The sequence below is a fragment of the Pseudomonas sp. 7P_10.2_Bac1 genome, from assembly GCF_025465935.1.
GTDB lineage: Bacteria > Pseudomonadota > Gammaproteobacteria > Pseudomonadales > Pseudomonadaceae > Aquipseudomonas.
The window spans coordinates 57,672-115,342 of the sequence record NZ_JANLNV010000090.1; the positions used below are offsets into that span (position 1 = coordinate 57,672).

The window sequence follows — 57,671 nt, forward strand, 5'->3', positions numbered from 1 at the left end:
ACATCGAACCGCTGACCGAGCGTTTCAACGCCTGGGTCGTGCAGAAGTAAGCGGGGCTGTTTGCGGCTCATAGCGCAGCGCGTCGCCGGGACGAAAACCCGCGTGGCGGCTGCAATGAAGCGCGAACACACCCAGGGCAACACTGCCACCCACCCCACCGGTGGCAGGTTCCGCGTCGTTATTGCTGCGCCGGTGTCTGTTCTTGTTCGGTGAACGGGCGACCCCGGCGCAGCTTATGTGTGCCTGCTCTCAAGTGAGGATGGATACGTGAAACACTTGGTCAGTTTTAAAAATATTCAGAAGACCTACGACGGCATACGCCCCGTGGTCAAGGATTTGAACCTCGATATCAAAGAAGGCGAATTTGTCACCCTGCTCGGCCCGTCCGGCTCCGGCAAAACCACCAGCCTGATGATGCTGGCTGGCTTTGAAACGCCGACCCACGGCGAAATTTTTCTCAACGACAAACCCCTGCACAACCTCCCGCCGCACAAGCGCAACATCGGGATGGTGTTCCAGAACTATGCGCTGTTTCCGCACATGACCATTGAGCAAAACCTGGCGTTCCCGCTTTCTGTCCGCAAAATCAACAGCGTCGACAAAAAACACAAGGTAAGCCGCGCTCTGGACATGGTGAAACTCACCGACTTCGCCAAACGCTACCCGGCCCAACTCTCGGGTGGTCAGCAACAACGTGTCGCGCTGGCACGTGCACTCGTGTTCGAACCCAAACTGGTCCTGATGGACGAACCGCTGGGCGCGCTCGACAAACAACTGCGCGAACACATGCAACTGGAAATCAAGCACCTGCACCAACAACTTGGCCTGACCGTGGTGTATGTGACCCACGACCAGAGCGAAGCCCTGACCATGTCCGATCGCGTGGCGGTGTTCAACGACGGCGTGATCCAGCAGATCGACACCCCGACAGCCATCTATGAGGCACCGAACAAAAGCTTCGTGGCGAAATTTATCGGTGAAAACAACACCCTGCTCGGCACCTTTGTGTACCGCGACGAACAATACGCCGTGGCCCGCCTGGCAGACGGCAGCCTGATCCGCGCAGTGCCAGTGGCCGAGTCCCAGCCTGGCGATCAAGTGGCCCTGTGCATCCGCCCGGAGCGCGTCATGGTCGGCCCTGCCGGCAGCGCACCACTGACCGCACGCATTCTGGAATACATCTACCTGGGCGATCACGTACGCATGATCACCGAAATTGCCGGGCAACCGGACTTCATGGTCAAGCTGCCCGCAGCACACATGAATAACAGCTGGACCGTCGGCAGTTCGATTTCACTTTCCTGGTCCCCAGAGCACATTCGCGCTCTGGATGTGACCACACACTGAGATGTCGATCATGAGTCAGTCCGCCGCCATCCCGTCAGGCCCGGCCAAGGAGCAGCCCTTCAACCTCAGGGCCAAGCTCAGAAGATCCGAACGCGCTTTCAAGTTCAAATCCCTGCTGCTGATCGCACCGTTGTTTGTGTTTGTGCTGGTGTGCTTTGCCTTCCCCATTGGCACCCTGCTCTCGCGCAGCGTCGATAACCCCGACGTGCACACCGCGCTGCCAGCCACTGTCGAAGTATTGGCCGCCTGGAAAGGCAAAAACCTGCCCAACGAGCAGGCTTTCGCGGCGCTGGTCAGCGACCTGAACAACGCCAAGGAAAACGGCCAGATTGGCGCGCTTTCCAAGCGTCTGAGCTATGAGATCCCGGCCTACCGGACCCTCATCAACAAAACGCTGCGCAACCTCCCGGCCAGTGATGTGGCGTCCAAACGCGATGCGTTACTCGCCATCGACAGTGCCTGGGGCGAGCTCAATTACTGGAAAGCCCTGAAGCAGGCGTCGTCCAGCATGACGCCGTACTTCCTGTTGGCCGCACTTGACCATCGCGTGGACTCAGCCACGGGTAACATCGTCAAGGCCGATCCCAACCAGTCGATCTACGTCGACATCTTCGCCCGTACGTTCTTTATCGGCGGCGTCGTCACCCTGCTCTGTCTGGTGCTGGGCTTCCCGGTGGCGTATTGGCTGGCGACCTTGCCGGAGGGCAAAAGCAACCTGCTGATGATCTGCGTGCTGCTGCCGTTCTGGACCTCGCTGATCGTCCGTACTGCGGCTTGGGTGGTGCTCTTGCAGTCGGATGGCCTGATCAACCGCTCGCTGCTGTTTCTGGGGGTGATCGACTCGCCGGTACAACTGGTGTTCAACCGCACTGGGGTGATCATCGCGATGACCCACGTGCTGCTGCCGTTCATGATCTTGCCGCTGTACAGCGTGATGAAAAACATCCCGGGCAACTACGTGCGGGCGGCGATTTCACTCGGCGCCCACCCGTTTGTCGCGTTCTGGCGGGTGTACGTGCCGCAGACCTTCGCTGGCCTGGCCGCAGGCGCGCTGCTGACCTTCATTCTTGCCATTGGCTACTACGTGACTCCGGCCCTGGTGGGTGGCGCTGCAGACCAGATGGTCAGCTACTTCGTGGCGTTCTACACCAACAAAACCGTGAACTGGGGCATGGCTTCGGCGCTCGGCAGCCTGCTGCTGATTGCCACCCTCTTGTTGTATGGGGTGTACGGCAAACTCACCACCCCTCACCAGGCGAGGTCATGACCATGCTGCAGCCTTATGCGTCCAAAACTGAAAAGCTGGCCCGCTTCGCACTGGTCTCGCTCTGCCTGTTGGTGCTGCTGTTTTTGATTATCCCGGTGCTGGTGATCATTCCGCTGTCGTTCAACTCGTCATCCTTCCTGACTTACCCCATGGACGGGTTTTCATTGCGTTGGTACGAGGAGTTGATGTCATCGCAGGAATGGCGCCAGGCCTTTAAAAACAGCTTCATCATCGCGCCCGCGGCCACCGCCCTGGCGATGATCTTCGGCACCCTGGCCTCCGTGGGCCTGTGCCGGGGCAACTTCCGGTTCAAGGGCCTGATCATGGCGTTTCTGATCTCGCCCATGATCGTGCCGCTGGTGATCGTAGCGGTGGGCTTGTACTTCTTCTTTGCCAAGTTGCAACTGCTCAACAGCTACACCGGCCTGGTTCTGGCGCACGCCATGCTCGGCGTGCCCTTTGTCGTGATCACCGTGAACGCGACCTTGCAGGGCTTCGACACCAACCTGAGCCGGGCTGCCGCCAGCCTGGGCGCCCCGCCGCTAACGGTGTTTTTCAAGGTGATCTTGCCACTGATCGCCCCGGGAGTGATTTCCGGAGGCCTGTTCGCGTTTGCCACCTCGTTTGATGAAGTCGTGGTCACGCTGTTTCTGTCCAGCCCTTCGCAACGCACCCTGCCCTTGCAAATGTTCTCGGGCATCCGCGAAAACATCAGCCCCAACATTGCCGCCGTCGCCACCATCATGGTCATTCTTTCAGTGTTGATGTTGTTGACCCTGGAAGTCCTGCGACGACGCAACGAGGCCCTGAAAATCAAACAACAATAACGCCACACGACGCCTTAGCAACGCCTTCAACCTTCCCGGGCCAACCGCCCGGGGCGGGTAACGCTTGTCCAAATTCAGAGGTTTTTATGCCGAATCTAGTGGGTGATGTTTCCAGTGCAGCCCGCATCCTGCCTGATCTCAATGGTGAAAAACTGTTTATTCGCAACGGTAAAGGCGCCTACCTGTGGGACGACCAGGGCCGTCAATACATCGATACCGCGCTAGGCTTTGGCGCCGTGTTGCTAGGCCATTCCAATGACGCAGTCAATGCGGCTGTCAGCCAGGCCCTGAGCGACAGCGCCGCGCCGTCCTGGGCCCACGTGCGCGAACATGCCGCCGCGTCCGAGCTGGCCCAGCACACCGGAGAGCTGTCCAAGGTGATCTTCACCAACTCGGGCAGCGAAGCGGTGCACCTGGCGTGCCGGGCGGCCCGGGCGTACACCGGCCGCGGCAAGATCGCCAAAATGGCGGCCGGTTTCGATGGCTGGTTCGATGACATCAGCTATGGCAACGTCACCTCCACTGAAGCCGACTTCACCGACGGCAACCGCCCTTCGACAGAACGCACCACATTGCTGCGCTTCAATGACTTTGACGACGTCGAGCGGCTGTTTGCCGAAGACAACAACATTGCTGCGGTGATCCTTGAACCGATGCTGGCCAACGCGGGCTGCATCATGGCATTGCCGGGGTACCTCAAACACGTACAAGACATCGCCCACCAACATGGCGCGCTGGTCATCAGCGACGAAGTGCTGATGGGCTTTCGCCTGTACCCGGGCCTGGCGGCCCTGCAAGAAGGTCTGGACCCCGACATCGCCAGCGTCGGCAAAGCCATCGGCAACGGCGTGCCGGTGTCGGCAGTGGTCGCCAAACCGCACATCATGGCGGGCTTTGAAGAGGGGCGAGTCACACGCGGCGGCACCTTCAGCGGCAACCCCATGGCCTGCGCAGCCGTGACCACCACCCTGACACAACTGGACTGCGCTGATTACCCCCAATTGATCGCCCGCGGCGACGCCTTGCGCGGCGCCATAGAAAACATCTTCAAAGGCCACGGCATCACCGTCACCACCAGCGGCTACGGCAACGTATTTGGCATCTGGCACGGCCCAGTCGCCCCGAGCACCTACCAACAAGCGGCGCAACTCGCCAACCCGGCCTTCAGCAAAGACCTGCACCTGGCCCTGCGCGAAGCGGGCGTGCTGATCATGCCATCGCCCTATGGCCGGTTGTACCTGAGCTTCGAACACGATGACCGCGTAATCGAAGAGATTAAAACCGCGTTTGACCAGGCAGCGCATAAATTGAGTGCCGCATACAGAGCCTAACGGTGCGGGAGGGTTGTGCGGCGGCTGTAGCCCCTTGATCTTGGCCACTTTGCCGCTTAGCTGTATAGCTCAGGTAAAGCATCGCTGTTCACGCAGCAATGATTCCAACTCTTGTGTGGGTAAAGGTCGGCTGAAGAGGTAGCCCTGGACCTGGTCACAGCCGTTTTGGGTCAGAAACGCCAATTGCTCCGGGGTTTCGACCCCTTCGGCAATGACCTGCAGGTTGAGGCTATGGGCCAGTTCGATGATGGTGCGGGCAATGGCCGAGTCCTGGGCGTTGTGGGGCACTTCGCGGATAAAGGCGATGTCGATCTTTAATTTATCGATGGGGAATCGGCTCAAGTAAGCCAGGCTCGAATACCCCGTGCCAAAGTCGTCAATGGAGATTTTCATACCGATATCACGCAGTGCCAGCAAACTGGCAATGGTCTCCGGAGTGTTGATCATCAATGAACTCTCGGTCAGTTCAAGCTCCAACCACTGAGGCTCAACCTGGTACTCATCCAATGAACGCCGGATGTCTTCTACCAGGCCACCTTCGGTGATCTGGTGCGCCGAGACGTTGACCGCCACCTGCGCCACCCCCAACCCCGAACGCTGCCAATAGGCGATTTGTTTGCACACGCTGGCAATCACCCACTGCCCCACCGTGGAGATCAGCCCCATGTCCTCCAAAATAGGCACAAAAACCGCCGGCGAGACGCTGGGCAGCCCCGGCCGGTGCCAGCGCAACAGCGCTTCGACGCCCGACAGCGTGCCGTCGCTCACGCGTATCTTGGGCTGGTAGTACAACTCAAAGGCCTGCTTGCGCACCGCCTCACGCAAGGCCGTTTCCAGCTCTTGGCGTGCTTGCACTTCGACGTTCATTTGCGCGGTGTAAAACCGATAAGTGTCCCGGCCCGCTTGTTTGGCGCGATTCATCGCGGTGTTGGCATGCTTGATCAGGCACTCGGCATCGGCACCGTCTTCGGGGTAAAGGGCAATCCCGATGCTGGCAGTCAGGGTCACGTCCTGGTCATGAACCCGGAACGGCTCACGCAACACTTCACGAATGCGATCCACAATCTGCTTGGGCCCCAACTGCCCCTTGCGGATCATCAGGATCAAGGCCAACTCGTCCCCATCCATACGGCCCAATGTGTCACTGACGTTCAGGCAATTAGACAAGCGATGGCTGAACTCAGCCAGCACCTGATCACCGATCAAGTGCCCCCAGACTTCATTGAGGCTTTTAAAGTCATTCAGATCGACCGTGCACACCGCCAGATGCCAACCTCTGAGCTCGGCCTGGGTCAAGCCCATTTGCAACGTGGTGTAAAACAGATCGCGATTGGGCAAGCCGGTCAACGGGTCATAGTTGGCCATCTTCAGCAGGCGTTCATCGCTGCTCATGGCCGAACGGAACTGCTCTACATCAATGGTGCGCTTTTGCAGCTGCTGTTCGAGCAGCAAGGTATGCACCACTTGATAGTCACCAAAGGCCTTGAGCCGCAACAAATTACGCACCCTCAGCCACAGCTCGTCATTGACCACCGGCTTACTGAGCACGTCTTCGGCGCCCGCCTCCAGCCCTGTAAGCCGCGCGCTTTGTTCAGTGCGGCCCGAGAGCATGATGATCGGAATATTGGCCGTCGACAGGCTCGCCTTGAGCTGGCGGGCCACCTGATAACCGTCCATCCCCGGCATCATTGCATCGAGCAGGATCAAGTCGGGCGTGTGCTTGGCGACCATGTCCAGGGCCATCTCCCCGGAGCTGGCGCTCAGTGTTAAATAGCCCTGTTCCTGTAACAGGATCCCCAGCAGTTTTCGGATGCCTGGGTCATCATCAACAATCAAGACCGTGGCCGGCGTTGTAGGCATGAAGAATCCTCAATTCAGTCGGCCTGGTTTTCCAGCCATGAACGGTCTTCGGGTGGTTTGCGCAAGGTATGAGCCTTGTGCGACAAGGGCTCGCGCTTTAAGTGGATTGGAGTAAAGCACCCTTCTGAGGGTTTCTCCACGCGAGTGCTCTACAGAGTGCCAGCCATCAGCCCTCGAGGGCGAAGATCCGCCTCAACAGCCGGACTTGAGGGGGGGAGTTGTTTAGAAACAATCGCTAACAACACGACCGTTCCCAGGCCGTGCAAGCCGGAAAATCAGCCGTTTCGTACGAAACTTCGCTTTCAATCTAGCGAAACTTCCGAGAAAATCCCGTTCGCTTGCTCCGCTCCACTTCGAGGCATAGTCTCTGGCCATCGCTGTCCATCAGCGGTTGGGTTTAGTAGCCCGACGATGTGATCAGGCGCAAGGCGCCACCTCCGCGGGGCGTTTTTTTCGGCCCGCGTTTTATGGTGGCCGTGCGCAGGGCGTCTTCGGGCGCGCCGGGTTCCTGATCACCGGTCTACTAACCTGCGTACGGCTGCCACCCACTCGTTTAGTAGCGACAGGTGACAGCTCCTTTAAGTGATCAGGAGTTGTACCCATGAAAAAAATTGTCCCCGATCCGCCCTCCCCTTCCCTGCACGATGCTGCTGAATGCGATGCACAGTCGCTGGACCGCGCCGCCGCCGAGCGCGCGCTCAATTACTACCTGCAAGAACCCAAGCCTCCACGTCACATGCACATGGCCACCTATGCCATCCCGGACAGCGTTGATCTGGAAGCGGCTTTGGCTCAAGCCTCAGACTTGCTGGGCTGCGCGGGTGCTTCGGCAAGCGAAGCGGGAAACAGCCTTAGCGGGCACGCGCGCCATCTGGTGTTATCGACCCTGCACCTGGTGGAGCTGGCCAAGGCGTATATCGATAAATCGCTGGACGGTTTACCAACGAACTAAAGCAGCGCGCGCCTGCTTGGCGACAGGCGCTTCAACCCTCCGGTAGGTGAAACGGCAATGTCACCCTCACACGCCTAGCGTTTGTGGCCCTGCATGACAGGCTCGGCAATACCGGCCAAACCCGCAAAAGACACATCAAAGCTACCCACCCGAACACCTCACCACCTGCTCGCTCATATCGCCATACAGCCCATAGTTGATCGAGAACGCGACAAGCCCAACGCTTTATGCAGATGTTTGATCTGGCAATACAACTCGCCCATGTTTACGCAAGGCTTGGCGTCATGGCTTCGCGCTTTAACACAACTGTCATTAATACTAAGCAGCCCGACCGGCACTTTGACCAAGGCCGAGTGCACCATATAAGTGCAACAACCGATCCAGACTTAACGGCCCGGGCTAGCCCATAGGCTCGATGCCAGTCGAGAGAACAGCGCATCACTCTTGAACGCACCCAGCGGCCAACCGACGCCACCTTCTGCCATAGGCCCCAACCGGGCGAACCCCATGACACGCGGGTTTCCATAGGCTCTACCAACACAGCCGAGGGTGACGTAAGACGGTGATCAGCTCTGACGTAAGAAGCGTCTACAGGTGAACCCGGCCTCATCCGAATTGTTGAGGCAGCCGACAATACCCGGCCTCAATGGGCTGTGTTATCGCTGTGCGATTGCTTGCATAAGCGCACTAAATTGAAGCGCCAATCAAGTCGCCTTAACACATCTTGAGCACATTAGTAGTGTCAAACTCGACAACAATAGCCAGTAATCAAATGCTATTTATCGAATATCGGTCGATAGGATGTTTTGATATGCACATCAATATCACAGTGCCACCACCACTAAGTTTAGGTGAATAGTCATACAAGTTCGAACTCTAAAGTCTGAGTATGCATAACATATAAACAAACAGTTCTTACGTGAGGCACATTGCTGTACTGCCAGCGGCCCGACGAGACTGAGATGGCGGCGGAGCCCATGATCAGCGAGCCCGAGCCCACATCTGACCCGAGCGAGGGTTAGCAACCGGCACAGCGCTGCCAACAGATGCACATTAAGGTCAGAGAGTACAGCCCAAAAGCCCGCAGATTGAGCCTTTGCAGCCAAAGCCACTGCAAATTCAGAGGCAAAACGTGCCCCCAAAACCTCCCTGAAGGATCGTCAACCACACGTCTGAAATGTCAATTTTCGTCAAGAAAAAACAAGAAAATGTTATTTTTTGTCAAGCAAAATTCGTTGAAAAAGGCTATATATAGCCCCTCTCGTTACATCTTGTATATAAAGGTTGATCTTAGAGACGCTGAGCCGTTAATATTTTCGCACCTACAACTTCACACCGGCCTTATCTGTGTTTCAGACAGAAGGAACTGTTGCCTTGTGAAGGCCATGTCTACATAGCAATTGCTACACATCGGCTTTTACACACAGGTACAGCCATTGCCCAAAAGCGGGAATGGCGGTCGTGACGATTAGTTGAATGCTCTCGCCGGCTGAGCATATTTGGCACAAAGGAAGCTGCCTTGTTTAAACGAATCTTGATTGTCTGCGTCGGCAACATCTGCCGCAGTCCAACAGCAGAACATATGCTGCGGGTCGCCCTTGCCCCCTCCGATATTGTCGTGAGTTCTGCGGGGTTGGGCGCCTTGGAAAACCACGCCATCGAAAAAAACGCCCGTGCTGTCCTTGAAAGCAAAGGTCATGTCCTGGGCGAGCATAGCGGTACCCAACTCAACTCAACTCTGATAAATGATTCGGATCTCATCCTTGTCATGGAAAAGAAACACATTGACGGTGTACTGAAAATTGCCCCGGAAGCACGCGGTAAAGTCTTGTTGCTGGGCAAATGGCAAAATAACCGAGAAATCGACGACCCCTATCGCCAGGGGAAAGCCGCCTTCGACCATGCGTACGCGCTAATTGAAGAAGCTGTCAACGCATGGGCCCAGCGCCTAAAGCGCTGAGTCATTTCCTGTTTACCTGTGAAGAAAAAGAATCGAACTATGCAGCAAGCACCCGTGACAAAGTCCCATGAACACGAAGACGATAACGACGAAATCGACCTTATGGGGTTGTTGGGCACGCTGATCGATCACAAATGGTTGATCGCAGGTGTTACCGGCGTATTTATGGCCGCGGGCGTGGCGTATGCGCTCCTGGCTACTCCGGTGTATCAGGCGAATGCGTTGATCCAGGTTGAGCCGAAGAAGAATGACCCGTTGGGGTTTTCTGATGTCAGCAGCTTGCTGGGTAAAGAGTCGCCGTCGGCTACTGAGATTGAGCTGATTAAGTCGCGTAAGAATATCGGTGCGACCGTTGATAACCTGAAGCTGGATATCGACGTACAGCCAAATCGCTTCCCACTGATCGGGGAGTTTGTAGCACGTCGCTTTAAACCAGAAACAGATGATGAAGTCGCAAGCCCACTGTTGGGCATGAATAGCTATGCATGGGGCGGAGAAGAGCTAAAGGTCGCCCAGCTTGAAGTTCCACGGGATTTATTGGGCAAACAACTGACTCTGGTCAGTGATGGCGCCGGAACTTTTACTCTTCTTGACGACGACAATAATCTCTTGGCTAAAGGTGAAGTTGGCCAGGATATCAATGAGCATGGCATCAAGCTCCAGGTTGAAGCGCTACACGCGAATCCTGGAACTAAATTCACCGTAGTCCGCAATCCACGCCTCAACACCATCATGGACTACCAAAAGGAATTAGACGTTTCTGAGCGCGGAAAAGACTCCGGAATGATCGGTTTGGCTCTCGAAGACAAAAATCCAACAATAGCTATTCAAACACTGAACGAGATTGCGCGCTTGTATGTGCAGCAAAACGTTGAGCGGACCTCTGCAGAGGCTGCTCAAAGCCTTGGTTTTCTAAGAGACCAATTACCTCAAGTACGCAAGGATCTGGAAAAAGCTGAAAATGCTCTGAATGCCTTCCAGATACGCAGTAAATCCATCGATATCAGCCTCGAAGCAAAGGCTATTCTTGACCAAATTGTAGCCTTGGACACCAGCATCTCTGCTCTTAAACTGCAAAAGGCAGAGATGGATCGTAAATTCACTCCACAGCACCCAGCTTATCGGGCGCTAATGGGACAGCTTGCTGAACTAACGGCTAAACAAAATCGCTTAGCAAAGCAAGTTGAAGGTCTACCTACAACGCAGCAAGAACTGCTGAGCCTGACCCGCGATTTGAAGGTCAGTACCGAGATCTACACTCAGTTGCTGAATAAATCCCAAGAATTAGACGTCATGCGCGCTGGCGCAGTTGGTAACGTGCGTTTGATCGATACCGCCGATGTAGATCTACTAAGTCCGGTCAAGCCTAAAAAAGCATTGATCGTATTGATAGCAACCTTGATTGGTGCTGTCATATCGATCGGCTATGTTCTGTTTCGCAGAGCGCTTAACCGCGGCGTGCAAAATCCAGATGACATTGAGAAACTCGGCCTGCCGGTATATGCCTCAATTCCATTTAGCTCACTGCAAAAAGTCGAAGATGACAAGAGCACTGGCGGCCGTGGCACACGTGTCACACCGTTGCTGGCAAGCAGCCATCCAACTGACCTTGCAATTGAGGGGATGCGCAGTCTACGTACTAGCTTGCATTTCGCCATGCTAGAAGCTGACAACAACCGACTCATGATCTCAGGCCCTAGCCCTAAGGTTGGTAAGTCTTTCGTGTCCTCAAACCTGGCTGCAGTTATCGCGCAATCGGGCCAGCGCGTACTGCTAGTCGACGTGGATATGCGCAAAGGCTATATCCATAAAATGTTTGATATCCCAGTTGAAAATGGTCTGTCAGATGTACTGGCTAAACGCTGCGATTTAAATACTGCAACTCACAGCTCAGAAGTAGAAAATCTCTATGTGATAGGCCGCGGGCAAATACCCCCAAACCCATCTGAACTACTGATGCATAAAAACTTTACCGAGTTCCTTGATCAAGTCAGTGCGGACTACGATCTGGTCATTCTCGATACACCACCTTTCCTTGCCGTAACCGATGCAGCAATTGTTGGCCGCCAGTCAGGCACAAACCTTATTGTTACTCGATTTGAACTGAACCCAGCACGCGAAGTCGAACTGACCATGCGTCGTTTTGCGCAAAGTGGTATCAATCTAAAAGGCGCTATTTTTAACGGCGTTGAAAAGCGTGCTTCAGCAAAATATGGCTATGGCGCATATGGTTATTACAACTACGAGTACAAGTCTGATAGCGTTTAATTTAATTCATCCCTATTGACAACCCAAGCACCCTAAAACCCAAGGGTGCTTTTACTGTTAGACAACTATTTTAAGCCTCGCAAATTAAAAATACCGCTTTCAGGAATTGGCGAATAATCCTGGGGCGGTAGCGTGCCTAAATCAGTATTGAGTCGATATAAACGAATACTTTTTAACCACGCTCAATATCAAATAGCCATATCAAGAATTTAAAATTATCTGCCCGACAAGTAAAAAGGCATAACGCTAAATGTCAAATCACAGCCTTAGACGCCTTATTAACATTGTCTTACGAGGCACTACTCTAGCCAGCAAATTTCTCCTGATTTTTTTTCTGGCCAAATTCCTTGAGCCACAGGAATTGGGCCTGTACGGCCTACTCACCGTCACAATCAGCTACGCCCTGTATTTACTTGGATTCGATTTCTACACCTTCACTACGCGTGAGATTCTAAAGCGGGAACGTCATGAATGGGGAGGACTGCTGAAGGACCAAGGCGCCCTCTCACTAGTGCTATACATCATTGTTTTACCACTACTGACATTGATATTTATCCAAGGGCTTTTACCCTGGAGCGTTGCTGGTTGGTTTTTTGCACTGCTGGTATTAGAGCATTTGACCCAAGAGTTAAGCCGCCTGTTAATCGCTATCTCTGAACAGTTGCTTGCCAGCATCATGCTATTTCTACGGTCTGGGATTTGGGCAGTCATTGTGACCGCAGTGATGTTTTTTCGAGCCGATACCCGTGATCTGAACATCGTATTAGGTGCTTGGACCCTGGGCAGTTTCACTGCTCTGCTGCTGGCGATTTATCGATTGAAGCAATTAAATATCGCTGGCTGGCACAAGAAAATAAGCTGGCAATGGATAGGGACTGGCCTGAAAGTCGCGATTCCATTATTGCTCGCAACTCTGGCACTTCGCGGACTGCTAACCATAGATCGCTACTGGTTTGCTGACTTGGTGAATTTGGAGGTACTGGGAGCTTATGTGTTGTTTATGGGTATCAGTAACGCCCTTCTATCATTTCTAGATGCTGGTGTGTTTGCTTTCATCTATCCGGCCCTCATCAGTGCGCATCACAGTAAGGATGCCGCTAGCTTCCGCTTTAAACTTCGAGCGCTTCTATGGCAAACGGTAATATTGTCGGCTGTATTTGCAATTATTGCTCTACTGGTGATAGACCCATTGCTGGTATGGCTTAATAAACCTTTGTACCAGGCAAATGAAAACTTGTTTTCATGGACATTGTTAATCACCCTGCTCTCTGCGCTAGGCATGATTCCGCACTATGCGCTGTATGCCCAAGGGTTCGACCGGCCCATAATTCATAGCCATATTGCGAGCCTGGTGATTTTTATTCCAGCCACTTGGTTGTTGTCCCTGCACTGGCCACTACAAGCAGTGCCTGCAGGGCTGTGCATAGCTTTCTTGTTGATATTGTTGTGGAAAAGTCTGGCTTTTATACGCTTGACCCCAACGCAATATCGATAACACCTCCCCCTGAACCTTAAAGTACTTCACGAAGGAACCTGTTGAATGCTCACTAACAAAACGATTCTTGTCACTGGTGGTACCGGCTCTTTCGGTAACACTTTTGTGCCAATGACCCTGGCCAAATACAACCCGAAAAAAATCATCATTTTCTCCCGTGATGAGATGAAACAGTGGGACATGGCCAAGAAATATGAAGGTGACTCGCGTGTACGCTTCTTCATTGGCGACGTTCGTGACAAAGAGCGTCTGTACCGTGCACTCGACGGTGTTGACTATGTCGTTCACGCTGCCGCAACCAAAATTGTACCGACTGCCGAGTACAACCCGTTTGAATGCGTGAAAACCAACATCAATGGCGCCATGAATCTGATTGATGCCTGCATTGACAAGCGAGTTCACCGCACTGTTGCACTGTCTACTGACAAAGCCAGCAGCCCAATCAACTTGTACGGTGCTACCAAGTTGGCTTCTGACAAATTGTTTGTCGCTGGCAACTCCTATTCGGGTGGCCATGATTCGAGCTTCTCCGTAGTACGTTACGGAAACGTAATGGGCTCTCGTGGATCGGTTATTCCATTCTTTATGTCGATCAAAGACAAGGGCATGTTGCCAATCACCGATGACCGCATGACTCGCTTCATGATCTCCCTTGAAGACGCTGTCAAACTGGTATGGCACGCGTTTGAAGACATGGAAGGCGGTGAGATTTATGTTAAAAAAATTCCGTCGATGAAAGTGACTGATCTGGCACGCGTGGTCGCACCAGAAGCTGAACAGAAAGTCATCGGTATCCGTCCAGGCGAAAAGCTGCACGAGCAGATGATCAGCGCTGAAGACGCTTACTACACCTACGAATATCCGGAACACTTCAAGATCCTGCCAACCATCAATGGCTGGGCCACTTGCCCTAAACGCATCAAAGATGGTGTGCGCGTACCTGAAGGTTTCGTCTACGCAAGTGACAACAACACTGAGTGGATGACCGACGCAGAGCTGGAAGACTGGATCGAAACTAACCGCGAAAAGATCGGGAGCATCTAAGGCATGATTCCCTACGGCCGCCAAGACATCACCCAGACCGATATTGATGCGGTCGTGGGGGTTCTGCAATCTGACTTCCTGACCCAGGGTCCAATGGTTCCGCGCTTTGAGCAAAGTGTGGCTCAACATGTGGGCGCGAGCCATGCATTGGCTGTGAACAGTGCCACTTCAGCGCTGCACATCGCCTGCTTGGCCCTGGGGCTTGGGCCGGGCGATCAGTTGTGGACGACACCGATCACCTTTGTCGCTTCAGCCAACTGCGCTTTGTATTGTGGCGCTGAAGTCGACTTTGTTGACATTGATCCACGCACTTACAACCTATGCGCACAAGCACTCGCACAAAAACTGGAACAGGCAGAACTCGCCGGTAAACTTCCAAAAATCGTTGTGCCCGTTCACTTATGTGGCCAACCGTGTGACATGCAAGCCATTCATGCGCTGTCCCAGCGCTATGGTTTCAAGATTATTGAAGATGCTTCTCACGCCATTGGTGGCAAATACCAAGGCGAGTTCATCGGAAATTCCCGCTACAGCGATATCACCGTGTTCAGCTTTCACCCTGTGAAAATCATCACCACCGCAGAAGGTGGTATGGCGCTGACCAACGATGACGAATTGGCTAGCAAGATGGCCCTGCTGCGTAGCCACGGCATTACGCGTGACCCTGCGCAAATGACTCACGAAGCAGACGGCCCTTGGTATTACCAACAAATAGATCTGGGCTTCAACTACCGCATGACTGAACTGCAAGCCGCACTCGGTGTGACCCAGATGGAACGTTTGGATCAATACGTGGCTCGTCGTCATGAACTGGCACGCCGCTATGATGATCTGCTGACCGACCTGCCGGTAACGACACCGTGGCAGCATGCAGACAGCTACTCTGGCCTGCACTTGTATGTGATTCGCTTGCAACTGGATCAAATCCAGAAGACTCACCGCCAGGTTTTTGAATCGCTACGCGAACAAGGTATTGGCGTAAACCTGCACTACATCCCCGTGCATATGCAACCGCACTATGAACGTATGGGTTTTGAGCCAGCAGATTTCCCGCAGGCACAGGTCTATTACAAAGAAGCAATCAGCATCCCGATGTTTCAAACAATGACTGATGAACAGCAGGACGAAGTCATCGCCGCGCTGCGCGTCGCGGTGCAGCCATGAAGGTGGCGATCATCCCTGCCCGCGGAGGCAGCAAGCGTATTCCACGCAAAAACATCAAGCTGTTCTGCGAAAAGCCGATGATCGCCTGGTCCATTGAAGCAGCCCTCAAAAGTGGCTGCTTTGATCAGGTCCTCGTGTCGACCGATGACGAAGAAATTGCCGAGGTTGCCCGTAGCTATGGCGCCACGGTGCCATTTATGCGCCCGGTGCATCTGTCTGACGACCATACCGGCACCATCCCGGTTATTCAGCACGCCATTGAGTGGGTGAATAATCAGGGACATTCGGTTGAACAGGCGTGCTGTTTGTATGCAACGGCTCCATTCGTCAGCCCTGAGGATATTCGTCGTGGTTTAAAAATCCTGGGAACCAGTGGTGGCGACTATGCGTTTTCAGTCACCAGCTATGCCTTCCCTATTCAGCGAGCCATTCGCCTGAATGGAAAAGGCCGAGTTGAAATGTTCAACCCAGAACACTTCAATACCCGCTCTCAGGATCTTGAAGAAGCATTTCATGATGCTGGTCAGTTCTACTGGGGCAAAGCGGATGCATGGCTACAAGGTCGTATGATTTTCGGCACAGGTTCAGTGCCCGTAGCCCTGCCACGCCATCGTGTACAAGACATCGACACACCAGAAGACTGGGTACGTGCTGAATGGTTGTTCAAAGCATTGCAGGCTGAAGTACAGTGAAGCCAAACTCTCTAACAGTGGCCTTCCGGGTCGATGCCTCGCTGCAAATGGGCACAGGGCACGTGATGCGTTGCCTGACCCTCGCCGAAGCAATGAAGCAAGACGGCGGCGATTGTCAGTTCATTTGCAGGGAACATCCAGGCAACCTGATTGAGCACATTCGCAGCAAGGGCTTCCAAGTACATGTATTACCACTATCGGGCTCAAATTTGAGCTCGTCAGCCTTTAAGGACGAAGAATTACAATTGGCTCACGCCGAATGGCTGGGTTCAACACATCAGGAAGATGCAACTCAAAGCACTGCAATCCTTAGCGAACTGAAACCAGACTGGTTGATAGTAGATCACTATGCGCTGGATGCGCGCTGGGAAGTAACGCTTAAACCGTACTACCACAAACTTATGGTTATTGATGATCTAGCCGACCGAGCACATAGGTGTGACCTATTACTGGATCAGACTTTCGGTCGCGACAGCAAAGACTATGAAGCCTGGACACCAGACAGCTGTACCCTACTCTGCGGTTCACAGTACTCACTACTGAGGCCTGAGTTTGCAGCATTGCGTAGTTACAGCCTGGAGCGCAGGAAAAACCCGCAACTGAAACACTTGCTTATCACCATGGGCGGCGTTGACAAAGACAATGCCACTGGGCAAATCTTGCAGGCACTTAAAAACGCCGAACTTCCAGGCAACTGCGAAATCAGTGTGGTAATGGGCAGTACGGCTCCTTGGCTTGCCGAGGTTCAACTACTCGCTGAACAAATGCCGTGGCAAACAACAGTCAAGGTTGGCATCAGTGATATGGCGCAATTGATGGCTGATAGCGATTTAGCCATTGGCGCTGCGGGGGCAACATCTTGGGAGCGTTGCTGTTTGGGCTTGCCAACTATAATGCTGGTGCTTGCTGACAACCAGAGAATGGCCGCAGGTATTTTGGACAGTGCACAAGCTGCCGTGATGTTGTGTAATGACGATGATATGGATGCAAAGTTGGCCAAAATCCTTGCTAATTTTGCGCGTGATGCACGTCGCCTTAATAATATTACAGACCACGCTAAAAAAATTACAGACGGCACAGGTTGCAAAATTGTCGCCGATTCGCTGAACTTGTTGAGTCTCAATTAATGGAGCATGTAATGCAGGCATTTGGAAAGCTGCGCAATATAAACCAACAAGAGCTTGAACTAATGCTCAGCTGGAGAAACGCTCCCAGCGTGCGGGCCAACATGTATACTCGTCATGAAATTAGCATGGATGAACATCTTGCTTGGTGGGCGCGGACTCAAGAACGCGATGACCAACGTTACTTCATGTACGAAACAGATAATGTACCTCTGGGCATCGTTGGCTTTACTGGCATAGATAAGACTAACAAAAACTCCTCTTGGGCATTTTATGCCTCTCCAGAAGCGCCGAAAGGTACGGGTAGCAAAATGGAGTTTTTAGCATTGGAGTGCGCATTCAATGAACTTGGACTGCATAAACTTCATTGTGAAGTTCTAGCATTCAATGCCCCTGTGATTAAGTTACATCAGAAATTTGGCTTCAGCGTCGAAGGTATCCTTCGTGAACATCACAAAATAGATCAAGAATTTATCGATATCTATCAGCTAGGGCTACTCGCCTTCGAATGGGATGAGAAACGCATCGACATGATGAATAAATTGATAAAACTCTCAGGAAAAAACGCATGAATCCTAAAATTTCGATTGCTGGACGTCCAATTGGTCCCGATTACGCGCCTTACATCATCGCTGAGCTCTCCGCCAACCATAACGGTAAGCTCGAAACAGCGCTGAGAATTATCGAGGAAGCAAAAAAAGCCGGCGCTGATGCAGTCAAGCTCCAGACCTATACTGCTGACACCATTACCCTAGACTCAGACACTGAGGAATTTCAGATCCATGGCGGACTCTGGGATGGTAAAAACCTTTACCAACTATATAAAGAAGCTCAAATGCCTTGGGAGTGGCATGCGACCTTGTTTGAGCATGCGCGTAAATTAGGCATTACAATTTTTAGCTCTCCGTTCGACAACAGTGCAGTCGACTTGCTCGAAAGCCTGAACGCACCAGCTTATAAAATTGCGTCGTTTGAAGCTGTAGACCTGCCGCTCATCAAGTATGTAGCTAGCACAGGTAAGCCAATGATTATTTCTACGGGCATGGCCGATGCAGAAGAAATTCAGGAAGCAATTGATGCCGCTCGTGAAGGTGGTTGCAAGGAACTGACTATTCTCCACTGCGTAAGTGGTTACCCTGCCCCAGCGGAAGATTACAACTTGCGCACCATCCCCGACATGATGAATCGCTTCGGACTGGTAACAGGTCTATCCGATCATACTCTGGATAATACAACAGCCATAGCAAGTGTTGTTATGGGTGCTTCGGTTATTGAAAAGCACTTTACTTTAGATCGCAGCGGTGGTGGGCCGGACGATAGTTTTTCATTAGAGCCTACAGAATTGGCTGCATTATGCCGTGATAGCAAAACCGCTTGGGCGTCATTGGGCAAAGTCGATTACGGACGAAAGTCCAGTGAGCAAGGAAACGTGAAGTTCCGTCGCTCTCTATATTTTGTTAAAAATTTGAAGGCTGGTGATGTGATTACACGCGATGCAGTTAGAAGCGTTCGCCCAGGATTCGGTTTACCACCTAAATACCTACACAAAATTCTTGGTCAACGCGTAAATCAAGATGTATCAGCCAACACCGCGACCAGTCTTGACTTCCTAAGCATATAATTATCGCTAACGGAATTTCACGTCATGACCTATCCAGACAAATCAATTTGCCTACTATATACAACTTACCACTCTTTTCTATGGGACCTTATATCCAAAGAAATAGACCACAAACATCTAACCGTTATAAATTTCTCGAAACGACCGCTTAATAATTCACTAAAAAGCAAAATTATAGAGCGCACAAAAACTAGCAAAATAAATTTTATAATTACATGCTTAGCAATCGCATTAAAAGCAAAAACCAGCAAATACAACCTAACTCTACCTCATCCAGATCATTTGTTAGGTAATACACTTTTCTTTAACAAAAATGCGTTAAGTATAACTTTGCTCGAAGATGGAATCCTCAACTACTATCATTACAAGCGAGCGTATGCTATAGCAAAAAAATCCGAAAAACGGAAAAAAATTACGCAGCTAACCCCTTTTAAATACAATCTCTATTCTGGACATCTTTCCGGAGTAGACGACTGTCCTACTAGCGAGCTTCACGGATGGTTTACAGATCCTGAGCAAATAATCAATAAAGAAAAATTTAAGTCCACAAAAAAAATACAGCTACCTTCCAGCAGTACCGAAATTCAAGAAAGCAACAACACTGTAATACTTTTGGACCAGCCACTTGAAAAGTTCTTAAGCGCAGAAACAGCCAAGGCAATCCGGGAAAAAGCTAAAAACTTCATAGAAAAAAATTTTAAAGAAGTTATTATTAAACCTCATCCTGAACATGCTTCCACAGAGGAAAAAATTGCAAATGAGGTTAGCTTTTCCTTCGAACCTAACATACCAATAGAAGAAGTAATACTAAGAATAGAACCATCAGCTGCAATAAGCTTCTGCAGCACCGCTCTGATTAATATATCAAAAATCTCTAGCAACACACAATGTATCGCTATCGGTATAAATGAAATAGTAAGCGAGTTACCAGACACCCAACAAATTAAAGAACTATTTTTAAAAAATAATATAAAAATCCACTAATAGTTGACATCCCAACAGCTTTAAACAAAAGACTAATATAATAGTTACAACCAATACAAATCAATCACAATTGATAGCACATAGCAATCTCATCCAATGATTTACCGTTAGAACATGCCGAGCAAAATCGGAGTAACAATACTCATAAACCGTCATCACTAAAATTTAGAAATTACCAATAAATGAATACTCCCCCCATAGAAAATCTTAAAAGCCTATATAAGCCTAAGATCAACATTTTAGGCATAAGAGGTATCCCGGCACAGCATGGAGGATTCGAAACATTCGCTGAAAAGCTTTCTGTATACCTCACGAAAAAAGGCTGGGACGTTACTGTTTATTGCCAGGAAGAATTAGAAGGGCCAATATCGGAAAGTACATGGGAAGGTATAAATAGAGTTCATATACCTGTAACAAAAAATGGGGCTGCCGGGACTGTTATATTTGATTGGAAAGCAACAAAGCACGCCTTATCTCAAGATGGTATATTTTTGACCTTGGGATATAACACCGCTATATTTAACTTGATGCAAAGAATAAAAAATCAAACCAACATTATCAACATGGATGGTATTGAGTGGCGCCGCGATAAGTGGGGACTTATTGCGAAAACATGGTTTTGGTTGAATGAAAGAGCAGGATGCTGGATTGGTAATCATCTCATTGCCGACCACCCAAAAATCAAAGATCATTTGGCAACACGCGTCAAAGAAAATAAGATCACTATGATCCCCTACGGTGGTGAAGAAATCTTAGATGCTGATGCTGGGCTACTAAAACCTTATGGAGTAGAAACTGGGAAATTCTCAGTTATTATTGCTCGTCCAGAGCCCGAAAACTCTTTCCTGGAAATGGTGAGAGCTTTCAGCACCACTCATCGAAACCACAAATTGGTTGTGCTTGGCAACTTCAGTCCTCAGACCAATTCGTTTCATCGTCAGGTGATGGAAGCGGCTAGCAATGAGGTTATTTTTCCTGGGGCAATTTACGAAGCTCCTGTGGTTCAGGCTCTTCGTTATCACAGCCGATTTTATCTCCATGGGCACCGTGTAGGTGGTACTAATCCGTCCCTAGTGGAAGCCATGGGGGCAGGTTGTGCGGTGATAGCCCATGAAAATCATTTTAATCAATGGGTTGCGGGGCCTGATGCAGCATATTTTAAAGATGAGGCTGCTTGTACTGCTCTTTTCGACAAGCTATTGACCGATGATGCAGCAGTCTTGCGTATGAAGGAAGCCAGTAAAAAACGCTTTTCCGAGCGTTTTACTTGGGAACAAATACTTCGCGAATACGAAGTACTATTGACCCAATGGTACCCAAACAAATAATTAAGAGCCAAACATGACACCACGAATTCTCGTTACCGGCGGAGCCGGTTTTATTGGTTCGGCCGTAATTCGTCATTTGATTCAGAAGACATCGGCAATAGTAGCGAACTTAGACAAACTCACTTACGCTGGCAACTTGGACTCTCTAACGTCAGTCGCAGACTCACCTCGTTATCATTTTTATCATGCAGATATTTGCGATAGCTTAGCACTTGACTCTATTTTTGCAGAGTTCAAACCTACAGCAATCATGCATTTAGCAGCCGAATCTCATGTAGATCGTTCTATTGATGGTCCTTCGGATTTCATACAAACTAATATTATCGGGACCTACTCTTTGCTGGAATCAAGCCGGCGATATTGGAATGCGCTCTCGGCAATAGAGAAAGAAACGTTTCGATTTCATCATATTTCCACTGATGAAGTATATGGCGATCTTGAAGGCACTACTGATCTCTTCACTGAAACAACATCTTACTCTCCGAGTTCACCCTACTCCGCGTCAAAAGCAAGCTCTGATCATCTTGTCCGAGCTTGGCATAGAACTTTCGGGCTACCAGTGGTCGTGACCAATTGCTCTAACAACTACGGTCCATACCACTTCCCGGAAAAACTTATTCCGCATGTTATTCTCAACGCGTTAGCTTGCAAACCATTGCCGATCTATGGAGACGGGTCACAAATTCGAGATTGGTTGTATGTTGAAGATCATGCGCATGCTCTGGTTGTAGTAGTTACTAAAGGGATTGTTGGTAACACCTATAATATTGGCGGTCATAACGAAAAGCGAAACCTCCAAGTAGTTCAATCTATTTGTGAATTATTAGATGAACTGGCTCCTGCGGAGATTAAAAATAATCTTAAAGGCTCATTCAAAGATCTAATCACCTTCGTTAAAGATCGCCCAGGTCATGACCGTCGCTATGCTATCGATGCCTCAAAAATTGAACGCGAACTAGGATGGTCGCCCTCCGAAACCTTCGAGACGGGTCTACGTAAAACTGTTAACTGGTATTTGGATAATCATTCGTGGTGGCAGCGCGCCTTGAGCGGCGATTATAGACTGAGTCGTCTAGGCAATGATAACTAAACACTGGCATTAATAATTAAATCAGCTAGCTACTTCATATCAAATACAACACTAGCGCTTCGACATAAGGTTTCGTAAGGACAATTAACATGAAAGGTATCATTTTGGCCGGCGGTTCAGGTACACGTCTGCACCCTATTACCCGCGGCGTGTCAAAACAGCTCTTACCTGTTTACGATAAGCCGATGATTTATTACCCGCTATCAGTGCTCATGCTAGCTGGAATTCGTGAGATCTTGATTATCTCAACTCCCGACGACTTACCTAATTTCCGCAAGCTATTAGGTGATGGAACGGAGTTCGGTATCGAGCTCAGCTATGCAGAACAACCCTCGCCCGACGGGTTAGCTCAGGCCTTTTTAATTGGTGAAGAGTTTATTGGCACTAGTAATGTCTGCTTAATCCTAGGTGACAACATTTTTTATGGCTATGGCTTTAGCGCTATGCTTCAGGCGGCTGCAACTCGCCCTTCAGGTGCCGTTGTGTTCGGATATCACGTCAGTGATCCAGAACGCTTTGGAGTGGTGGAATTTGATTCAAATGGGAAAGCGATTTCTATTGAGGAAAAACCTAATCAACCAAAATCTAACTACGCCGTGACAGGCTTATATTTTTATGACAATTCTGTAGTTGACATTGCTAAGCAGGTGAAACGCTCGGCCCGTGGTGAACTAGAAATCACCGACGTTAACAATGCATATCTGCAACGTGGCGACTTGCACGTGAGCTTATTGGGGCGCGGTTTTGCATGGCTTGACACAGGCACTCATGATTCTTTGATGGAGGCTAGCCACTTCGTGCACACGATAGAAGCTCGGCAAGGCTTAAAAGTTGCCTGTCTAGAGGAAATTGCTTATCACCATGGTTGGCTCTCCGCAGATCAGATTGCAAGCCAAGCTGAGGCCTTGAGTAAAACAGGATACGGACAATACCTACAACGTTTACTGAAGCAGGAAGTGCCACAGTGAACATCATTAAAACCGCTTTAAGCGGCGTTTTGATCATTGAACCGAAAGTTTTTGGTGATCAACGTGGTTTTTTTTTGGAAAGCTTTCAAACCGAACGTTATTGTGACGCAGGAATAGTACAGCCTTTCGTGCAGGATAATCATTCACGCTCGGAATACGGTGTACTGCGCGGTCTGCACTTTCAGCGTACCCGCCCACAGGGAAAACTGGTAAGTGTCAGTCGGGGATCTGTTTACGATGTGGCTGTTGATATCAACCCTGAGTCCCCAACTTGTGGCCAATTTGTAGGTGTAGAACTTAACGAAGATAATCACCGTCAACTGTGGATACCTCCAGGGTACGCTCATGGTTTCTGTGTGCTCAGTAACGTTGCGGACTTCCACTATAAGTGTACTGAATTGTACTATCCAGAAGATGAAGGTGGTCTAATCTGGAATGATCCTGAAGTAAGGATACCTTGGCCTGTCAGCAATCCAAAACTTTCTACAAAAGACCAATGCAACCCTACTCTTCAGAAACTGTTAAAAAATAGCTAAATTACCTTGGTCTTCGAGCAATGTCCCGGGCATCGTAGGCTTTCATGAATGCCTCCAATGCATTTATGCTCCGAGCATCCACGATCTGTTGCGATAGGATCGGTGCAAGGATGACTATGGAAATACGGTCTTGATCACGCCTAACATAGCACTAGAAACTACCAAGGCAAAAATGTTATAAAACGTCAGCTCATAAAACCTCAATACACAGGTATTCTTGAGTTGATATTGCAATTAGAATGCTTCTGAAGTCGTTCGTGCTGGGTTAGGCACTGTGCATTGTCAGTGCTCCACCGCACGAAGCGTCCGACAGTTCACAACTTCAGCTGCATCCTCCGGTATCACAGCCACTACAGCTGATCTATCAAAAGGATTTTTCAATGAACAAATTTATCATTTCCGCTCTAGCACTGGCTCTGAGCACTTCTGCAATTGCAGCTGAAGCCCCAGCGTCTGCTGCGTCTGCTGCCTCCTCTGATGTCGCTGCACCAGCCGCCGGTTCTGAGGCTTCTTTGGCCACCACTACTGGCGTCCTGGGTGGCGTAAGCACAGCTACAGCCGTAGGCGTAGGTGTTGCTTTCGCAGCAGGCGCTGCAGCAATTTCCTCCAGCGGCGGCGGTGGCGGTGGTAGCAACGGCGGCACTACTGGAACCACAGGCACTACAGGAACAACTGGCACTACCGGTACTACTCGCTAAGTCCCTGCCAGATCGATCGAACTAACCACCTGGATCCCTCCAGGTCTTTGATTTTGATGTGTTTCTTTTACAAGTGTCCCCAATGATGATTCGTAGTTTGTCGCTCGCGGTACTTGCAGGGTTCGCCCTGCAAGGTTGTATGTTTTCCCCCGGTCAATATCTGGATACCAGTGAGATCGGTACTGAAGGCTCACCAGAAAGCAGTCGAGTTGAGTTGATTCCGATCACTCCTAAACTCATTGCTCAAAACGCAGCGACCTACGTTTCTAGCTCGGTGCCAGCAGAACTGCTGGCATTCAAGCCTCAGGCCTACAAAATTGGTCCTAACGACGTGCTGTACATCACCGTTTGGGATCACCCCGAACTGACAGCGCCCTCTGGTCCACAACAGCAAATTGACGCAAACGGGCGCCTGGTTCGACCAGATGGCACTATCTTCTATCCTTATATCGGCAACGTTGAGGCTGCTGGAAAAAGCATTGAAGAGCTCCGTACCATCATTGCGCACCGTCTAGCACAGTACATCGACAGCCCCCAAGTCGATTTAAACGTTTTGCGTTTTGCCAGCCAAAAAGCGATTGTAACTGGTGCTGTGATCAAAGCAGGTCCGATGCCAATCACTACTACACCTGTAAGCATCGTTGAAGCATTGGGAGCTGCGGAAGTAGACCCCCTGAATGCAGATTTATCCGGCCTAAGACTAACTAGAGATGGCCATGAGTATTTGCTGAATATGGATGCGCTCAATACAGCAAATGGCTCACAACTTCATAATATTTATTTACGAGACGGCGATCAATTGTACTTACCTTACAATGATCGTAAAAAAATATATGTGATGGGTGAAGTTCTTGCACCTCAAGCAATTAGATTCAAAACTAAAAACTTAAATCTAGCTGATGTTGTTGGATCCGTAGGTGGCTTAAATCAAGCGACTTCTAACGGTAATGCTTTATTTGTGATTCGAGGCGCTAGTAACTTAGAAACAGAGCCGGCCAAAGTTTATCAATTGGATGCCCAGTCTCCTGTAGCTCTCGCTATTGCAACGCAATTCGAACTTAAACCACAGGATATTGTTTACGTTGGTCCAGCTCAGGTGACACGCTGGAACCGCCTGATCAGCCAATTGCTACCGTCAGCAACTATTCTAGGAACAGGCGCGTCTGCTACTAATAATCTCAGTGAAGCCAATAGCCGATAAGGTTTGAGTCGTATTGAATACTTTTCGTAACCGTTCATGCCTGGTGGCATGTCTGTGGCTGTGTGGTTGCAGCCCACTAATGAAAGGTTCGATTGATACCTTTAAAGCCGCCGTTCAGGGCCCCGCCCCATTACACCTAACAAAGGCGGATGTTGCTGCTGTGCCGTATGCACAAATCAAGGTCACCACCCCTTCAAGCGAAGGGGTGATGGCAAAGCTTCGTCAACAGGGCGATCTGCAGTTTTGGGTCGCTTCCGGTAAGCAAGTTTTGCTGATGCGAAACGGTTTTGTAGTGCGAACGGTGGGTCTAGAGCCTGGTCTTGACGGCACTCGCTTTAGCGGTGAATCTCCGTTCAAGCGTGGGCTACAGCATGTCACTGAAGGCGAAACCAGCACACGCTTTATAGATATCTACCAGGGTAAACAAGTTGGTTTAGAAGTTAATAGTCGCTTCAATATAAAAGGACTAGAGACCGTAACCATTATTGGCAAGACACTGACTCTACAGCGGATCGATGAAAAATTTGAAATCCCCGCACTAAGCGTGAAAGGCACAAATCGCTATTGGATCCAGCCGGATGACGGATTGATATTGCAAAGCGAACAATATGTAACCCCTGAATTATTTCTGACTATTGTGCACTTACGATCCGACTGGGAGCTAACCCGGTGAGTTATTTGAAAAAGCTGACACTGTGTCTGCTACTAAGCCATGCAATGTTCAGCCAAGCTGCAATCTCCGTAAGTGGAGATGTTCTCAATCCTGGGGTCGTAGCGTACACCCCAGGAATCCGTTTACTGGACGTTATGGAGCATGCCAAGCCGAATCCGGAAAGCTATTGGCTTGCCGCAGCCTGGTTGCACCATCCGCTCCTAGAACAACAGACGCGCCTGAAGGTTGGTGTTCTGTTCGACCTAAAAATGCTGCAACGCGGCGCTTTGCTAAATAATAAAATGGGGTTGGCAGCTCTTGCTGCGCATCTTCATGATGAAGTTTCTCAGCTACCCGTAACAGGCCGTAAGGTTGCTGTACTTGATCCTGTTGCATTAGAGGTAGGTTTTGCTCGTAATTATGTTCTCTATGATGGCGATAGCCTAATTTACCCAAGTCGAATCAATACGGTTACAGTTGTTGGAGCGGTGCCAGAGCCTTGCACCCTGCCCTATCAACCGCAACAAGAAGCGCGTGATTACCTTGAGAACTGCCCATCATTGGATGAAGCAGAAGCCGATTACATTTGGCTAATCCATCCAGACGGTAACTATCAACGCGTCGCTATAGCGGCTTGGAATCGTCAAGATGGTGTGTATGCTGCTGCCGGAAGTACAATTCTTGTGCCTGTACGCAACGATAATCCTGATTTACCCACGCCTGATTTGAATGAGCAGTTGGCGCAATTTCTCGCCACTCAACCGCTGGCTGAGGTTGCACCTTGAAGTTACGTTTTGTTGTAGTCGCCTTATTACCGTATGGCTTGGTACATGCGGAGCCGCGTTATACCCAGAATGATTTCGGTGGCGTAGGTTTGTTACAAACACCAACCGCACGTATGGCACCTGCTGGTGAGTTGAGCCTGAATGCCAATCGCACAGATCCTTACTCGCGTTATAGCCTTTCGTTGCAACCACTGGATTGGTTAGAAGGGACATTTCGTTATACCGCAATTACTAACCGTCCCTATGGTCCGGAATCATTTAGCGGTAATCAAAGCTATAAAGACAAATCGGTGGATGTTAAAGCTCGATTATTAAAAGAAAACCATTGGCTCCCCGAAGTAGCACTAGGCTTTCGTGATGTCGGTGGTACAGGCTTATTCTCTAGTGAATACTTTGTAGCTAACAAACGCTATAAAGACTTAGATTTTAGTCTGGGTTTAGCATGGGGTTATATTGGCAACCGAGGAGACTTCAAAAATCCACTTGGTTATATAGATAATCGGTTTGATAGACGCCCATTTAATACAACCGCAGGTACTGCTGGCGAAGTTAGTACAAGTTCTTATTTTCGAGGAAAACCCGGAATATTTGGAGGTATTGGGTACCAAACCCCTTGGTCGCCACTAAGTGTGAAAATTGAATTTGACGGGAACGATTATAAAAGTGAGCCTAGAAATAACAACCAGGTTCAAGACTCGCCTATCAATATCGGTGCTGTGTACAAGCTTAACGAAAACGTTGATCTGAGCATAGGGTGGGAGCGTGGCAATACCGCACTGTTCGGTATCACGCTGCATACAAATTTTATTAGTCGAAAAGCCCCTGCCAAGTCATTTGATCCACCTGCCCAATCACTTCCGGTCGAAAAACCCGCAATTCCTCTTAATCAAGTTGACTGGGCGAGCGTGTCCAAACAATTAGAGGATAATGCCGGATATAAAGTGGATCGTATTGCCCAGCGTGACTCCGAGATAATGGTATATGGCGAACAGTCAAAATATTTTTATGCGGCCAAGGGCGCGGGTCGAGCTAGTCGAATTCTTGACAATAGTGCCAACAACGATATCAAGTGGTTTACCTTGGTCAACAAGCGTTATGACATGCCTATAGAGGAAACGAGCATACCGCGAGAGACTTTCCGTAACGTTGTGAATAATGAAGAAGATTTAGTTAACTTGCATCGTGCGACTGAGGTTAATCGGGCTGTTCCTCATACCGAAAATGTGCTCTATACCCAAAAAAATGATCCTTTCACATACGGATTCGGCTTGGGCTATCAACAAAATATTGGTGGTCCAGATGGGTTTCTGTTGTATCAAATCAGCGCTTATGCTGAGGGACAGTACCGCTTCACCCCTGGTACTTGGGCGAGTGGTGGTATTAGTGCGAACTTGCTGAATAACTACGATAAGTTTAAATATGATGCTCCAAGTGGATTACCTCGTGTAAGAACAGATTTACGCAAATACGTGACAACATCGGATGTCACGATGCCAGCACTTCAACTCAATCGTGCCAAACAGCTCGACCAAGACTTATACGGCATGGTCTATGGCGGGTATCTAGAGTCAATGTACGCGGGTGTAGGGGGTGAACTGCTATACCGGCCGATGGGGGAACGATGGTCAATTGGGGCTGATTTGAACTATGTGCGTCAGCGTGACTATGAGCAAGATTTTGGCTTGCGTGATTACCGAACTGTCACTGGGCACATAACCAGCTACACAAAATTACCATTCGATTTAGATGCAGCAATCAGTGTAGGGCGTTATTTAGCCCGCGACTGGGGAACTACTATCGACATATCCCGAGAGTTCCCCAATGGTGTTAAATTCGGTGGCTGGGTGACTCGTACAACAGCCTCATCAGAAGAATATGGGGAAGGTAGTTTCGATAAAGGCATCTACATCTCGATTCCTTTCGATGAAATGATGAGTGTATCCACCATGAGTCGCGCGAATATTGCATGGGCTCCACTCACACGGGACGGTGGTGCCATGTTGCATCGTCAATACTCTCTACATACGATGACCGATGGCCGCAATCGGGATGCCTTCTATGAAAATTTCGGAAAAATTACAGAATAAAAAATAATATGCAGAAAAATATAATGACAAGGCGATGAATATTGGCCTATCTATCTTTTGAAGCTATTCGGAGTAGTCACAATCGCAGCTACTCCGAATGTTTATATTCAAGATGATTTAAGCAACAATTTTTTTATAATATGCAAACTCACCTAAGTACTGAACTGCTATAACTTTAGCCGCGAATAAACTTCTCTTCAATTTAATTATTCGATAGCCATCTAAATACTGCTAGGCTCTATTATGTGTCATCATCTTACTTCACTCTAAACTTAAGAAATTGATAGACAGCTACATCCGCCCTAACTATTTCCCCTATGAGAATCAGAGTTATATCATTTTAAAATGTCAGACTTCTTGGAGACAGGAATGGCAAAAAAAGTAGCCTCTACACATTTAGGTTAAGTGATATGCTTTTGTCAGGATACAAAACTAATATTCCAGGTGCTTCTGTGCTGATTTTTGCACAATCAGAAATTTTGATTAATGATATTAAAAAACTGATATCATCAGATTTTCTGCACCTTGATGCCTCTAACCCAGCATTGAGTGACACACTATGCCTCAAGCAAGTCGATGCTGTTTTTTTCGAAATCAATACTTTAAATGATATCGATAGCAGTATTAGATGCATAGAAGAAATCCGCAAAACTAATCAATCGACTTGCATCTTCATATTGGTAACACACACTAAATCGTTCTCTAGCACTCAACACTATGTTTCAGGTGCTGATCACTGCTTAAAGTTACCTAATGATCAGCGAGAGAGGCGGGCCCTACTTTCACAAGCTATACAAGAATCGCATTGGATATCACCTGTTCAATTACACCTCGATCGAACCAGACTGTTGCTGCTTAGTGCAACTAGAAAAATTGAAATCACATATACTGAAATGATAATCATCGACGCACTTGTACAAGCTCCTGAGCACGTCATGAGCCAAGACAGTATTGCTAAAACATTAGATCCGAATATTATTTTTTATGACCCTAGAGCCTTAGAGAAAACCATTAGTCGCCTAAGAACCAAAATTAAAAAAACATATAATGTTGAGCTCATTCTCAGTGTTCGTGCTCATGGCTATCGCCTGCGTCGAGGAAGCATATCGATTTAATCTAATACTTAAATCTTAAGAATACGATTAAAATACATCACTGTATCTGGTCAATTAAAATAAGATGCTTGAGATTACGTTACGACTCATGGAGGAACCCAACAATGAAGGTAATGCATACTGCTCCTGAAGGAAAATTACCTAAAAGCGATACCTCATCATCGAAAAAGCCAGCACCTGATTTTGAACTTACTCATAGCCCCCGACTCGATAACCTTACGCAAATTATAAACGATAATAAAATATGGCTAACAGCGAAAGGGGGAAATAAAAAAAACTCGCTAGATAAGCTTTCACTTATTTTAAATCCATTACACTCTAAAAATCTAAATAGAGTCTCGGTTTCCGACTTGCCAAGCCCTAAAATTAATATTCCTTCTACTTACTCTATGTCACCGCAGACTTGGCTCTTTAATTTTACTACTCGAGAACTTAGCAAGGCCAATGTCCAGATTAAACTTACAATTATTGAGTCATTACTGATCAACACATTGACACTGAGTACTGAGCGAGTTTGCAGCAAACAAGAGCTTATAACAGGAATCAATAAGGATTCAAAAAATTATAGCGGTCTCGAAATGTCACTGAGCCGATTGCAACAAAAATTTAGAGCCACTTTTGGCGAGCGTTTATTCCGTTCGGTCCGTAACCGCGGCTATTGCTTAGTTCAGGATGTACAAATCGCTCAATCATCGAACACTCACTCACCGCTATACGTGAGAAAAATATCTGAGAACTCAAATTAAAAGGTACAGACCATGAATGCATCAGTCGTCACACTTTAAAATTTCGTAAGATCTCGACAACTTAAAACTGATAATCCTTTATTAAAAAATAAACTAAAAATCTAATGTCGAGTACCTACAAACCACACCAGAAGTGCTTGGTATTTTAAAATTTAATACTAACTACTTTTTCGCAATCAGACACTTTTACAAGGCTGATATTTTGATACATACACGTATAGATCGAAAATCCGTCGCCAGAGGGCTTACATTCTGGGGGCAGTGGTTCATTTCTATGAGCCTTGTTATCTCAACACTATTAATTTTGGTCTACACCAAGAATGGAAGTGTTGATTTCCACTATCGCGCTGCCGGCATCTTAACACTACTTATATCGGTACCCGCATACTCTGCAACTAATGCATATTACAAAAGACATAGCTATTTAAACGGATTACTTCGTCTCTTACTCGCCTGGACATTTACACTAACTTGCTTAAGCACCGTTGCCTTCATCACTAAATCCAGCGAATTATTTTCACGCGAAGTTATTATGTCTTGGGCGATGATCGGATATGCTATCCAAATCCCTCCATACTTACTACTCCACTATTTGTCCCGACATTACCACGAGCGTAACAGCCATCATTACAATAGCCTTATAATTGGCTCGGATGGTGTTGCACTCAAACTAGCAGATAGTTTTATTCAGCAAAATCACTTTCCATTAGTCGGCGTTGTTAGTGCCTCACCTTTTGAGGACGCAGAAAACTCGCCACTTATTGTTGGCGAACTCACACAATTGAGAGCACTTATTAACGAACATAACATACGCCGCCTTTATATAGCTTTATCACTACAAGACGCCCAACGTATAGAAGCTCTATATATCGACCTACTTGATTTAAATGTCGACGTTGTCTGGATCCCAGATCTTGATAGTATGCTCCTATTGAATCATTCTGTTAGTGAAGTTGGCGGGCGCCCAGCCATTCATCTGAACGAGAGTCCATTGACGAGCTATCCAACTGCGGCTTTTAGTAAAGCGCTGATGGAGCGCTCTTTAGCTTTTATCGCAATTGTTTTTTTGAGTCCTTTATTATTATTGATTGCGCTAGCAGTGAAACTATCTTCACCAGGACCAATTTTATTCAAACAACAACGCCATGGATGGAATGGCAAAGTCATACAGGTTCTAAAGTTTCGCTCCATGAAAGTTCATGACGATAAACATGTTCAACAAGCCAGCCGGAATGACTCTCGTGTGACAACAGTAGGCCGATTTATCCGACGTACGTCACTCGACGAATTGCCTCAGTTGTTCAATGTCCTTCATGGAGATATGGCTCTTGTTGGGCCACGACCTCACGCTGTAGCTCATAATGACTATTACACGGGTAAAATCCACGCTTATATGGCTCGCCATCGAATCAAACCAGGTATCACGGGCCTAGCACAGATCAGTGGATGCCGTGGAGAGACAGATACAATTGAGAAAATGCAAAAAAGAGTCGAGATTGATCTTCATTACATAAATAATTGGTCTCTTTGGCTTGATATAAAAATCATGATCAAAACGCCATTCACCTTGATATCTAAGGACATATATTAATAACGGATTTAATCTCAATAAATATAAAACACCAACTTCAAACCATCAAATTTACCACCATTCCGGTCGCGCTCGCCAATGCCGATAACGATCGGAATTTTCTATTTATGAATAGTAAGCCGACATAAAAAAATTATTTACCCATAAGATAAAAACATATTTATCCAAATTTTCACTCTTTGAGAGCACATAAGTAGATAGCAAGGAATATAAATAGTATACATTCACTAATAAACCATCAACTGCTTACCCGCCTTCACTTACAATTCTCTAAACTGCAGAGCATAGATCAAGATGCGATTTTCGATATCCATCCAGTAAAAATATAATTCTTCTTATCAAAATTAAACTGCATTAGACAAAGGTTTATCTATCAATTGCCTATAATATAAAATCATGATAATGTCAGCTTCTTTAAAAATGCGGGATCTTCCCCGCCTCATCGTCTAGTAGAGATAGTCAACGTGGTTTCGAATTTTAGGCTAAATCTTATATTGCTTCTTGCGACTCTGGTTATTGTAGGGCAATCTTTATTTTCACTTATATCCCCAAATTTTCCCGGATATGTACAGCGTTCAGTAAGCGCGCTGACTATAATATCACTAGTATATTTTTTAATCCTCACGATTGGCGCATTATCAAATAAGAAATATTTATTTTTTTTGCTTCCGCTAATTGCAATGACAGTCCCCAACACGATTAATGATTTATTTCCTAGTAACATTATGGGACCAACTTGGGAGACCAATAGTTCTGATTTCGCTTTTTTTACACACATCGATATTTTCTGCTTAATTATTTTATGCAGATACTATCGTGACTTAAACCTCAAAGCTATAAAACTCCCTTTAGTTCTACTGTCAGCCCTAATCGCATACTATATTTTCCACATAATTAGCTATTTAAATAACTCAACAATTTTGGGAGGTTTTTTAATTGGGTTATATCAACTAAGATATTTTATCTATTGCATTTTTCTTTCCTCTTTATTCAAAGAGACTAAGTTTTTTCGTTACTTTTTTTGGGGAGTTTGTCTATCAGCTATCTTGTTGCTTATTGAATCTTTGGTCACAACCACATTACGTGGCGGAGGAATAATAGACAGACTTAGTAGCGGCAACTTTGGTACCAACGTATACGGAAACTTCCTTGCAGGAATTATATTATTTATAGGTACTGGAACAAAACTGATGGTTCAAAAAAGGCTGCATCGCCTAGCATGCTATGCCCTATGCGTAGCATTGATATGTGCACTGTGGCTTACTGGAACTCGAAGTGCTTTGGCAGCTGCAATCACTTCGCAAATTATTATCTTCATGATGTTATCTAAGGGATCTAAAGCTAAACGGTCTCTTACTTACACAGCATGCGTAATCGCACTTCTAGTATTTTCTTTCTTCGCATATATGTATGGGACTAAGCTCGCAGCCACAGGTGTTTTTTCTGGAGACTACTCATATGATGGCGATGCAAGCTCGATCAACACTAGACTAATTCTTTGGGGAATCACTCTAAAAATGATAGCTGACAACTATTTATTTGGAGTTGGCAATATGGTCTGGAATTTCTTAAAATACAACTACGAATCCCCTTTCGCAGTCTTACTTGACCCGCACTCAGACTACCTAAACTATCTGGTAAGTTATGGCATTTTCATCGGCATCGGACTAATAACATACATCTATATTTATCCACTATCTCGATTCAAAAAAGTGCGCATCTTGTATTATGAGAACATTTATTCTGCAAAATGCTTTTTCATTTTCTTGGCATTTATGCTGCCAATTTTAATCAGTTCATTTTCAAATTCAAACACTGCTAAACATCAGGTCTTTTTTATCTTTTGTTTCATATCAATGTGCTGTATACGATTCTGTCGAGATGCTACAATCAACCCCGTGCCACAAACTGTACACTCATCTTAGACCACTAACTATTAATCTTCTAAACTAGGACTATAAATCAATCTATAGTCCTAGACTTTAAAATCAAAAAATAATACAACTGTATTTTTATCATGGCTTTACTCTTACAAAATTGCATAACGATAACTCGCATCCGAATTGGCAATCGATAATAACTTGACAGTAAAACTCACACCTATATCAAAATTCTCTATGAAAGGAACTCCCAATCTTAATGCAGCCATATTGGCTGGTGTTAAAACTATTCTGTTCGGATCCATCAAGTTCCCATTAAACACCTGAAGTATATCTGTCCCCGCCAATATTGTTAAAGTTCCACTGGTAGGATCATCACTAAATTTTGCATTTTCGTAGCGTATTATTCCGTCCAATGCCGTTCGAATATTTCCTAGCGCATGTCCTTTTACTGTTCCACCTGACACAATTAGAACACTTGAAGCTGAACTTTGAACACCATATGCAAAACCATTTAAAACCCTACCGTAAACTATAGCTTCTGATTCGGTATCCAATGTAATTTCTGCTGTAAACCCTCCATTACATCCATTCCCCATAATTAATGAGCCGACAGAAACTATTATGCTTGCACCATTACGCCCATAAATTCCACTGGCTTTAGACCCCGATATTCGCGCATCAATATCGTAATGTCCCTTGCCATCAATTAGAAGTCCGTTCCCTGATGCATCCTCGCTTACAAGAAATAGTTTAGCGTCGGGCGAGTCAATTAATCTAATATTACTATCACCACATCTCCGGACGACCCAATTGCTCCCTTGTATGCCTGGACTGGATGTAACATTAATCCCCCAACTCTCATTATTCTCAGCTACAACATCAGATGCAATTGCACCAATAGAATTAGAACTTATAGGTGATGAATGACCAAAATTTACACCTGCAAAGCCTGCCGCTGCTCCTGAAGCGTAAATACCACGTGCAATCCAGCCCGGTCCATTCAACGAAATACCTGAATAGCCTGAACCAATTGAACTGATTGAATCAAACCTCCAACCGGGCTGATCTCCCGATAAGCCTGAACCTGAATTATTATTGGCAAGGAAGTTTTGTATTCTCCCTCGTCCTCCTGTAATAAACAATCCAGTACCAATATTGTTATTAACCCTAATATCCTGACAATCTATAAAAATTGAACGCTCAAGTAAAATCGCACCGCGTATCCCCTCTTCTTGAATTTCTCCGTTGCATGTGTTGTCCACCCTAATATTTTTTAGTTCCCCTTCACAGCCTATGAGCCTTAATCCACTAAATCGCTGCTCTGGAAACCTATTATCAAGATTATCAGTCTGTGCCTGGCCATCAAAATTCACACCTCGGATATTCAAACCGAAATTCCCTTCTGCAGGATTTAAGTTTGACCACATGTCATGTGGGGTAATATTTCCTGTAGCACGTTTTATCCATGCTCCTCCTAAATCACACATAAAATTACTGGGTATTTTAATACCCTCTTCTGATACATCTATGACATATAATGCTGCTTTGTTGCGAAGCAGGATATTATTTTCAGCACAAAAAAATATCGCCGCCTGCATAGTATTTCTTGTGTTAAGAGGTGTATCCGTCAATCCAAAATATTCTATGGTTAAATAGTACTCTTGTTGCTTCAAGTAATCACGCAATAGACGACCATCCATTCCAACAATACCAGCTCCTAATTGTGGATCAGTAAGACTTCCAACATCCTGTCTAAGAGAGTCATCGCCAATCAGATTTAATCTTAATTTATCAGCCTCCCAAGTTGTAGTTGTGAATGGTAAAAATTGACTTTTAGCGCGATACTCATCTTTTAGATAAGTAATGGTCTGAGATGTACGAACCAACTCAATTCCTGGTTCATAGGTAATAGGTGCTTCATAACTACTATGAGCATATATCTTAACCTGTCCTTTGTTTCTAACTATCATTCTTGATTCAAAGCTTCCTACTACATTCTCAATAATATTTATACGCGATCCATTTCGACCAATACATGCAACCAACAACTTGTCATTTAATGCCTCTAAGCGCTGCAATTTACCCCTAGTATATTTAAGAAATTTACCACTGCAATAATTACTCTTTTTTTTACGCTTCATGACTATATCACTCAAAGTTATTTACTTCGAATTCGACAAGCTACAAGAATTTAAAATTTTTCTTCATACTCGCATCTAAATATTTCAGATATTCGAACATACTTGCATCATTTATAAAAATCAGTCACTTCCTACTGCCCTCATAACGCACTACCCCTCCTGTAGTTTCGCGCATATTACCTAGAGCATTATTTTCTACTACCCCGCCAGAAATTATTACAACACTTGAATCGGTACTTTGCACACCGTAAGCCATTCCATTTATAACCTTTCCTGCTACCGATGCTTTGGATTTGGTATCTAATGTTATCTCAGCGACAAGACCTCCATTGGTTCCATTCCTATCTATTATGGAATCTGGAGAAATCGCTATATCTGCACCATTTCGTCCGTATATACCACTCGCTTTAGATCCTGAAATATTTGCACTTATTTCATAATGCCCAGCTCCAATTATCAACAGGCCATTAGCACCCGCGTTTTCACTCTTCAGTGTTATTTTTGCTCCTGGCGACATTATCAATCTAATATTGTTGTCACCAGAATTACGTGCTAGCCAATTAGCTCCTTGTATACCTGGGCTTGATGTTACATTTATACCCCAACCTTCGTTGTTTTCTGCAACAACGTTAGAGGCCACCCCTCCTACAGCATTGGAGGTTATAGGCAAAGCATGACCGAAGTTTACACCAGCATATCCCACAGCGGCTTTAGCACCATAAACATCGTTTGCAACCCATCCTGCCCCATTCAATGATATGCCTGAATATCCCGATCCAATTGAACTTAATGACTCAAAAACCCATCCTGGCTGTATACCGGACAAACCTGACCCTGCATTATTATTTGATTTAAAATTAGTTAACTTACCTTTCCCGCCCACAATAAAAAGTCCTGTCCCTATATTGTTATCTGCCTGTAATTCATAGCAATCCATAAAGACTGAGTTTTCTAGAACTATTCCACCTCGTGTACCCTCAGCTTGAATTTCGCCATTACATGTATCATCCACCTGTACACTTATGAGTTGCCCTTCACATTTTATTAATCTAAGACCACAAAATCTATGCTCTGGGTACTTATTACTTAACTCATCCTTTGCTGCCTGCCCATCGAACTTTACACCACAAATTATTATTCCTGCATTACCATTTACTTGATCCGAGTTAGCCCACATATCATGTGGAGTTTTATTCCCAATCGCACGTTTTATCCAGGCCCCACCGAAATCACACATAAAATTATTCGGTATTTCTATTCCGCAATCTGAAGTATCGATTGTATATATCATTGATTTATTACGTAAAACAACTCTCTTGGCAGCGCAATAATTAATTGCCTTTTGCATTGTCATCTTTGTATTTTTCGGGGTATCCACAAGGCCGAAATCCTCAACGAATAATGATTTTTTTTTATAATTTTGTTTCTTCAACTCGAGCAAGCTATCAATACGCAGCTGTGTATTCATACCTATTTCATTATCACTAGCTTCAGAATAGGCAATAGGTACTGTAAGTGATGCGAAGCCGATGGCACTGAATTTCAATAATTGACGGCGAGTAACCATTACTGCCAAACCTCATAAAAACCATGACAACCGCCATTATAGCGATGACAATTAACAGATAGGTAATGGCCATGGGTGACTATTAAAAGGATGAATAAATTTTCATGATCATCCGATCACTCCAAATGCATAGCTCTGCAGCAGTTATCCAGACCTAGGGTTAAGCTTGGCGCATCCTGCACCTACCCCACATAAACCGCTTTTTGAAACCACAGAACGATCTGTTAAACACTTGGAAAGCCAGTGCACATTGGTGCCCGGGGCATCTTTGAGCTGTATTCCCGGCGCCTCATTTACTCGCAGCTGCTGTTCGCATTTTCAACGGACAGACGGGCTGCAAGAATGGCATTGAAGTCACGCGCCTTAGATAAGGTGTATACGCAAGTCTTGAATCGCACCTCCCCGATTATCTTTTTTCCGATGAACGGGTAAGACATACACCTCGTAATGCGAAGGAATTTTCCCAAGACCACCTTCATACTTTTCCCTCAGTCGCGCCCGCCTTTCTTGCGTTTCGTTCAGCAAAAAGCCCCGCAGACATCGATCTACGGGGCTTTGAGTAGATGAGCTTATTTGCTCTCAGGGCGGCCTAAGCGATCGTGACGCTTGACGGTCGGCTCCGAATGAGTCGATGGGTGTGTAGGTCAAGGCAATTCAAAAACTCCGTATGTGTTCCACTCAGCGTGGTCGAACACCCAAAGCCCGAATGTGTCACCCCCACACAATCCTGTTCCGCCCCGTATTTTTCGCCTCATACAGCGCGCGATCAGCTCGCTTGAGCGTGTCTTCATACGAACTGTCTTCCGCCAGCATGGTGGTGATGCCAATGCTCGCGGTGACAACTGTATTGCCGACCGAAAACAGATCGAGCTCTTGCTTGAAGCAACCATGCAATCGTTCGGCAAACTGTATGGCTTGTTCACGTCCGGTATTGGGCAGGGCCACGACAAATTCATCCCCACCAAAACGGCAGGCCGTGTCGTTTTGGCGCAGCGCGGTACGGCAGATGTTGGCCGCTGCCTGGATCATCTGGTCTCCCACATGGTGCCCTTGGGTGTCGTTGATTAGTTTGAGGTTGTCCAGGTCAAACATGCAGACCGACGTCGGCGATGAATATCGCATTAATGATTGGTGGTGCAGCGTAAGGTCGTGTTCAAGCCTTCTTCGGTTGTAAAGGCCGGTCAGTTGGTCGGTATCGCTCAGTTCTCTGAGTTTGACTTCGAGGTAATGACGCTCTGAGATGTTACTTGCGACCCAGAGTACGACGTCTTCTTCGTCCACTTGAAAACTCAGGGCCTGGATGCGGCCTTCGAACCATATGGCATCTTTCGGGCCTTCATCGGGTAGGCCTTTTACGTCCCGATTACTGAGTTCGTATTCTTCGACCAGTAGTTTCTGGGTATCTAATGCCTGGGCAATTTTTGCGAGAAACCAGTTTGCCTTCTCTGTACTTATCAAGTCTGAAAGGTACAACCCAATAAGGCCTTTGCCATCGTGGTAATAACGAGTGTCTCGCCCACCAAATATTTCGACGTACTTCCCGCTACGGGACAAGATAAAAGCTGGGTCGGGTAGTGCATCAAGAATTAAAGCCATCTGTTTAAAGTCAATCATGGCGCGAATTGTCTCAGCCGCTTGACGTGTGGCGGCTTGTCGTTTGAAAGCAGCAAACTTTTGTTATTTTCGGCGCTATGGGCTGCGGCGTAAAAACGGCATTTTGTTACTGCCAACAAGGTACTTGGCTTCAATGCAGTACCACCGCATAGAGGTCGCTTGGCAATCCATCGCAACCTCATGCTTAGGCAGCGACTACAGGGTGCTTGCAACACTACAACGAGATAAGGCCAGCGCTATCAATGCGATGATACTATTGCGCCAGCACCTGTTGAATGCATGTTTTGCCTATACGTTAGTCGCAGACGATTACTCGGGGCTGGGCTGGCAGGCTTTGCGCCATGTGTATTGCAGCTGCAAGATCGCCGCTTTGGCCATCTCTTGTTCCACTAACCTCGCGGGTTGCTCAAGCACGCTGAGCAACGCCTGGCTAGGTTTATCCATGACCGAGAGGGCTTGCTCGCTTGGCCCGCCCTGTCTGAACGCATTTGCCAGGCTTTGCAAATAGCGATCGCGTGCAGCCGCCAAGGCACCTTGGCTGTTGGTCAAGCATGCCCGTAGTTCCAGGAGTTCGTCGCCAAGGTCCAGCCCCAGCAAGCCGCGTGACCAGTGGTGGCGCCCGGTGGCATAGGTTGCGGTGTAACGTGAAAGGCGAATCAAGCGGTCTGCCATACGTCCACCAAACCAGCTTTCGGCTTGCTCAAGCGGGCGCACAGTCAATTGCGCCAGGTCGAACAGCAGCGCCTTGTACATACGCCGATAGTGGCGCTCACCGGGGTTCAGTTGGATGAGGCGAAACACCAGTACTGCGATGCCGCTGCCCATCAAGGTGGCAATTGCACTGTTCACAAAGGCGGCGAAGTCATAGGTCATCAGGTTACTGGGCCCGATGTTGTTCACAAAAAAGATGCAAAACGCCGAGGCCGTTGCTGCCAGCTTTGCTCGGCTCATGCATAACGAAGCCAGGAACAACGGCACACCCAGGCACAGGGCAAGCATGGCGAAGCTATCAAAGCCGGGGAGCAAGGCAAAGTGCACAACAGCGGCTACGGGGACAGAGATAAAGATCCCTTTTAAAAAGTTCAGGCTGGATTCAGAAGGGTTTTCTCTCGCAGCAAACAGGCTCAAGACCACCCCGCATATGGAGATGGCACCCAGGCCAGATGGCCAGGCCGTGTACATCCAGAATGCAGCGACAGCCAAAAACGCTACGGCGCAGCGCAAGCCCGCAAGCAGGCCTTGCTCAATGTCCTTGTGCCAGGACAAGGCGCCCGGCGCACCTGGCGGCACTCTCCCCTGCTCGAGGGCTTGCAGGGTGAGCGCGCTCTGATCGATCAGTCGCAAGAGCTGAGCCAATTCCATCAGGCAATAATGTGCCTCTTGGCTCAATGCGTGATCTTCCAGGGCCAATGCGATTTTTTGCGACAGCGCGGGTAAGTCTTGATGCCGTACTTGTTGCAGCGCCGCAGCAACTTCTTCTATCAACGGCAGTACACGCTCAGACTCATCGAGCATCAAACGCTGACGCGCAACGGCCCTGGCCGTACGCAACACGCTGAGCAGATCGCGACTGAGTACGCGCAAGGCTTGCGAGCGCCGACGCCCCACGGGGCCTTCAAACCTAGCGCTCGCATGCTGATTGTCGACCGCTACCAGTCGCCCCAAGGCCTCTAGCAACCCTTTGCGCTCATCGGTGCCCTGCAACTCTGCTGCGGCTGCTTGAAGCCCCGCCAGCCAGGCCGCTCGCCCTTGAGCCGAAAGCGCCTGCTCGGCGTGACGCGGCCATAGGACGGTACTCGCCACAGATGCACAAATGATCCCCAGACTGATCTCGATACACCGGGCCGTGGCATGATCAAACACCGAGAGCGGGTCCGAGACAGCCGGCAGCGCAATGATCGCGGTGGTATAGCCGGCCAGTACAAATCCATAAGAAGCGTGGTTGCGCAACAATGAGGCGCCTGTGGTGCACATCGCCAACCACGTTGCCATGGATATCAGGAACAGCAATGGCGACTGGCCAAACACTGCGATTAGCGCAACTGAAGACACGCCTCCCACCAGCGTCCCCACCAATCGGTAGGCCCCCTTGCCCAATACCATCCCACTGGTGAACTGGCCAACAATGAACACCGTCGTCAGCGCCCATTGCGGCTGTTCCAGATCGAAGATAAAGGCCAGATACAACGCCACTCCACCGGCGATCATGTTACGCAGCGCAAACAACAGATCATTGCGCGAAGGGACGAGAATTGCCTGCCAAAAATCTGATAACTGAATGGAAAGTGCCTTCATGACGACTCTATAGATAGCCTGCTAATGATTAGGATGGTATCTATCTCCGTTAGAAAAGCCAATTCTGATCTTAAGCCCAATGCCACCTGATACCTGGCCCTGACAGCTTAGACCAGAGCCGCTAGTCAGCATCGGGTGTTGCCCAAGCGCTGGGCGAGTGAGCCGGTGTCGTATTTGCTCAGGTAGTGATTGCCGCCCAATTCGCGCACGTATCGCAGTGGCCAGATTCATGGCCGATCTGGGCGATAAACGCGGCAGTACGCTGGGGGCCAATGATCTGATAGCGAATCATGGCGGTGTTGATGACGGGTACAAAAACGCCGGCGAGTGGGCCGGCGTTTGGGAGGATCTGCAGGAGCTGCTTTTCGCTAATCGACATGCTTTTCTCCAATAAAAAAACCGCACAAGGCGGGCCAGTTGGTGGTTTATGTATTGATCGGTCAATCGCCTGTATGCAGACAACCCCCGATAGTCGGTGGATGATTCCTCTGTATGCAGGTGTAGTATGTTGTATTACACATCACTACACCGAGGTTCCCATGCCCATTATGTCTCTGCGCCTTCCTGACGAGATGGCAGACACGCTCGCTCATTTGGCCAAGGCAACCGGCCGCAGTAAGTCCTTTTTAGCCATCGATGCATTGCGCGATTATTTAGCGCGTGAAGCCTGGCAGATAGCCGAGATCCAAAAAGCCATTGAAGAAGCCGATGCGGGTGATTTTGCCTCTGAGAATGAGGTCGCCGTGACACTGAACAAATGGTCTGCCAATGAGGGTTGAGTGGCTAAGGACAGCACTCAAGAATCTGGATGATGAGGCTACTTACATCGCCGTGGAAAACCCTCAGGCCGCTATCGAGTTCGTTAAAGCCATTAGGGCGAGTGTTGAACAGTTGTCACAGTTCCCCTCCATAGGCCGAGAAGGCAGGTTACCGGGCACGCGTGAATGGCCACTGCCGAACTGGCCTTATGTGATCCCTTACCGAATCAGGCTGGGTAAGTTGCAAGTACTGCGAATTTTCCATACACGCCGCCTTCCGCCCAGCAGTTGGTAGCACTTACAACTCAACGATTTTCAGTGGCACCACTGGCTTCAAACCACTGGCCTTGGCTTTGCCTTGCTTCCCCCGTTGCATTCAACGGTAGTACTCCAGCCGCTTTGAGTGAATACGTGCTCAACCGAATCCACCAGGTACTCGCCATCGAGCCCCGTCTTGAAGCCTTGGACGTTGATGCTGCGCTCGGCGAACAGGTGGGTGCGCCCAGGCATTTCCAGTCGAACAGCAGCGGTAGAACGGTTGAAGGCTGTCAGCCGAGCTTTGGCCGCTTGTTCGGCGGCAGATTTGTTTGGGTAGATATGCCGGTCGGTGTGCGCGGGGGGCAGTCCCTCAGGCGCGTCTTCGTTGTTAAGGGTGATGATGTGCAACTGGCCGGTGCTTGGGTCCTGATGTTTGGTCATCACCGCTTTGTGGGCGCTGCGATCGGCTAAACGAAACTGCCATCGGCTTACGTCGCTGCGGGTCAATGTGACTGCGCCCAAGAACTTGCCGCTTGCGCTCTGCCCCGCTTGGCGCGGAATAACCAGTAACATGCCATCGGCCACTTTGGCGGTGCAATCGTATTGCTTGGCCAAGCGGGTAATGAAGTTGAAGTCTGACTCGCTCAGTTGATCAGCCCGGGGCACTTCGGTCGTCACCGGGCAGATGGGCAACCAACCATTTCGCACTGCCACGTCGTTGACGATGCTGCCCAGGCTGACGCCTTCCCAACTGCCACTGCGTGTGGTTTTGCCGCTGCCGCGCATGTCGCTGGCTTTGCCTCGGATCACCAACGTGTCGGGTGGGCCTGACAGTTCAACTTCATCAACGGTGTAACGGCCTAAGCGGGTCAGCGCTTTACCGATATAGCCGAGGAATATCTCGATGCTGGCCCCGCGATTTGGCAAGGAGACGGCGCTGTCGCGGTCATCGATGCGCAGTTCAAAGTCGTCGGACTCCATTCCGGGTTTGTCAGTGGTGCGCAGCAATAGCAGGCGGTCATTGATCAGGGACGGGATGTCAGCGCCGTCTGCGATGGTGCGAAAGGTGGGGGTCATAAATACTCAAAATTAGAAAATTCCCACACAAAACACAGAATCAAGGAAGGTTTAAAAAAAGCCCAAACAGGCTAGTTTCGCCGCTCGCCTTCTGTCTGCTTGTTGCCACAGTAGCCTTGCCCGCTTATTTATTTGTGAGTACGATAAAATTAATGATCGTTTTCGGCGATGCTAAGCGTCAAGCCAACCTTACCAAGCATGGTCTTGACTTGGCAGATGCTGGCTTGGTGTACGACGCGCCGAACAAGATCACACTCTGCTCGCCTCGACAGCATGAAGATCGGCTGCTGGACATCGCCATGGTCGAGGTTATGGGGGTCATTCTGGTGCTGGTTTACGTGGAACGTGACCAGGATATTCGAGCTATTTCGTTACGCCGCGCTTCAAAACAGGAGAGAAAACACTATGCAAACCTCCAGCAAGACTGATTGGGAACGTGTCCAGCGTGAAGCCGCTGCCGATGAGCCGGTAACGCCAGAGACCGTTGAGTTGTATGACCCCAATGATCCGGCAGCCGTTGATGCGTTCTTCATTCAAGCAACTGTCCGTCGTCGAGGCGAACGTGGACCACAAAAAGCTCCGGTCAAAGAGCGGGTCACGCTGCGGCTTTCTCCAGAGGTGGTGGACTACTTCAAAGCGGGTGGTAGCGGCTGGCAAACTCGCCTGGATCAAGCACTGCAACAGTATGTGCAAAAGCACCAGAGCTAAGTGTCACCCCCACAACACCAACCCCTCCTCACTCGCCCCCACCACATCCGACAAGTGAATCACCACCCCGGCCCGATACGGCTGCACCTCATCTGCCAGCCCTTGGTTGGCATCGAGCACGGCTTCGACCGTGCCGTTGAGGTGGCCGTAGTAGTTTTGGCAGAGGGTGTCGAGCACGTCGCCGCTAGCGGTTCTGCAGGTCGTCGCCATAGCGTACAAACTCCAAGGTAAAGCCCTGTTTACGGGGGATGCCGCCTGCATGAAGGCGCTTTGTTCTTCTTCCATATTTTTTAAACACCAGTTGCCCTGTGCATGACGAAGCACTTAAAAACTCGCCAAATAATGACTATGCCAAGCCTATTCACCTATCACATCTGCTAGGTATACAACCACCAAACTCCCTGATAAACACTAGAAGCACAGCATCTTCAAACAGGTCTTAATGTATGCCAAATCTTCTTTGTTACTATCAGTACGATCCGCTTGATCGATTAACTGGATCAAACCTAAATAAACATTCAAACAGACAATATTTCTATCAAGAAAACCGTCTAACATTACACTTACACAACAAGATGCCAACGAGTATCTTCCGCTACGGAAACTTACCTCTCGCACAAAAAAACACCTCCCAAAATACAACAGATTTATTTATTAACGACAGCCACAATTCAACATTACACACCACCAGCCCCGACATTAGAAGAATCATCTCTTACACTTGCTATGGCTACAACACACAACTAACAAATTCAAATTGCTTACTGGAGTTCAGTGGAGAACACAGAGACTTCTTTACTCAACACTACATTTTAGGTAACGGCCACCGTGCCTACAACCCAGTATTGATGCGTTTCAACACACCCGATAACTTAAGTCCATTTGACAAGGGCGGGTTAAATGCATACGCCTATTGTTTAAACGATCCGATTAATCGTAGCGATCCTAGTGGTGCAGCTTCTTTACTGGACCGAGTACTGCGCTATTTCCCCATATTCAGAAGAAGCAGAACACCTATTCAATACAAAGCAATTGGCGCGACGCGTGTAAAAAAAACATCCTCACTTATTGATCATGATGCCGACCCTTTTTATGATATCGCCGCAGATGTTGTTCTGAAGGGTAATCTAGCACTCAAACGCACTACAATCACAGTCCCAAAAACCGCAGATGATCTCAGCATACTAAATCAGCCAAACACAACCCACAAATACGTGCTCAACAAAAATAACGACTTAGCGATAGCTTCCTACCCTAAGGGAGACCCAGCGATAGCACCCTCACATCCGAGCATCACAAGATACATCTCAAATAAGTTAGGGCTGAACAATGATGTAATCAGCGCTGGCTACATAGTCAACACCAATAACGGATACATGGTTACCAACCACTCAGGCCACTACAGACCTAAAGCCAAACATACATCTCTTACAACTTTAAAACTAAAAAGTTTGGGCGCCCAAGCATTTTCTAAAAGCTTCGATTTGGCGCAGGAGATTAAGGTCGTGAGGGGAGCTTAGTGTAAAGATACTATTCAACCCCACAACATCACCCCCTCCTCACTCGCCCCCACCGCATCCGGCAAGTGAATCACCACCCCGGCCCGATACGGCTGCACCTCATCGGCCAACCCTTGGTTGGCATCGAGCACGGCATCGACCGTGCCGTTGAGGTGGCCGTAGTAGTTCTGGCACAGTGTATCGAGCATGTCGCCGCTAGCGGTTCTACAGGTCGTCGCCATAAAGTACAAACTCCAAGGTAAAGCCTAATGCCAGTCAGTTAAGAAAAAATAGCGCGCCCCTGAGATGAGGAAGCGCCGTTTTTATTGAGCCTCGTCGCCAATCTGAACTATAAAAAAATATTCGTTCAGGGTCTTAACTGACAGGCATTAAGGTAAAGCCCTGCTTTAGCGGGATGCCGCCTTGCAGGAAGGCGCTTTGTTCTTCGTTGATGTTTTCCAAACACCAGTTGCCCAGTACGTCGCCGTAGCCATTAGTTAGGCCCAGTGGCTGGAGCTGGAGCTGGAGCCGATGCCGATGCCGATGCCGCGCAGGGTGACGCGTAGTTTGAGGACGCCATTGATACCGTGGTTTTCGCACCTTAGAGTGGGATGCGTTTGATGCCCAAGAGAATCTATACCAATCCCAATTTAGCCACTATGCCAATACAAACCATCACCACTAAAAGAATTAGCCCGGACCATTGTAATATCACCAACTTACGTTTAAGTACCGCAGGAAACCCCCGTAAATCCTCAGCATTTACACTCCCGCGCTTAAGGTAAAAAGCGGGAAATGTTACAACACTAGAAATACTGCCAACCAACACCAACTTGCCCCATGGGCCTCCTTGTCCGAGTGAAAAAAAGGTTTTGATTAGCAGACTATTTTTCAAGTGATCCTGCATTAGATTCATCTGTGTATATGCAAGGTGCAAGCACACACCGATCCAAAGAAATATTCCTCCAAAATCGATTAACCCTACTGCTAAAAATATTTTATCTGCAGTATTCAAACTCATCGGACTATCTCATAAATTTTGTCAGCCATTGCTTCCCCGGCGGCACCACCTATGGCTCCAGCCGTAAAAGATCCGACTCCTACCACAAGCACACCACAAACTAATGTGCCAACTCCTGCAGTTGGTACACCGAGCCCAACACATATCCCGGCAACGGCTGGGGCTGTTAAAAGCGCACCAGCTAATGCCCCGCCCCCCATCCCACCCGCAAAATTACCCGCTTCAGTAAACTTAACTCTCTTGCATGCCTCAGTATTACCCGCCGCACAGACATCTTGGACCTTCATGTACGATGCCCCGCCACCAATACCCGTGCCAATCCATCCACCGTATTTGAGATATTTAGCAGCCTTGGACACACCTTCAATATGGGTGGCATATCCCGGTATTTGATCGGGGCCACCCGCTGCCGTCCAGCGATGAACCAAGCTTCGAGTAGAGATCCCGAGCGCACTTTTTAAATTTGGATGGTCCGGAAACCCTATGCCTTTACGGGTTAAAGCGGTCAAGTTCGTGTTGAGTTTTGCCAACAGCCGCTTACACTCTGCAAAAAATTCTGCTGAGCGCAGATGTCCATCCGTTTGGAATGACCGTATGTGCAGCGCTTCAATGTCTTTAAACAGGTTTTTTACGTCGTCCAGGTTCTTGGCAAACATCGCCTTCCCGATCCCGATTGATGTGGCACCATGGGCTAAAAGGGTTTCGATCTCGTCACGATGCCGAACCATAAAGTTGGCCTCTTCCGGACTAAGCGCTTTTACCGCCTCATTGGCTTTGGCAGCGGCCGCCATCAATATCGCTTCTTCACGGGTGCATTGCAGGTTGTTGGGATCGCTCAACACGATCATCGAACCGGCATTGACAGTGCTCAGCCCGGGGTTGAGTGCATCAAACTTGCTCATCACTGCGGGGTATTGCGACGAGAACAACGCAGCCTTTAACTGATCGACTGTCGTACTTTTGGGAACAACATAGAAGCCCGGCTCTTGCAGTGGCTGCCTGAACTCTGGCTTTGAGACTGGGAGTGGTTCTCTCTCCCGCTCAACGGGGCTATGAAAACTGCCGGGCCTGCCTTGCCCCGTAGATGGATAGCGCCTATGCGGATGATGCGCTCGCAGCCAATGAATGAAAGTTACTCAAGCCAGCCAATACTTTTACCTAGAAGCCACATTAAGAACCCTAAGCTAAGCAGCACTATTCCGCCCCATTGAAGAATTACCAATTTACGCTTGAGCAGTATGGGAAAAGTGCTTAAATCGTCCAGGCAAACACGCCCGCGTTTGACGTAAAAACTGGGGAAAGTAACGATCCCTGAAATACTACCGACCAGCAGCAATTTACCCCAAGGGCCACCTTTTCTTAACTGGGTTAAATGTGTGACGACAGAACTATTTTTTAAATGTCGCAACATTAAATCCATTTTTGTATATGCAATGCGAAGCGCGATGCCTATCCAAGAAAATACGCCGAGAATTACAGCACCACACAGGTATCCGAAGAAAGACTCAGCAGTATTCATTTAATAGCTTCATAGATAACCTCTCCAGCTTTCTCGCCTATAGAGCCAAACACTTCACCGCCAACATAAGATCCTGCCCCCACAACTACCACGCTACAGACTACTGTACCCACCCCGACAGTTGGTACGCCAATCGCTAAGCATATCCCGGCGACGGTTGGGGCCGTTAAAAGCGCACCCGCTATTGCCCCCCCCTCCAATCCCGCCAGCAAAATTACCCGCCTCAGTGAACTTAACCCTCTTGCACGCCTCAGTATTACCCGCCGAACAAACGTCTTGAACCTTCATGTAAGAGGCAGTTCCACCAATACCAGTGCCAATCCAACCACCGAGCTTAAGATATTTGGATGCCTTGGACACACCTTCAATATGGGTGGCATACCCCGGAATTTGATCTGCACCACCGGCCAACGTCCAGCGGTGAACCAAGCTGCGGCTGGAGATCCCGAGCGCACTTTTTAAATTCGGATGGTCTGGAAACCCTATACTCTTACGGGTCAAAGTGGTCAGATTTGTGTTGAGTTGGGCCAGCAAACGCCTACGCTCCGCAAAAAAGGCTGGGGACCGTAAATGTCCATCCGTTTGGAATGAGCGAATGTGCAATGCTTCGACTTCTTTCAAAAGCTTTCTTACATCATCCAGGTTCTTGGCAAACATTGCCTCGCCAATACCTATTGCTGTTGCACCCCGCGCAATAACAGTTTCGATTTCATCGCGGTGTCTGGCCATAAAATCAGCCTCTTCCGGACTAAGCGCTTTTACCGCCTCATTGGCTTTGGCAGCGGCCGCCATCAATATCGCTTCTTCACGGGTGCATTGCAGGTTGTTGGGATCACTCAACACGATCATCGAACCGGCATTGACAGTGCTCAGGCCGGGATTGAGTGCATCAAACTTGCTCATCACAGCCGGGTATTGCGACGAGAACAACGCAGCCTTTAACTGATCGACTGTCGTACTTTTGGGAACAACATAGAAGCCCGGCTCTTGCAGTGGCTGCCTGAACTCTGGCTTTGAGACGGGGAGTGGTTCCCTCTCCCGCTCAACGGGGCTATGAAAACTGCCGGGCCTGCCTTGCCCCGTAATGTGCGCATACCGACCCAAGTTGTCATCGCTTAACGGACTGAAGGGGTCAGCGTCGACCAGCAACAAGTCTCCGTTTTCAACAGCCTCTACGATTTGTTGGTCACTCATTGGCCGACCGAACACATCAACATGAAATAAGTTAAGAGGCGTATGGGGCAAATGCAAAGCACGCTCGACGTTCGCTTTTGCAAAAAATGGTGATTCTATATTTCTGAAGCTAATTCCGAGTCGTTCGCGATCTTGTCGACGAATAAGGCGCATGCCGTATTTTCCCTAATTAAAACTGACCGCGCCGATCGATGCTGGCCAACGTATTGAAGAGCGCGGACTGTATCGGCCAGTTCTGGCAAGGATCTGTCAGATCTTTCCTTTAATTGAGAAAGCTTTATCTATTTCATGCTCGGCCATTTAAAAACGATGCCGTTTGCAGTCATCACCCATTCGGCAGGCGTGCATCACCGCCAAGGCTGACAGACATGTTTGATCAATACGTGATTAGCAGATGATTCTTAGTCAGCCAGAGTCGTTGTTTAAATGACGAGAAGCTTGCTTCGCCTTTAGGATGTAACCAACTCTAGCTAAGGCGACCTGCAAGAAAATTATTTGAGGATCAGATGGTTTGCTAGAAGCCAACCGCTTACTTGCAATCCCAAGACTCGGACCAGCTACTTTTGTGCTATTCCAAGCATCTGCGGTAAACACCACACAATGATCTTAAGGATCTGGGTTGGCACACTGTCCCACCCAAGCACAGCACCCAAATTACGCTATAAAAAATGCTCCTTGCGGAAGCGATCCCCAAATCGCAGACAACAAAAAAGCCCCGTAGACATTAATCTACGGGGCTTTCGTATGTGGAGGCCGAAGCCGGAATCGAACCGGCGTGGGCGGATTTGCAATCCGCTGCATAACCATTTTGCTATTCGGCCATTGCGCTTGATGTGTGCATCTTGAACATCAAAAACAATGAAATTTGCGACTTGATCGCTACAACTCTTTGATTCTTCAGCCATTCAGGTAGTTGCCCCGAGCTGATGGCGCGCATTATGTACTAGAAGATCGAAGCTGGCAACCCCCTGAATTCTAATAATTTTTAGCGCGAAAGATCGCCGCCTTGTTCCTTCTACCACTCTCTGTGCGAAGGTGCCTGGGCTCTCTCAAGGCGTGATCTGGGCCTGTGCAACGGTTTTAAGTGATCTCTTTTTTGCTGCTCGAAGCACCGGGCACCCACAGCAAATCTCGCGAAACACAGGACGAGTCCGAATTCCTACCTTCAATAGAATTTATCCCTGCCCCAGACAGGGAAAGGGCTGACTTCAATCCTCAGGTTGCTCACGTAGAGTCTCGCCGCCGTTAACGAACGGACTGACAAATCTCTTGGAGCTTCAACATGAAAAAAATATGGATGCCCGCCGCCCTTGTTGCCGCAGTTCTGGCTACCAGCGGTTGCATGAGCCACAACGTTAGCCAGCCAAACGCTCCAATCGCGGGTACTGTGACTGCCGACCTGAAAGCCAATATTGATGTTGGTGGCGAGATCACCGGCCAGTCGTCTTCGGACATTCTGTTCGGCGTGCTGAAAATCAGCGGCGACAGCGAGTTCGCTGATGGCGTGACCTATGGCGGCCCTGCTCCTGCTTTCAGCCTGCCAGACCCAGTATCTGCAACTAAAGCCGCGGCGGCTTACAAAGCTGTCAAGAGCTCGGGTTCGGATTTGATCGTCGCGCCTCGTTACGCAGTGTCGGTTGAAGATTACTTCATCTTCAAGAAGGTGAACGTGACGGTTACTGGCAACAAAGGCACCATCAAAAACATCCGTTAAGCGGTGTACTGCTTCAGGTCTGCTGTGTAACCGCACTTGCTCGGGCTGATTCCCCAGTCAGCACATACCCTGTTCAAGCCAATTGACCTAATGATTGGTCTGGACTGCGATCGAACGGTCTACAGCAGCCTGACTCGGCGGGACACTTGTCCCGCCACCTTGCTCAAATAACCACATTGCGTATAAAGCGAACTACTTCATTGCCGTCATTGTGATAGGAGTGCGGTTTGTTGCTGGCGTACATGTAAAACTCCCCCGCACTTAAGGTGAGCGACTGCTCGTCAATCACTAACGTCAAGCGCCCTTCAAAAACGTATAACTGCTCGCTCCACCCATCGGCGTCCGCCTGCGAGTGGTATTCGTCGCCCGGCTCCAGGGTCCACTCCCACAACTCAACCTCTTTGCTGGCGACGGCTTTGGCCAGTAAGACCGCCTTGCTGGTGGTACTGGTGCCTGCCCAGGCCAGTTCGTTGATGCGGCTCGCGTCAACCGAGCCCGGCGCCTGGATCAAGTCACTGAACCCCACGTTCAATGCCTCTGCAACCCGATCCAGGGTGCTCAGGCTGACGTTTTTCTCGCCTGCCTCTATGGCGACAAGCATCCGCCGGCTCACGCCCGACAAATCAGACAATGCACTTTGGCTAAGGTGCGCGAGCAGCCTCAGGCGTCGGACATTCTGGCTGACGTGCTGCAGTACCGAGGCTCGTTGGGCTGAACCTCGCTGCGACGGATCTGAATGGGGATTTTCATTGGGCACTATATTGCTCACTCTATGGGGCTGCGCAGTATACTGCTCAGCTTTGGCGCATTGTGCGTCTCTCATCTTGTGGCGTGCAAGGTTATGTCTACGTTGAAAACATTCAAACTCGGGTCTTTTACTTCTCGTTTCAGCAAAGCTGAATGTGTACTGATTCTGATCACCATGGTTTGGGGCGGTACCTTTTTGCTGGTGCAGCATGCATTGACGTCCAGCGGGCCGATGTTTTTTGTTGGCCTGCGGTTTGCGGCAGCGGCAACAATAGTTGCTTTGTTTTCCTACCGCAGTTTGCGCGGCTTCACGCTATTGGAACTTAAAGCCGGTGTATTCATTGGTACGGCGATCATGTTCGGTTATGGCTTGCAAACCATTGGCCTGCAGACTATCCCCAGCAGCCAATCGGCCTTTATCACTGCACTTTACGTGCCTTTTGTCCCTTTGCTCCAATGGCTGGTGCTGGGCCGCCGACCGGGCTTGATGCCGAGCATCGGCATTGTGATGGCCTTTACCGGCTTGATGTTGCTGTCCGGGCCCAATGGTGCATCGCTGAATTTCAGCCAGGGCGAAATCGTGACCCTGATCAGTGCAATCGCCATAGCCGCAGAAATTATCCTGATTAGCGCCTATGCTGGAAAAGTCGATGTGCGACGGGTGACCGTGGTGCAGCTCGGCACGGCCTCTATTCTGTCGTTCTTGATGGTCGTACCCACGGGCGAAGCCATTCCTGATTTCTCCTGGCTGTTGTTGGCCAGCGCGGTAGGCCTGGGCGCTGCGAGTGCTGTGATCCAGGTGGCAATGAACTGGGCGCAGAAAAGTGTTTCACCGACCCGCGCCACCCTTATTTATGCCGGTGAGCCGGTATGGGCCGGGATCATCGGGCGCATTGCGGGTGAGCGTTTGCCCGGTATCGCCTTGGTCGGGGCCATATTGATTGTTGCAGCCGTGATCGTAAGTGAGTTAAAAACAAAGGGTAAATCGCCCAGCGAGACGGATGAAGAGGCAGGCAGGCAAGCCTGCGAGTGATGTCGCATCACCCCCGTTCACCCGGTTAAACGTCTTCATCGGTAACAACCACACATGGCCCGCTCGCTCCTTCGGGAGCGGTGCACGCTTAACACAAGCGCGTCAGTAAGGATGACACTCGGCTCGTTGTTAAAGATTTGCACACATTTTGTAGGATTCCTCTACAGATCCGCTGTTGGTGATCGTCAAGTCGCCACGTATGATCGCTCACAAACTCCTGCAGATTAGAAGCCTATGTCCCTGATAGTTCTACTGCTTCTGCCATTTATTGGCAGCTGTCTGGCGGCTGTTTTGCCGCACAACGCACGTAACAGTGAATCAATGCTCGCCGGCGTGATCGCTCTGATCGGCGTCGTTCAAGTTGCCCTGCTCTATCCACAAATCGCCCATGGTGGGGTGATTCGTGAAGAGGTCATGTGGTTGCCGAGTCTCGGCCTCAATTTCGTCCTGCGTATGGACGGATTTGCCTGGCTGTTCTCGATTCTTGTACTGGGCATTGGCGCTCTGGTGTCTTTGTACGCCCGTTATTACATGTCTCCAGAAGACCCTGTACCGCGCTTTTTCTCTTTTTTCCTGGCGTTCATGGGCGCGATGCTCGGGCTGGTGATCTCGGGCAACCTGATCCAAATGGTGTTTTTCTGGGAGTTGACCAGCCTCTTCTCGTTCTTGCTGATCGGCTATTGGCACCATCGCTCTGATGCCCGGCGTGGCGCTTATATGGCGCTGATGGTCACGGGCGCCGGGGGGTTGTGCTTGCTGGCAGGGGTCATCCTGCTCGGCCATGTCGTCGGCAGCTACGATCTGGATGCCGTACTGGCCGCCGGCGACCAGATCCGCGCTCACAATCTGTACCCCATCCTGTTACCGCTGATCCTGATCGGCGCCCTTAGTAAAAGTGCCCAGTTCCCGTTTCATTTCTGGCTGCCCCATGCCATGGCGGCGCCAACCCCCGTATCGGCTTATCTGCACTCGGCGACCATGGTCAAGGCCGGGGTTTTTCTGTTGGCGCGCCTGTGGGCGCCGTTGTCCGGTACCGAAGAATGGTTCTGGATCGTCAGCGGCGCCGGGGCTTGTACGCTGGTGCTTGGCGCGTACTGCGCGATGTTTCAAAACGATCTCAAGGGCCTGCTGGCCTATTCGACCATCAGCCACCTGGGCCTGATTACCCTGCTGCTGGGCCTCAACAGCCCATTGGCCGCGGTAGCAGCGGTGTTCCATATCCTTAACCATGCGACCTTCAAGGCCTCGCTGTTCATGGCTGCCGGGATCATCGACCACGAAACCGGTACGCGGGATATTCGCAAGCTCAGCGGCTTGTTCAAACTGATGCCGTACACTGCAACGCTGGCGATGGTGGCCAGTGCCTCGATGGCCGGTGTGCCGCTGCTCAACGGCTTCCTGTCCAAAGAGATGTTCTTTGCCGAAACCGTGTTCATCAATTCCACGGCCTGGGTTGAAATTGCCCTGCCGGTGATCGCCACCATTGGCGGTACGTTTAGCGTGGCCTACGCGCTGCGCTTTACCGTTGATGTGTTCTTTGGCCCGCCCGCTACCGACTTACCGCACACCCCGCACGAGCCGCCGCGCTGGATGCGCGCCCCCGTTGAACTGCTGGTATTTACCTGCCTGATGGTCGGCATCTTCCCGGCGCACACCGTCGGCCCTCTGCTTGCTGCGGCCGCGCAACCGGTGGTCGGTGGCGACCTGCCTGAGTACAGCCTGGCCATTTGGCACGGGCTCAATGCGCCGATGATCATGAGCCTGATCGCCATGTCCGGCGGTATCGTGCTCTATGTGCTGTTGCGCAAACAGCTCAAGCTGGATCGTTTCCCGCTGCCGCCGCTGATCAAGTACTTCAATGGCAAACGCTTCTTCGAGCGCAGCATGGTGGTGCTTATGCGCTGGGCGCGACGCATCGAGCGACGCATCAGCACTTTGCGCCTGCAAACCCAGTTGTTCCTGCTGGTGCTGGCGGCAGTGATTGCCGGGCTGATCCCTATGCTCTACAGCGGCCTGAGCTGGGGCGACCGGCCAAACATTCCAGGTTCGATTGTCTTTGTGACCCTGTGGCTGCTGGCGATTGCTTGTGCCATTGGCGCTGCCTGGCAAGCCAAGTACCACCGTCTGGCCGCCTTGACCATGGTCAGCGTGTGCGGCTTGATGACCTGCGTGACCTTCGTCTGGTTCTCGGCGCCGGACCTGGCCTTGACCCAGCTCGTGGTTGAAGTGGTGACTACGGTGCTGATTCTGCTGGGCCTGCGCTGGCTGCCTCGACGGATCGAAGAAGTGTCGCCACTGCCGGGGACTTTGACCAAGGCGCGTATTCGTCGTCTGCGCGACTTGCTGTTGTCGATCGCCGTTGGTGGCGGCATGGCCGTGCTGTCGTACGCCATGTTGACCCGGCAAACCCCGAACCACATTTCCTCGTTCTTCCTCAGCCGTGCGTTGCCTGAAGGCGGCGGCACCAACGTGGTGAACGTAATGCTGGTGGACTTCCGCGGCTTCGACACACTGGGTGAAATCACCGTACTGGCCGCCGTAGCCCTGACCGTGTTCGCCCTGCTGCGCCGCTTCCGCCCCCCCAAAGAAAGCATGCAATTGCCTGCCCAGCAGCGCTTGCTGGCCAAAGACGTGGTTACCGACCTGGTCAACCCTCGCAGCGCCAGCGATACCGCGCTGGGCTTCATGATGGTGCCGGCCGTGCTGGTGCGCTTGCTGTTGCCAATTGCGTTCCTGGTGTCGATGTACCTGTTCATGCGCGGCCACAACCAGCCGGGCGGCGGCTTTGTCGCCGGCTTGGTGATGTCGGTGGCGTTCATCCTGCAATACATGGTGGCAGGTACGCAGTGGGTCGAGGCGCAAATGAGCCTGCGTCCGCTGCGCTGGATGGGCACCGGCTTGCTCTGTGCAACCTTGACCGGCCTGGGCTCGCTGCTGTGGGGCTATCCGTTCCTGACCACCCACACCGCGCACTTCAGCTTGCCGGTGCTGGGTGAGATTCACGTGGCCAGTGCGCTGTTTTTTGACATTGGCGTGTTTGCCGTTGTGGTCGGCGCAACGCTGCTGATTCTCACAGCGCTGGCTCACCAATCGGTACGTGCACATCGTCCCGCCCTCCAATCCAAGACGGGAGCTGCCTGATGGAAGAAGTTATCGCTATCGCTATCGGGGTGCTCGCCGCCTCCGGTACCTGGCTGATCCTGCGGCCTCGAACCTTTCAGGTAGTCATGGGGCTGTGCCTGCTGTCGTATGGGGTCAACCTGTTCATTTTCAGCATGGGCAGCCTGTTCATCGGCAAGGAGCCGGTGATCAAAGAGGGCGTGCCGCAAGACCTGCTCAACTACACCGACCCGCTGCCCCAGGCACTGGTGTTGACCGCAATCGTCATCAGTTTCGCCATGACCGCGCTGTTTCTGGTGGTCTTGTTGGCCTCTCGCGGCCTGACCGGTACCGACCACGTGGATGGCCGGGAGCCTAAAGAATGAATTTGATGCCGCATCTGATTGTCGCGCCCATTCTGTTACCGCTGTTTACCGCTGCGTGCATGCTGTTGCTGGGGGAAAAACATCGCCCGCTTAAAGCCAGGATCAACCTGGGCTCGACGCTGATCGGGCTGTGCATTTCAATCACCTTGCTGCTCTGGACGCAACAAAACGGCAGCCCGGCCTCGATTGGCGTCTACCTGCCGAGCAACTGGCAAGTGCCTTTCGGCATTGTGCTGGTGGTTGATCGCTTGTCGGCGCTGATGCTGGTGCTCACCGGGGTTATCGCCAGTTGTGCCCTGATGTTCGCCATGGCCCGTTGGGATCGCGCCGGCTCCAGCTTTCATGCGTTGTTCCAGATCCAGTTGATGGGGCTGTACGGCGCCTTTCTCACCGCCGACCTGTTCAACCTGTTTGTATTCTTCGAG

Annotated in this window: 51 protein-coding genes, 1 tRNA gene and 4 pseudogenes (2 of these 56 cut by a window edge); 39 read left to right on the top strand and 17 right to left on the bottom strand. The window is 49.4% G+C overall.

The genetic code is table 11. The features are described from left to right. The 5 genes from NTD86_RS21595 to NTD86_RS21615 all read left to right on the top strand — a co-directional run. On the top strand, positions 1 to 50 hold the 3' end of the coding sequence (locus tag NTD86_RS21595; RefSeq protein ID WP_262205331.1) for an ABC transporter substrate-binding protein. The gene continues 1,003 nt to the left of window position 1, outside the view; only the last 50 of its 1,053 coding nucleotides appear in the window; its start codon lies off the left edge, out of view; it ends in the stop codon at positions 48 to 50. 193 nt (positions 51 to 243) lie between these two features. Next, entirely contained in the window at positions 244 to 1,347 is a 1,104-nt protein-coding gene (locus tag NTD86_RS21600) for an ABC transporter ATP-binding protein (protein ID WP_262205568.1), read from the top strand. A gap of 10 nt (positions 1,348 to 1,357) precedes the next feature. Further along, entirely contained in the window at positions 1,358 to 2,614 is a 1,257-nt protein-coding gene (locus NTD86_RS21605; RefSeq protein ID WP_262205332.1) for an ABC transporter permease, read from the top strand. 2 nt (positions 2,615 to 2,616) lie between these two features. Next, positions 2,617 to 3,441, top strand: coding sequence for an ABC transporter permease (locus tag NTD86_RS21610; protein WP_262205569.1), 825 nt, complete (start codon positions 2,617 to 2,619; stop codon positions 3,439 to 3,441). An 86-nt stretch (positions 3,442 to 3,527) separates the two neighbouring features. Then, a complete protein-coding gene (locus NTD86_RS21615; RefSeq protein WP_262205334.1) occupies positions 3,528 to 4,772 on the top strand; it encodes an aspartate aminotransferase family protein in 1,245 nt (414 codons plus the stop codon). 69 nt (positions 4,773 to 4,841) lie between these two features. Here the strand turns inward: NTD86_RS21615 and NTD86_RS21620 are convergent, their stop codons facing one another. Next, positions 4,842 to 6,632, bottom strand: coding sequence for a putative bifunctional diguanylate cyclase/phosphodiesterase (locus tag NTD86_RS21620; RefSeq protein ID WP_262205336.1), 1,791 nt, complete (start codon positions 6,630 to 6,632; stop codon positions 4,842 to 4,844). A gap of 601 nt (positions 6,633 to 7,233) precedes the next feature. Here NTD86_RS21620 and NTD86_RS21625 point away from each other — a divergent pair. The 24 genes from NTD86_RS21625 to NTD86_RS24395 all read left to right on the top strand — a co-directional run bounded on the left by NTD86_RS21625 (position 7,234) and on the right by NTD86_RS24395 (position 34,658). Beyond that, positions 7,234 to 7,584 (top strand): DUF6124 family protein, encoded by a 351-nt coding sequence (locus tag NTD86_RS21625; RefSeq protein WP_262205337.1) that lies wholly within the window; start codon positions 7,234 to 7,236, stop codon positions 7,582 to 7,584. A gap of 1,519 nt (positions 7,585 to 9,103) precedes the next feature. Next, positions 9,104 to 9,544, top strand: a complete 441-nt coding sequence (locus tag NTD86_RS21635) for a low molecular weight protein-tyrosine-phosphatase (RefSeq protein ID WP_262205338.1) — start codon at positions 9,104 to 9,106, stop codon at positions 9,542 to 9,544. A gap of 39 nt (positions 9,545 to 9,583) precedes the next feature. Continuing rightward, a complete protein-coding gene (locus NTD86_RS21640; protein WP_262205340.1) occupies positions 9,584 to 11,812 on the top strand; it encodes a polysaccharide biosynthesis tyrosine autokinase in 2,229 nt (742 codons plus the stop codon). 250 nt (positions 11,813 to 12,062) lie between these two features. Next, positions 12,063 to 13,307, top strand: a complete 1,245-nt coding sequence (locus NTD86_RS21645; RefSeq protein ID WP_262205341.1) for a lipopolysaccharide biosynthesis protein — start codon at positions 12,063 to 12,065, stop codon at positions 13,305 to 13,307. Between the two features lie 45 nt (positions 13,308 to 13,352). Further along, positions 13,353 to 14,351 (top strand): UDP-N-acetylglucosamine 4,6-dehydratase (inverting), encoded by a 999-nt coding sequence (pseB, locus tag NTD86_RS21650; RefSeq protein WP_262205342.1) that lies wholly within the window; start codon positions 13,353 to 13,355, stop codon positions 14,349 to 14,351. Positions 14,352 to 14,354: 3 nt separating this feature from the next. After that, entirely contained in the window at positions 14,355 to 15,515 is a 1,161-nt protein-coding gene (gene pseC / locus NTD86_RS21655) for a UDP-4-amino-4,6-dideoxy-N-acetyl-beta-L-altrosamine transaminase (RefSeq protein WP_262205343.1), read from the top strand. Beyond that, on the top strand, positions 15,512 to 16,207 hold the full coding sequence (gene pseF / locus NTD86_RS21660) for a pseudaminic acid cytidylyltransferase (protein ID WP_262205345.1): 696 nt from the start codon (positions 15,512 to 15,514) through the stop codon (positions 16,205 to 16,207). Before pseC ends, pseF begins: the two co-directional genes overlap by 4 nt. Positions 16,208 to 16,272: 65 nt before the next feature. Beyond that, complete coding sequence (gene pseG / locus NTD86_RS21665) at positions 16,273 to 17,334, top strand: UDP-2,4-diacetamido-2,4,6-trideoxy-beta-L-altropyranose hydrolase (RefSeq protein ID WP_410017004.1); 1,062 nt, start codon at positions 16,273 to 16,275, stop codon at positions 17,332 to 17,334. An 11-nt stretch (positions 17,335 to 17,345) separates the two neighbouring features. Then, complete coding sequence (gene pseH / locus NTD86_RS21670; RefSeq protein ID WP_262205348.1) at positions 17,346 to 17,903, top strand: UDP-4-amino-4,6-dideoxy-N-acetyl-beta-L-altrosamine N-acetyltransferase; 558 nt, start codon at positions 17,346 to 17,348, stop codon at positions 17,901 to 17,903. Continuing rightward, positions 17,900 to 18,952 (top strand): pseudaminic acid synthase, encoded by a 1,053-nt coding sequence (pseI, locus tag NTD86_RS21675; protein ID WP_262205350.1) that lies wholly within the window; start codon positions 17,900 to 17,902, stop codon positions 18,950 to 18,952. The genes pseH and pseI overlap by 4 nt, the downstream gene beginning before the upstream one ends. 24 nt (positions 18,953 to 18,976) lie before the next feature. Next, complete coding sequence (locus NTD86_RS21680) at positions 18,977 to 19,936, top strand: alpha-2,8-polysialyltransferase family protein (protein ID WP_262205352.1); 960 nt, start codon at positions 18,977 to 18,979, stop codon at positions 19,934 to 19,936. 182 nt (positions 19,937 to 20,118) lie between these two features. Then, positions 20,119 to 21,264, top strand: a complete 1,146-nt coding sequence (locus tag NTD86_RS21685; RefSeq protein ID WP_262205353.1) for a DUF1972 domain-containing protein — start codon at positions 20,119 to 20,121, stop codon at positions 21,262 to 21,264. Positions 21,265 to 21,277: 13 nt separating this feature from the next. Then, positions 21,278 to 22,354, top strand: a complete 1,077-nt coding sequence (gene rfbB, locus NTD86_RS21690; protein ID WP_262205355.1) for a dTDP-glucose 4,6-dehydratase — start codon at positions 21,278 to 21,280, stop codon at positions 22,352 to 22,354. Positions 22,355 to 22,443: 89 nt separating this feature from the next. Then, entirely contained in the window at positions 22,444 to 23,322 is an 879-nt protein-coding gene (gene rfbA / locus NTD86_RS21695; RefSeq protein ID WP_262205356.1) for a glucose-1-phosphate thymidylyltransferase RfbA, read from the top strand. Further along, positions 23,319 to 23,858 carry a dTDP-4-dehydrorhamnose 3,5-epimerase gene (gene rfbC, locus NTD86_RS21700; RefSeq protein WP_262205358.1) on the top strand — a complete coding sequence of 180 codons (540 nt, stop codon included), beginning with the start codon at positions 23,319 to 23,321 and terminating at the stop codon, positions 23,856 to 23,858. Before rfbA ends, rfbC begins: the two co-directional genes overlap by 4 nt. Before the next feature lie 380 nt (positions 23,859 to 24,238). Further along, on the top strand, positions 24,239 to 24,556 hold the full coding sequence (locus NTD86_RS21705; protein ID WP_262205359.1) for a hypothetical protein: 318 nt from the start codon (positions 24,239 to 24,241) through the stop codon (positions 24,554 to 24,556). A gap of 85 nt (positions 24,557 to 24,641) precedes the next feature. Further along, positions 24,642 to 25,757, top strand: coding sequence for a polysaccharide biosynthesis/export family protein (locus tag NTD86_RS21710; RefSeq protein WP_262205570.1), 1,116 nt, complete (start codon positions 24,642 to 24,644; stop codon positions 25,755 to 25,757). Positions 25,758 to 25,770: 13 nt separating this feature from the next. Next, positions 25,771 to 26,430 (top strand): YjbF family lipoprotein, encoded by a 660-nt coding sequence (locus NTD86_RS21715; protein ID WP_410017005.1) that lies wholly within the window; start codon positions 25,771 to 25,773, stop codon positions 26,428 to 26,430. Between the two features lie 44 nt (positions 26,431 to 26,474). Then, on the top strand, positions 26,475 to 27,194 hold the full coding sequence (locus NTD86_RS21720) for a capsule biosynthesis GfcC family protein (RefSeq protein ID WP_262205571.1): 720 nt from the start codon (positions 26,475 to 26,477) through the stop codon (positions 27,192 to 27,194). Further along, positions 27,191 to 29,281 carry a YjbH domain-containing protein gene (locus tag NTD86_RS21725; protein WP_262205362.1) on the top strand — a complete coding sequence of 697 codons (2,091 nt, stop codon included), beginning with the start codon at positions 27,191 to 27,193 and terminating at the stop codon, positions 29,279 to 29,281. Before NTD86_RS21720 ends, NTD86_RS21725 begins: the two co-directional genes overlap by 4 nt. 410 nt (positions 29,282 to 29,691) lie before the next feature. After that, positions 29,692 to 30,396 (top strand): winged helix-turn-helix domain-containing protein, encoded by a 705-nt coding sequence (locus tag NTD86_RS21730; protein WP_262205364.1) that lies wholly within the window; start codon positions 29,692 to 29,694, stop codon positions 30,394 to 30,396. A gap of 104 nt (positions 30,397 to 30,500) precedes the next feature. Next, positions 30,501 to 31,142: a winged helix-turn-helix domain-containing protein gene (locus NTD86_RS21735; RefSeq protein ID WP_262205365.1), complete on the top strand. Its 642-nt coding sequence runs from the start codon at positions 30,501 to 30,503 to the stop codon at positions 31,140 to 31,142. Positions 31,143 to 31,344: 202 nt separating this feature from the next. Then, a complete protein-coding gene (locus tag NTD86_RS21740) occupies positions 31,345 to 32,733 on the top strand; it encodes an undecaprenyl-phosphate glucose phosphotransferase (RefSeq protein ID WP_262205573.1) in 1,389 nt (462 codons plus the stop codon). Positions 32,734 to 33,923: 1,190 nt separating this feature from the next. Further along, entirely contained in the window at positions 33,924 to 34,658 is a 735-nt protein-coding gene (locus tag NTD86_RS24395) for an O-antigen ligase family protein (RefSeq protein WP_410017009.1), read from the top strand. Positions 34,659 to 34,762: 104 nt separating this feature from the next. On the opposite strand, the gene NTD86_RS21745 is transcribed toward NTD86_RS24395, so the two are convergent. The 5 genes and pseudogenes from NTD86_RS21745 to NTD86_RS21765 all read right to left on the bottom strand — a co-directional run. Further along, positions 34,763 to 36,757, bottom strand: coding sequence for a hypothetical protein (locus NTD86_RS21745; RefSeq protein WP_262205366.1), 1,995 nt, complete (start codon positions 36,755 to 36,757; stop codon positions 34,763 to 34,765). 124 nt (positions 36,758 to 36,881) lie between these two features. Then, positions 36,882 to 38,324, bottom strand: a complete 1,443-nt coding sequence (locus NTD86_RS21750) for a hypothetical protein (protein WP_262205367.1) — start codon at positions 38,322 to 38,324, stop codon at positions 36,882 to 36,884. A 711-nt stretch (positions 38,325 to 39,035) separates the two neighbouring features. Next, entirely contained in the window at positions 39,036 to 39,938 is a 903-nt protein-coding gene (locus NTD86_RS21755; RefSeq protein ID WP_262205369.1) for a GGDEF domain-containing protein, read from the bottom strand. Between the two features lie 309 nt (positions 39,939 to 40,247). After that, positions 40,248 to 42,233 carry an FUSC family protein gene (locus NTD86_RS21760; RefSeq protein WP_262205371.1) on the bottom strand — a complete coding sequence of 662 codons (1,986 nt, stop codon included), beginning with the start codon at positions 42,231 to 42,233 and terminating at the stop codon, positions 40,248 to 40,250. A gap of 134 nt (positions 42,234 to 42,367) precedes the next feature. After that, a pseudogene (locus tag NTD86_RS21765) lies at positions 42,368 to 42,612 on the bottom strand (glycoside hydrolase family 19 protein); the annotation flags it as partial. 160 nt (positions 42,613 to 42,772) lie between these two features. On the opposite strand from NTD86_RS21765, the gene NTD86_RS21770 reads away from it, so the two are divergent. Next, the gene (locus tag NTD86_RS21770; RefSeq protein WP_262205372.1) at positions 42,773 to 43,012 is read left to right on the top strand and encodes a CopG family ribbon-helix-helix protein; all 240 of its coding nucleotides are present in this window, start codon (positions 42,773 to 42,775) and stop codon (positions 43,010 to 43,012) included. Further along, a complete protein-coding gene (locus NTD86_RS21775; RefSeq protein ID WP_048391434.1) occupies positions 43,002 to 43,286 on the top strand; it encodes a type II toxin-antitoxin system RelE/ParE family toxin in 285 nt (94 codons plus the stop codon). Before NTD86_RS21770 ends, NTD86_RS21775 begins: the two co-directional genes overlap by 11 nt. 3 nt (positions 43,287 to 43,289) lie before the next feature. Here the strand turns inward: NTD86_RS21775 and NTD86_RS21780 are convergent. Next, positions 43,290 to 44,326: pseudogene (locus NTD86_RS21780) on the bottom strand (phage late control D family protein). Between the two features lie 152 nt (positions 44,327 to 44,478). Between NTD86_RS21780 and NTD86_RS21785 the strand changes: the two are divergent. Together NTD86_RS21785 and NTD86_RS21790 are read left to right on the top strand one after the other, a co-directional pair. Further along, a complete protein-coding gene (locus NTD86_RS21785) occupies positions 44,479 to 44,754 on the top strand; it encodes a BrnT family toxin (protein WP_262205374.1) in 276 nt (91 codons plus the stop codon). Continuing rightward, entirely contained in the window at positions 44,732 to 45,034 is a 303-nt protein-coding gene (locus NTD86_RS21790; RefSeq protein ID WP_262205375.1) for a BrnA antitoxin family protein, read from the top strand. Before NTD86_RS21785 ends, NTD86_RS21790 begins: the two co-directional genes overlap by 23 nt. Positions 45,035 to 45,037: 3 nt before the next feature. On the opposite strand, the gene NTD86_RS21795 is transcribed toward NTD86_RS21790, so the two are convergent. Together NTD86_RS21795 and NTD86_RS21800 are read right to left on the bottom strand one after the other, a co-directional pair. Beyond that, on the bottom strand, positions 45,038 to 45,244 hold the full coding sequence (locus tag NTD86_RS21795; RefSeq protein WP_262205377.1) for a tail protein X: 207 nt from the start codon (positions 45,242 to 45,244) through the stop codon (positions 45,038 to 45,040). Next, positions 45,219 to 45,340, bottom strand: a pseudogene (locus NTD86_RS21800) (phage tail protein); the annotation flags it as partial. The gene NTD86_RS21795 and the pseudogene NTD86_RS21800, both read right to left, overlap by 26 nt. Before the next feature lie 140 nt (positions 45,341 to 45,480). Between NTD86_RS21800 and NTD86_RS21805 the strand changes: the two are divergent. Beyond that, the gene (locus NTD86_RS21805; protein ID WP_262205379.1) at positions 45,481 to 46,554 is read left to right on the top strand and encodes an RHS repeat-associated core domain-containing protein; all 1,074 of its coding nucleotides are present in this window, start codon (positions 45,481 to 45,483) and stop codon (positions 46,552 to 46,554) included. Between the two features lie 14 nt (positions 46,555 to 46,568). On the opposite strand, the gene NTD86_RS21810 is transcribed toward NTD86_RS21805, so the two are convergent. The 7 genes and pseudogenes from NTD86_RS21810 to NTD86_RS21840 all read right to left on the bottom strand — a co-directional run bounded on the left by NTD86_RS21810 (position 46,569) and on the right by NTD86_RS21840 (position 51,088). Further along, the gene (locus NTD86_RS21810) at positions 46,569 to 46,775 is read right to left on the bottom strand and encodes a tail protein X (RefSeq protein WP_262205380.1); all 207 of its coding nucleotides are present in this window, start codon (positions 46,773 to 46,775) and stop codon (positions 46,569 to 46,571) included. Between the two features lie 133 nt (positions 46,776 to 46,908). Next, a pseudogene (locus tag NTD86_RS21815) lies at positions 46,909 to 47,052 on the bottom strand (phage tail protein); the annotation flags it as partial. 115 nt (positions 47,053 to 47,167) lie between these two features. Then, entirely contained in the window at positions 47,168 to 47,554 is a 387-nt protein-coding gene (locus tag NTD86_RS21820; RefSeq protein ID WP_262205381.1) for a hypothetical protein, read from the bottom strand. After that, positions 47,551 to 48,456, bottom strand: a complete 906-nt coding sequence (locus NTD86_RS21825) for a hypothetical protein (RefSeq protein ID WP_262205383.1) — start codon at positions 48,454 to 48,456, stop codon at positions 47,551 to 47,553. Before NTD86_RS21825 ends, NTD86_RS21820 begins: the two co-directional genes overlap by 4 nt. Before the next feature lie 230 nt (positions 48,457 to 48,686). Then, positions 48,687 to 49,073 carry a hypothetical protein gene (locus NTD86_RS21830; protein WP_262205385.1) on the bottom strand — a complete coding sequence of 129 codons (387 nt, stop codon included), beginning with the start codon at positions 49,071 to 49,073 and terminating at the stop codon, positions 48,687 to 48,689. A gap of 93 nt (positions 49,074 to 49,166) precedes the next feature. Continuing rightward, on the bottom strand, positions 49,167 to 50,420 hold the full coding sequence (locus tag NTD86_RS21835) for a hypothetical protein (RefSeq protein WP_262205387.1): 1,254 nt from the start codon (positions 50,418 to 50,420) through the stop codon (positions 49,167 to 49,169). Positions 50,421 to 51,014: 594 nt separating this feature from the next. Then, positions 51,015 to 51,088 (bottom strand) — tRNA-Cys (locus tag NTD86_RS21840). A 461-nt stretch (positions 51,089 to 51,549) separates the two neighbouring features. On the opposite strand from NTD86_RS21840, the gene NTD86_RS21845 reads away from it, so the two are divergent. Then, a complete protein-coding gene (locus NTD86_RS21845; protein ID WP_262205388.1) occupies positions 51,550 to 51,981 on the top strand; it encodes a hypothetical protein in 432 nt (143 codons plus the stop codon). 163 nt (positions 51,982 to 52,144) lie between these two features. Here NTD86_RS21845 and NTD86_RS21850 read toward each other — a convergent pair whose 3' ends face one another. After that, complete coding sequence (locus NTD86_RS21850) at positions 52,145 to 52,750, bottom strand: helix-turn-helix domain-containing protein (protein WP_410017006.1); 606 nt, start codon at positions 52,748 to 52,750, stop codon at positions 52,145 to 52,147. Positions 52,751 to 52,822: 72 nt separating this feature from the next. Here NTD86_RS21850 and NTD86_RS21855 point away from each other — a divergent pair, with 72 nt between their 5' ends. From NTD86_RS21855 to NTD86_RS21870, 4 genes are all read left to right on the top strand, one after another. Beyond that, positions 52,823 to 53,761, top strand: coding sequence for a DMT family transporter (locus tag NTD86_RS21855; protein WP_410017007.1), 939 nt, complete (start codon positions 52,823 to 52,825; stop codon positions 53,759 to 53,761). A 234-nt stretch (positions 53,762 to 53,995) separates the two neighbouring features. Next, complete coding sequence (locus NTD86_RS21860) at positions 53,996 to 56,902, top strand: monovalent cation/H+ antiporter subunit A (RefSeq protein ID WP_262205391.1); 2,907 nt, start codon at positions 53,996 to 53,998, stop codon at positions 56,900 to 56,902. Next, complete coding sequence (locus NTD86_RS21865; RefSeq protein ID WP_048369049.1) at positions 56,902 to 57,246, top strand: Na+/H+ antiporter subunit C; 345 nt, start codon at positions 56,902 to 56,904, stop codon at positions 57,244 to 57,246. Before NTD86_RS21860 ends, NTD86_RS21865 begins: the two co-directional genes overlap by 1 nt. Next, a protein-coding gene (locus tag NTD86_RS21870; protein ID WP_262205393.1) for a monovalent cation/H+ antiporter subunit D crosses the window boundary here: on the top strand, positions 57,243 to 57,671 show its start. The gene runs 1,251 nt beyond the window's last position; the window shows 429 of its 1,680 coding nt (coding positions 1-429); it begins with the start codon at positions 57,243 to 57,245; its stop codon lies off the right edge, out of view. Before NTD86_RS21865 ends, NTD86_RS21870 begins: the two co-directional genes overlap by 4 nt.

What these genes read in the sequence shown, in the direction of transcription:
- NTD86_RS21605 (WP_262205332.1), top strand. Translation starts at nt 1,358, where the DNA reads ATGAGTCAGTCCGCCGCCATCCCGTCAGGCCCGGCCAAGGAGCAGCCC.
- NTD86_RS21610 (WP_262205569.1), top strand. Translation starts at nt 2,617, where the DNA reads ATGCTGCAGCCTTATGCGTCCAAAACTGAAAAGCTGGCCCGCTTCGCA.
- NTD86_RS21615 (WP_262205334.1), top strand. Translation starts at nt 3,528, where the DNA reads ATGCCGAATCTAGTGGGTGATGTTTCCAGTGCAGCCCGCATCCTGCCT.
- NTD86_RS21620 (WP_262205336.1), bottom strand. Translation starts at nt 6,632, where the DNA reads ATGCCTACAACGCCGGCCACGGTCTTGATTGTTGATGATGACCCAGGC.
- NTD86_RS21625 (WP_262205337.1), top strand. Translation starts at nt 7,234, where the DNA reads ATGAAAAAAATTGTCCCCGATCCGCCCTCCCCTTCCCTGCACGATGCT.
- NTD86_RS21640 (WP_262205340.1), top strand. Translation starts at nt 9,584, where the DNA reads ATGCAGCAAGCACCCGTGACAAAGTCCCATGAACACGAAGACGATAAC.
- NTD86_RS21645 (WP_262205341.1), top strand. Translation starts at nt 12,063, where the DNA reads ATGTCAAATCACAGCCTTAGACGCCTTATTAACATTGTCTTACGAGGC.
- pseB (WP_262205342.1), top strand. Translation starts at nt 13,353, where the DNA reads ATGCTCACTAACAAAACGATTCTTGTCACTGGTGGTACCGGCTCTTTC.
- pseC (WP_262205343.1), top strand. Translation starts at nt 14,355, where the DNA reads ATGATTCCCTACGGCCGCCAAGACATCACCCAGACCGATATTGATGCG.
- pseF (WP_262205345.1), top strand. Translation starts at nt 15,512, where the DNA reads ATGAAGGTGGCGATCATCCCTGCCCGCGGAGGCAGCAAGCGTATTCCA.
- pseG (WP_410017004.1), top strand. Translation starts at nt 16,273, where the DNA reads ATGCGTTGCCTGACCCTCGCCGAAGCAATGAAGCAAGACGGCGGCGAT.
- pseH (WP_262205348.1), top strand. Translation starts at nt 17,346, where the DNA reads ATGCAGGCATTTGGAAAGCTGCGCAATATAAACCAACAAGAGCTTGAA.
- pseI (WP_262205350.1), top strand. Translation starts at nt 17,900, where the DNA reads ATGAATCCTAAAATTTCGATTGCTGGACGTCCAATTGGTCCCGATTAC.
- NTD86_RS21680 (WP_262205352.1), top strand. Translation starts at nt 18,977, where the DNA reads ATGACCTATCCAGACAAATCAATTTGCCTACTATATACAACTTACCAC.
- NTD86_RS21685 (WP_262205353.1), top strand. Translation starts at nt 20,119, where the DNA reads ATGAATACTCCCCCCATAGAAAATCTTAAAAGCCTATATAAGCCTAAG.
- rfbB (WP_262205355.1), top strand. Translation starts at nt 21,278, where the DNA reads ATGACACCACGAATTCTCGTTACCGGCGGAGCCGGTTTTATTGGTTCG.
- rfbA (WP_262205356.1), top strand. Translation starts at nt 22,444, where the DNA reads ATGAAAGGTATCATTTTGGCCGGCGGTTCAGGTACACGTCTGCACCCT.
- NTD86_RS21705 (WP_262205359.1), top strand. Translation starts at nt 24,239, where the DNA reads ATGAACAAATTTATCATTTCCGCTCTAGCACTGGCTCTGAGCACTTCT.
- NTD86_RS21710 (WP_262205570.1), top strand. Translation starts at nt 24,642, where the DNA reads ATGATTCGTAGTTTGTCGCTCGCGGTACTTGCAGGGTTCGCCCTGCAA.
- NTD86_RS21720 (WP_262205571.1), top strand. Translation starts at nt 26,475, where the DNA reads ATGTTCAGCCAAGCTGCAATCTCCGTAAGTGGAGATGTTCTCAATCCT.
- NTD86_RS21730 (WP_262205364.1), top strand. Translation starts at nt 29,692, where the DNA reads ATGCTTTTGTCAGGATACAAAACTAATATTCCAGGTGCTTCTGTGCTG.
- NTD86_RS21735 (WP_262205365.1), top strand. Translation starts at nt 30,501, where the DNA reads ATGAAGGTAATGCATACTGCTCCTGAAGGAAAATTACCTAAAAGCGAT.
- NTD86_RS24395 (WP_410017009.1), top strand. Translation starts at nt 33,924, where the DNA reads ATGGTTCAAAAAAGGCTGCATCGCCTAGCATGCTATGCCCTATGCGTA.
- NTD86_RS21745 (WP_262205366.1), bottom strand. Translation starts at nt 36,757, where the DNA reads ATGAAGCGTAAAAAAAAGAGTAATTATTGCAGTGGTAAATTTCTTAAA.
- NTD86_RS21750 (WP_262205367.1), bottom strand. Translation starts at nt 38,324, where the DNA reads ATGGTTACTCGCCGTCAATTATTGAAATTCAGTGCCATCGGCTTCGCA.
- NTD86_RS21755 (WP_262205369.1), bottom strand. Translation starts at nt 39,938, where the DNA reads ATGATTGACTTTAAACAGATGGCTTTAATTCTTGATGCACTACCCGAC.
- NTD86_RS21760 (WP_262205371.1), bottom strand. Translation starts at nt 42,233, where the DNA reads ATGAAGGCACTTTCCATTCAGTTATCAGATTTTTGGCAGGCAATTCTC.
- NTD86_RS21770 (WP_262205372.1), top strand. Translation starts at nt 42,773, where the DNA reads ATGCCCATTATGTCTCTGCGCCTTCCTGACGAGATGGCAGACACGCTC.
- NTD86_RS21775 (WP_048391434.1), top strand. Translation starts at nt 43,002, where the DNA reads ATGAGGGTTGAGTGGCTAAGGACAGCACTCAAGAATCTGGATGATGAG.
- NTD86_RS21785 (WP_262205374.1), top strand. Translation starts at nt 44,479, where the DNA reads ATGATCGTTTTCGGCGATGCTAAGCGTCAAGCCAACCTTACCAAGCAT.
- NTD86_RS21790 (WP_262205375.1), top strand. Translation starts at nt 44,732, where the DNA reads ATGCAAACCTCCAGCAAGACTGATTGGGAACGTGTCCAGCGTGAAGCC.
- NTD86_RS21795 (WP_262205377.1), bottom strand. Translation starts at nt 45,244, where the DNA reads ATGGCGACGACCTGCAGAACCGCTAGCGGCGACGTGCTCGACACCCTC.
- NTD86_RS21805 (WP_262205379.1), top strand. Translation starts at nt 45,481, where the DNA reads ATGCCAAATCTTCTTTGTTACTATCAGTACGATCCGCTTGATCGATTA.
- NTD86_RS21810 (WP_262205380.1), bottom strand. Translation starts at nt 46,775, where the DNA reads ATGGCGACGACCTGTAGAACCGCTAGCGGCGACATGCTCGATACACTG.
- NTD86_RS21820 (WP_262205381.1), bottom strand. Translation starts at nt 47,554, where the DNA reads ATGAGTTTGAATACTGCAGATAAAATATTTTTAGCAGTAGGGTTAATC.
- NTD86_RS21825 (WP_262205383.1), bottom strand. Translation starts at nt 48,456, where the DNA reads ATGAGCAAGTTTGATGCACTCAACCCCGGGCTGAGCACTGTCAATGCC.
- NTD86_RS21830 (WP_262205385.1), bottom strand. Translation starts at nt 49,073, where the DNA reads ATGAATACTGCTGAGTCTTTCTTCGGATACCTGTGTGGTGCTGTAATT.
- NTD86_RS21835 (WP_262205387.1), bottom strand. Translation starts at nt 50,420, where the DNA reads ATGCGCCTTATTCGTCGACAAGATCGCGAACGACTCGGAATTAGCTTC.
- NTD86_RS21845 (WP_262205388.1), top strand. Translation starts at nt 51,550, where the DNA reads ATGAAAAAAATATGGATGCCCGCCGCCCTTGTTGCCGCAGTTCTGGCT.
- NTD86_RS21855 (WP_410017007.1), top strand. Translation starts at nt 52,823, where the DNA reads ATGTCTACGTTGAAAACATTCAAACTCGGGTCTTTTACTTCTCGTTTC.
- NTD86_RS21860 (WP_262205391.1), top strand. Translation starts at nt 53,996, where the DNA reads ATGTCCCTGATAGTTCTACTGCTTCTGCCATTTATTGGCAGCTGTCTG.
- NTD86_RS21865 (WP_048369049.1), top strand. Translation starts at nt 56,902, where the DNA reads ATGGAAGAAGTTATCGCTATCGCTATCGGGGTGCTCGCCGCCTCCGGT.